This window comes from Pseudomonas rosaeacicularis (assembly GCF_057128745.1).
In genome coordinates, this window is sequence record NZ_JBSKHT010000010.1 from 57379 (window position 1) to 114808 (window position 57430).

A 57430-nucleotide genomic window follows, 5' to 3' on the forward strand; every position below is an offset into this window, starting at 1 on the left:
GCCCGTAAGTCTGGCGTATTGCCTTGGCTGCGCCCGGATGCGAAGTCCCAGGTCACCTGCCGCTACGAAAACGGCATCGTGGTTGGCATCGACGCGGTCGTTTTGTCGACCCAGCACAATCCGGATGTCTCTTACGCGGACTTGCGCGAAGGCGTGATGGAGCTGGTCGTCAAGCATGTGCTGCCTGCGCACTTGCTGCACAAAGACACTCAGTTTCACATAAACCCGACTGGCAACTTCATCATCGGTGGCCCGGTAGGCGACTGCGGTCTGACCGGTCGCAAGATCATCGTCGACAGCTACGGCGGCATGGCCCGTCACGGCGGCGGCGCGTTCTCCGGTAAAGATCCATCGAAGGTTGACCGCTCTGCGGCCTACGCCGGTCGTTACGTGGCCAAGAACATCGTCGCCGCAGGCCTGGCCGAGCGCTGCGAGATTCAGGTGTCCTACGCCATCGGAGTCGCGCAACCGACTTCGATCTCGCTGAACACCTTCGGCACCGGCAAGATCAGCGACGACAAGATCGTGCGTCTGGTGCGCGAGCACTTCGACCTGCGCCCTTACGCGATCACCACCATGCTCGACCTGCTGCACCCGATGTACCAGGAAACCGCTGCATACGGCCACTTCGGTCGTACGCCGGAAACCAAGACCGTGGGCGACGACACCTTCACCACGTTCACCTGGGAAAAAACCGACCGCGCCGAAGGGCTGCGGGCTGCTGCCGGTTTGTAATCCATAGCTCGGTTTACTGTAGGAGCGAACTTGTTCGCGATGCGTCCTGACTGATACACCGTGTCAGCCGCTTCGCCAACGAGTTGGCTCCTACAGAAGTCCCGGCGTCCACCGCAAAACCCCGTTACCACTCAAAAACCGATTCTTGATCTGCAGCAGATAGCCTCTTGAGCCCCCCTCAAGCAAGGATGCTTCGATGCTGCCTTCACTTCGCCTGCTTATTTGCGCCGTTTTCGCGTTGCTCTCCCTCCCTTCCTACGCAATCCCCTGCCCCGACTGGCCACCCGTTAAGGCGCGCTCAGAAATCTCCTCGCTCCAAACCCAAGTCGGTCGCTGGAACGACAGCTATCACCGCGAAGGTATATCGCTGGTCGCCGACGAGCTTTACGACCAGTCCGTAGAGCGTCTGGCACATCTGAAAACTTGCTTTTCAACCCCGCTGGCGTCCACGGACAACCCGTTAATCACCGCTGGCGGGCCGCAGCTGCATCCGATCCCCCATACCGGTTTGAGCAAATTACCCGATGAAATCGCCGTCCAGGCGTGGCTCAACGGCCGCACCGATCTGTGGATTCAGCCGAAGGTGGACGGTGTAGCGGTCACGCTGGTGTACGAGGACGGCCACTTGACTCAGGTCATCAGCCGAGGCGACGGCGTCAAAGGCCAGGACTGGGGCGATAAGGCCCAAGCCATTGAAGCGATCCCCAAGCATTTACCGTGGCAAAAAAAGACCCTGATCCTGCAAGGCGAGCTGTACTGGAAGCTCAACGGCCACATTCAGGCCGACGCTGGCAGCCTGAACGCACGGAGCAAAGTGGCGGGATTGCTGGCGCGCACCTCGATCAGCAAACAGGACGGCGCGCATATCGGGTTGCTTGTCTGGGACTGGCCAGATGGCCCAAGCACTATGCGTGAGCGACTGGCGGGTCTGCGCGCCTTGGGCTTTGACGACAGCATGGATTTCAGTGAGCCATTGGAAGGATTCATGCAGGCGCAGAAATGGCGTGAGCACTGGTATCGCTCGCCCCTGCCTTTTGCCACCGATGGCGTGGTGATGCGCCAGAGTGAACGTCCACCCATCGAGCGCTGGCAGGCGAAGGCGCCGTACTGGATCGCTGCGTGGAAATACCCCTTTGCCCAAGTACTGGCCGAGGTGCGGGCGGTCAATTTCAATGTCGGGCGCAGCGGTCGGATCACGCCGGTGCTGGACCTCAAAACCGTTCAACTGGATGACCGCAAGATCAGCCGCCTGAGCGTCGGCTCGCTGCAGCGTTGGCATGAATTGGACATTCGACCTGGGGATCAAGTGGCGGTCAGCTTGGCGGGCTTGACCATTCCACGGCTGGACGGCGTGGTCTCGCGCAGTGTTGAACGCGCGGAGCTTAATGCGCCGCAAACCGCCGACTATCACGCCTTGAGCTGTCTGCAAATCACCCCGGCCTGCAAGGATCAATTTCGTGCGCGACTGATCTGGCTCAGCGGCAAAAAGGGTTTGGGCCTTGCAGGCGTTGGGCCAGGGACGTGGGACAAGTTGATTCAGGTCGGAGCAGTAGAGGGGTTGCTCGATTGGATGACCCTCGATGGTGCACAGATTGTTAAGATTCCGGGCCTTGGCGAGCGCAGCAGCGCTAAACTGTTGAACGCTTTTCAGAACGCACGTGAACGGCCGTTTCAGGCATGGCTGAAAGCCATTGGTTTACCGCCCACCGGGAGTGCTCAGCTGGGTAACCGATGGGATGAACTGGCATCGCGCAGTGCCGAGCAGTGGCAGGCCGAACCTGGGGTTGGCCCCGGCCGCGCAAAACAGTTGTTCGCCTTTTTTCAGGACCCACAGGTGCAGGCACTCAGCACACAATTGCGGGACCATGGGATTGATGGGTTTTAGTCATTTTATTTGCGCCGGACGATTGTGTTGAGCGTCCGGACATCTTTTTCAAGGAGCCTTTATGAAACGCTTGTCACCGCTGATGGTGTTCGCTGCCCTCGGATTACTCGCCGCCCCCGCGTTCGCGGCCCAGCCGGCCCCTTCCGTCAGCGGATGTGCAGCCAAACGCCAGGACATCAGCACGCAAATCGAACACGCAAAAGCCGCTGGCAACAGCAATCAGCAGGCCGGACTGGAAAAAGCACTCAGCGAAGCAACCGCTAATTGCAACGACGCGACCTTGCTCAAGGAGCAGGAACAGAAGGTCTTTGAAGCCAAGCGCGAAGTCAGTCGCCGTCAGGCCGACCTGAACAAAGCCATGAGCAAGGGCGATCCGGAAAAGATCGACAAGCGCAAAGACAAGCTCGCCGAATCGCGCAAAGAGCTCCAGGACGCCCAGACTGAACTGGAGAAGGTTCAGCCTGATCAGGATGATGAGTAACTAACCAACTGTAGGAGACAACTTGTTGGCGAGGGGGTTAATGCGGTGTGTCAGGCAGGACGTCTCGCGAACAAGTTCGCTCCTACAGCTGACGCAACGCTCAATGATCCCGAAATTCCTTGTGACACGCATCACACGCGCCTTCGACCTTCGCCAACGCAGGGTCCAGAACGCTTTTGCGGAAAGGTCGGACCTGGCCTGCGATCACCAACTCCCCGGTCGCCGACTCCAGCGACCGCGCCAGTTCCTGAAACCTTGCCTGCTTCTGCCAGACCTCATCCTTGGCGCTGGTGTGATCGGCCTCTCGCACCGCAGGGAAGTGTTTCCAAGGCTCGTGGGACAAAGCGTCGAGCTTGACCGAGTTGTCGGCAAAACGCTGACCCTCGAACGGCACCCGGCCGCGCAGCATGCCGCGCATTTCTTCGCTGGTGTTGAGCATCTGTTTGAAGATGGCCTTGCGCTGCCCCAGCGGCGAATTTGGATCAACGCCGCCGCACGCACTCAGCGCCAGACAGACGAGCGCCACGCACCCCAGCCGTTTCATCCTACGATTATTCAAGGCCATGAATCGGAATCAAGCCGACACGACAAACAGCGACACCACCAACGCCAAGCCCGCGAGCCAGGCCAGCGAACGCAGCGCGGCCCAGTCGGCCAGATAAAAGATGATGTAGAGCAAGCGCGTGGTGACGAACAAAACGGCCAGCACATCAATGGTCACCAACTGGGCGACGCCTGCGATGTGGGCGATGATCACAGCGGCGGCGAAACCGGGAATGGCTTCGAAACTGTTGAGCTGCGCATTGTGCGCGCGGCGCGGAAGTCCTTCGAGACGGTCGAGAAAGTCCCGGGGATCATGATTCTGCCGTGCACTGAATTTGCCGCTGCCGAACTTGGCAATGCCAGTGCACACTATCGGCAACAGAATCACGATCAACACACACCAGAAAGCAACGGTCATAACCACATCCTTTTTTTAGAATTTGAGCTTCATCAGAAGCATCCCGAGTAACACCAGTCCACAGGCTAAGAGCCGGGGCCGACCGAAAGGTTCTTTCAGATAGCGCATGCCGAACAGCACCACCAGCACCACGCTGACTTCTCGCAACGCAGCCGCCTGCGCCACCGAGCCCAGCTGCATAGCCCACAGCACCAGCGCGTAGCTGAACAACACGCAGAAGCCGACACTTAACCCCAGCTTCCATTGCTCGCGCCAGAACAACATGAACGCCGGACGTTTGCCGACCATCGCCAGTAACGGGAAGGGCCAGGCGCTGATCAGCGTCAGCCAGACCAAATAATTCAGCGGCGCCACCCCAAGCTTCAGCGCTTGGCCGTCGATCCACGTGTAACAACCGATACACAAGCCGATCAGCCCCACTACCGGCAGCATCGACCAGGGCAAACGATCCCCGCCACCGCCCTGCCACAGTAGGCAAATCATCCCGCAGGGGATCAGCAGAATGCCGAGGATCTGTTGAGTAGTGAGCTGTTCTCCGGCAAAGAACAGCGTCAACGCCAGCACCACCAAGGGCGACAATCCCCGCATCAGCGGATAGACCAAGCCTAGGTCACCCACCCGATAAGCGCGGATCAGCAGCGCGCGGTACAACAGCTCAAACAAGGCTGACCCGACAAGCCAGGGCCAGACCTCGGCCGCTGGCGGCGCAACGAAGCCGACGGCTATCACCGCAAGAATGAACGCGACGATGTCCATGCTCGCGATCACCAGCAAGCGCTCGCCGCTGAACTTGATCAAGGTGTTCCAGGTGGCGTGCAGCACCGCTGCAATCAGAACCAGGATTGTCGCCAGCACGTGTTCTCCTTAGGAGCCCGAGACGTTTGGCCGGGCGGTGTACCGTCATGCGAGTGATGAATAAACGATGACAGCAATGCGAGGCCCACGAGGATAGCCGAAGGCGATCCCCTGTTGGAGCCGAGCTTGCTTGCGAAGCCTTAACCTCGGTCTGCCTGACAAACCGCATCGCTAACTTCGCGGGCAAGCCTCGCTCCAACAGGTCGTGCATCTCAAGCCATACGCGGCCTTGTTGGAGCCGAGCTTGCTCGCGAAGCTGGCGTCTCGGTCCGCCTGACACTGCGCGAGCTGGCATCAGGACCGGCGAAAGATGTGTCTGCATGCGTCGCGAACACATCCAACTTTGGCACGACGCTCGACTCCAAGTTGCCGTGCAGGATTTGAATTGCACACACAGGACTCCGAATGCTTGAACTCGCTGCTGGTTTTATCTGCCTTACTTCGCTGCTCACGTATGTGAACTTTCGTTTCATCGGCCTGCCGCCCACCATCGGCGTAATGGTCACCGCACTGCTGTTCTCACTGATTCTCCAATCGCTGAGCTTGCTAGGTTTTCCGGGCATGGAAGAGCGCGTGCAGAGCCTGATCGGCCAGATCGATTTCGGCGATCTGCTGATGAACTGGATGCTGTCCTTTTTGCTGTTCGCCGGCGCCTTGCACGTCAACCTGTCGGACCTGAAAAACTACCGCTGGCCCATCGGATTGCTCGCTACCTTTGGTGTGCTGATCGCCACTACGGTGATCGGCGCCCTGGCCTACTGGATTTTCGCGATGTTCGGTTGGCACGTGAGCTTCCTTTACTGCCTGCTGTTCGGCGCATTGATTTCGCCCACGGACCCAATCGCTGTGCTGGGCGTGCTGCGAACGGCCAACGCCTCCAAGCCCCTGAAAACCACCATCGTCGGCGAGTCGCTGTTCAACGATGGCACCGCTGTTGTGGTCTTCACCGTATTGCTGGGCATCGCGCAACTGGGCGAAACCCCGACGGTGGGTGAAACCGCCATGCTGTTCGTGCACGAAGCCATCGGAGGCGCTTTGTTTGGCGGGCTGATCGGTTACGCGGTGTACCTGATGATCAAAAGCATCGAGCAGTATCAGATCGAAGTGATGCTGACGCTGGCGCTGGTGATTGGCGGTTCGGCGATGTCCACCGAGCTGCATGTTTCGGCGCCGATTGCGATGGTGGTTGCCGGTCTGATCATCGGCAATCTGGGCCGCAATCTGGCAATGAATGACATGACACGCCGCTATTTGGATGGCTTTTGGGAATTGCTCGACGACATGCTCAACGCGCTGCTGTTTGCATTGATCGGCATGGAGCTGTTGCTGCTGCCGTTCTCGTGGCTGCACTTGCTGGCGGCAGGGATGTTGGCAGTGGCGATCCTGCTGTCGCGCCTGCTGACCGTGGCGCCTGCGATTTTGCTGATGCGGCGCTGGCGTGAAGTGCCGCGCGGCACTATTCGCATCCTGACCTGGGGCGGCTTGCGGGGCGGCGTTTCAGTCGCCCTGGCGCTGGCGTTGCCGCTGGGACCTGAGCGTGATCTGTTGCTGAGCATCACCTACATCGTGGTGCTGTCATCGATCCTGTTGCAGGGCTTGAGCATCGGCAAGCTGGTCAAGGCCGTGACCCGCGAACCCGCTACAGCTCAAACCGCAACGGCGCATTGAAGTCGTAACATCTGCTGTCAGCGCTGGCGCGATTGGCTAAGATGCCACCAGCGCCAGCTTCAGCTGGCCGTCATATGGCCCAGGAGCACCAATGGTTAGCAACGAGGACACCGCGATCACCGGCGCTGCACCGATGATTCCCGAGCAACGCCGGGAGTTGATGCTGCGTCAGTTGCGCAAACATCAGGTGTTGAGCGTTCATCAATTGGTGGAGATGTTCGATTGCTCGCACATGACCGTTCGCCGAGACATTGCGCTGCTCGAACAAAGCGGCCGTGCTTACTCAGTGACAGGCGGCGTCCGAATCGCCAGCCAGGTTCACAGCGAACCCAGCCATCAATCCAAAGCCGTCGTCGAACTTCCGCACAAACAAGCCATGGCGCGCCTGGCCGCAAGTTTGCTGCACCCGGAGATGACGGTGTATCTGGACGCCGGCACCAGCACGTTGGAGATCGTGCCGCACATCGTCGCGCTGGCGGGCATGACCGTTGTGACCAATGACTTCGGCGTGGTGCATGCCCTTGCCGATGCAACCCATGTGGATGTGATTCACACCGGCGGTCTGCTCGACCATCCCAACCGCTCCAGCGTGGGCGGTCTCGCCGCCGCGACCTTGCGCCAGCTGGCGACCGATGTGGCGTTCATGTCCACCAGCTCATGGGATCTGCAGCGCGGCACCACCACCCCGTCGGCGCTCAAGGTCGAGGTCAAGCAAGCGGCCATGCAGTCGGCCTCGCGTTCGGTGCTGCTGACCACCAGCTCGAAATACGGCACGTTCGGCATGTACAAAGTTGCGGGGCTTGAGCAGTTCGACGCGATCATCAGCGATGAGAACCTTGCAGAAGCCGCAGCAGAAGCTATCCGCAGGCAGGGCGTGGAGTTGATGTTGGCGTCGGTGGGCGGCAAGCAGTAGACCAGACGAAGCGGTCTTGACCTGACCCTCAAACGTGGGAGCGGACCTGTCCGCGAAAAAGCCGGTACATCCGCAAGAAATGCTGCGCCTGAGCCACAGTCTTCGCGGACAGGTCCGCTCCCACATTCACTGCATCAAATTGATAGGCCGTTTTGCATTTCTAGCCTCGATTCACTCGGGGCTTTTTTGTGCCTGCGATCTGCCGCCAATGTTAATTTTTGTGAATTTAAAAAAACACTTCACATTATCTGATCACAGGTTCACTATCGTTTTCACAGTTTCGAACTACACATTCGAGCGCCGGTGTATGAGTTTCGGCGTGCGACCCGAGGAGACACACCATGAATAACAAGAACGTCGGCGTTATCGGTTTGGGCGCCATGGGCTTGGGCATCGCCCGTTCACTGCTGCGCAGCGGCTTTAGCGTTCATGCCTGTGATGTGCGCACCGCTGTCACCGAACAATTTGCTACTGAAGGCGGCGTAGCCTGCGCTTCCCCTGCCGCCATGGCAGCACTCTGCGATGTGATCGTCACCGTCGTGGTCAACGCAAAACAGACTGAAACCGTCCTGTTCGGCGACAACGGTGCGATTGCCGCTTTGCGTCCCGGCAGCCTGGTCATCGGCTGCGCCACCGTCGCTCCGACTTTCGCCATCGAACTGGGCGAGCGTCTGGCGAAAGAAAACCTGCTCTACCTCGACGCCCCGATCTCCGGCGGCGCCGCCAAAGCCGCTTCCGGCCAGATGACCATGATGACCTCCGGCCCGGCTGACGCTTACGCCAAAGCCGACGACGTCCTCAACGGCATGGCTGGCAAGGTCTACCGCCTGGGCGACGTCCACGGTCTGGGCTCGAAAGTTAAAATCATCAACCAGTTGCTGGCCGGTGTTCACATCGCAGCCAGTGCCGAAGCCATGGCTCTGGGCCTGCGTGAAGGCGTGGACGCCGACGCATTGTATGAAGTGATCACCAACAGCGCCGGTAACTCGTGGATGTTCGAAAACCGCGTGCCGCACATCCTAAAAGCTGACTACACGCCGCTGTCCGCCGTGGACATCTTCGTCAAGGACCTGGGCCTGGTGCTGGATACCGCACGGGCCAGCAAATTCCCGCTGCCGTTGTCGTCCACTGCGCACCAGATGTTCATGCAGGCCTCCACCGCAGGCTTTGGCCGCGAGGACGATTCGGCGGTGATCAAGATTTTCCCGGGCATCACGCTGCCTGTCGCCAAACCTGACCAAGCCTGAGGAGCCTGTAATGAGCGCAACCATTCGCCCATTGCTGGGCTGCATCGCCGATGACTTCACCGGCGCCACCGACCTTGCCAACATGCTGGTGCGCGGCGGTATGCGTACCGTTCAGAGCATCGGTATCCCCAGCGCCGACAGCCTGGCGGACATGGATGCCGACGCGATCGTCATTGCGTTGAAATCCCGCACCACGCCGGCCGCCGATGCCGTTGCCGAGTCCCTTGCAGCGCTGCAATGGCTGCAGGACCAAGGCTGCGAGCAGATTTTCTTCAAGTACTGCTCCACTTTCGATTCAACTGCTGCTGGCAACATCGGTCAGGTGAGTGAAGCGCTGCTGGCCAAACTGGGCAGCGACTTCACCCTGGCCTGTCCGGCGTTCCCGGAAAACGGCCGCACTATCTTCCGTGGTCATTTGTTCGTGCAGGACCAACTGCTCAACGAATGCGGCATGCAAAACCACCCGCTGACGCCGATGACTGACGCCAATCTGGTGCGCGTGCTGCAATCGCAAACCCAGCTGAAAGTCGGTCTGCTGCGCTACGACAGCGTGTCTCAAGGCGTCGAAAGCGTCCGCGCGCGCATCGCCGAACTGCGCGCTGACGGCGTAAGCATGGCCGTGGCCGATGCGTTGTCGGACGCCGATCTCTACACCCTCGGCGCCGCTTGTGCTGACTTGCCGCTGCTGACCGGCGGTTCGGGTCTGGCGCTGGGTCTGCCAGGCAACTTCCGCAAGGCCGGCAAGCTACGCGACATCGACGCATCGAAACTCGAAGACATCAGCGGTGGTGAAGTGGTGCTTGCGGGCAGCGCTTCGGTGGCCACCAACGGTCAGGTCGCGGCTTGGCTCGCAGCCGGTCGCCCCGCTCTGCGCATCGACCCATTGGCGTTGGCCGACGGTCAGCCAGTGGTTGAACAGGCGCTGGGGTTTGCGCGGGATGCCGGGCAGACCGTGCTGATCTACGCCACCAGTTCACCCGACGAAGTCAAAGCCGTGCAGCAAAAACTGGGCGTCGAACGTGCAGGCGCACTGGTCGAAGACGCCTTGGGCCAGATCGCCCACGGTTTATTGCAAACCGGAGTACGCCGCTTTGTAGTAGCCGGCGGGGAAACCTCTGGCGCAGTGGTTCAAGCACTCGGCGTGCAGCTGTTGAAAATTGGCGCGCAGATCGATCCGGGCGTTCCGGCCACGCAAAGCACTGGGGCTCAGCCTTTGGCGCTGGCGCTCAAGTCCGGCAACTTCGGCGGCCGTGACTTCTTCGACAAAGCCCTCAAGCAATTGGCCGGAGGTGCGCAATGAGCACTGAAAACACTCTGCGCGAAGAAATCTGCACCATCGGCCGACTGCTATATGGCCGCGGCTACACGGTCGGCAGCGCTGGCAACATCAGCGCCCGCCTCGACGACGGCTGGCTGATTACGCCGACCGACGCCTGCCTGGGCCGTCTGGACCCTGCGTCCATCGCCAAGGTCAATCTGGCCGGTGAGTGGGTGTCCGGCGACAAGCCTTCCAAGACTCTCGCGCTGCATCGTGAAGTCTACGACCGCAATCCCGGCGTTGGCGGCGTGGTGCACACCCACTCCACGCACTTGGTGGCGCTGACCCTGGCCGGCGTTTGGCAGCAGGACGACATCCTCCCACCGCTCACGCCGTATCAGGTGATGAAAGTCGGGCATATCCCGCTGATTTCCTACGAGCGTCCGGGCTCACCGAAGGTCGCCGAGCAGGTCGCGCAACTGGCCAACAGCGTGCGCGGCGTGATGCTTGAGCGCCTTGGCCCGGTGATCTGGGAAAGCTCGGTGGCCAAAGCCTGTTACGCCCTCGAAGAGCTAGAAGAAACCGCTCGCCTTTGGCTGATGAGCAACCCTAAACCAGAGCCGCTGGATGCAGCGGCGCTGGAAGATCTGCGCCAGACGTTCGGCGTGAAATGGTAATGCGACAGCGTTGACCCGGGGCCGCTTGCGGCCTCCCCAAGCATCCGGGCGTTGCCGGAAAACAATAACAACAGGACATCACACACCATGACTCCTCTCTTTTTGATGTTGACCGCTGGCGTAGGCATCGCCCTGTTGCTGTTGCTGGTGCTGAAGTACAAATTTCAGCCGTTCGTTGCGCTCATGTTGGTCAGCATCATCGTGGCACTGGTGGCAGGGGTTAAACCTGCCGATCTGGTTGCCACGATTGAAGGCGGCATGGGCAAAACCCTCGGTCACATCGCGATCATCATCGCGCTGGGTGCAATGATCGGCCGCATCATCGAACTGTCCGGTGGTGCAGAAGCGCTGGCGAAAACCCTGATCAACCGCTTCGGCAACCGCCGTACACCACTGGCGTTGACGATTGCCGGGTTCATGGTCGGGATTCCCGTGTTCTTCGAAGTAGGCGTGATCATCCTCATGCCATTGGCCTACGGCGTTGCCCGTGCGGCCCGTAAACCGCTGCTGATTTTCGCGCTGCCAATGTGTGCCGCGCTGCTGTCCGTGCATGCGTTCTTGCCGCCTCACCCTGGCGCCGTTGCGGCTGCCGGTCAGTTGGGTGCCGATCTGGGCCGCGTGCTGATGTTCGGCATCCCGATCGTTGGCGTGCTGTGCCTGATCGGTTACCTGATCGCCGGGCGCATGACCCGCAAGGTCTACCCGATGACCGACGACATTCGTGCAGAAGTCTACGGTCCGCACATCACCAACGAAGACTTGGTTGCCTGGGCTCGCGATGATTACTCGAACACCAGCGAAGCTGCGCACAGCAAGACGCTGGGCCTCGAAGAAAGCGCCAGCAGCCTGGCCGCGAAACTGCCTCCAGCCCCTGCGCCGGGTTTCGGCCTGATCATTGGTTTGATCCTGTTACCGATCGTGCTGATTTTGCTCGGCACTCTGGCGACCACGATGCTGCCGATCGAATCGACGCTGCGCAGTGTGCTGACAGTATTGGGCGCGCCCTTGGTTGCGCTGTTGATCGACACCCTGCTTTGCGCCTATCTGCTGGGCACGCGTCGTGGCTGGAGTCGCACTCAGGTGTCTGACGTGATCGGTTCAGCATTGCCGGGTGTGGCGATGGTGATCCTGATCGCCGGTGCTGGCGGTGTATTCGGCAAGGTGCTGGTCGATACCGGCATTGGCGCCGTCGTCTCCGAGGCACTACGCACCACGGGCTTGCCGGTGTTGGCGCTCGGCTTTCTGCTGACCGTCTTGCTGCGCGCCGTACAAGGTTCGACCACCGTTGCGCTGGTGACGACTGCCGGCATTCTCAGCCCGCTGATCGCGACTCTTAACCTGACACCTAATCACTTGGCGCTGCTGTGTCTGGCCATGGGCGGTGGCGGTCTGGCGATGTCGCACATCAACGACGCAGGCTTCTGGATGTTCACCAAACTGGCCGGCCTGAACGTTGGTGACGGCTTGCGCACCTGGACATTCCTCGTCACTGTGCTGGGCACGCTGGGCTTCCTCGCGACCCTGGTGATCTGGCCTTTCGTCTGACGCTTCAGGACGCTTTCGTCTGACTCTAGAGACGCCAGGCGTCCGACCTTAAAAGACAGGAGTTAACATGCCTCGCTTCGCTGCTAACCTCAGCATGATGTACCCGCAACACGATTTTCTGGCCCGTTTCGGCGCTGCGGCGGCGGACGGATTCAAAGGGATCGAATACCTGTTCCCCTACGATTACACCGCCGCTGAAATCAAACTGCGCCTGGACGATTTCGGTCTTGAGCAAGCGCTGTTCAACATGCCGCCGGGTGATTTCAGCAAGGGCGAGCGAGGCATTGCGTCGCTGCCGGGCCGCGAAGAAGAATTTCGCAGCGGTTTTCAAAAAGCGCTGGAATACGCCTCCGTACTGGGCAACGACCGTATTCACGCGATGGCGGGCCTGCTGCCCAGCGAAGATCTGCGCGAACGGCATCACGCGGTGTATCTGGAAAACTTGAGCTACGCCGCCCATGAGGCAGCCAAAGTCGGAATCAAGGTACTGATCGAGCCGATCAACACCCGCGATATTCCGGGCTTCTTCCTCAACCGTCAGGATCAGGCGCAGGACATCCGCAAGGCCATCGGCGCTGACAATCTGCTGGTGCAGTTCGACTGCTACCACTGCCAGATCGTCGAAGGCGACGTGACCGCCAAACTGCGCCGCGACTTCGCCGGCATTGGCCACATTCAGATTGCCGGCGTACCGGATCGTCACGAGCCGAACATCGGCGAAGTGAATTACCCGTGGCTGTTCGAAGAGCTTGATCGCCTGGGTTATACAGGTTGGGTCGGCTGTGAATACCGCCCGAAAGGCGACACCAGCGAAGGTTTGCAGTGGCTGCGGGATTGGTGGGCGAAAAACCCGGCTTGACGCAACCGCCTGCTCCTACAGGCTTGATGTGCACTCTCTTTTCAACAGCGATAAAAATCAATGTGGGAGCGGACCTGTCCGCGAATACGGTATGCCTGGCGACGGAAATCTATCGGCTGTACCGGCCTATTCGCGGACAGGTCCGCTCCCACAGGAACGATGTCATTCCGTTGGAGCGAGGCCCCATCATCACTCGTTGATCACTTCGTCCTTGAACTGATCCTTCACGTAGCTGATCTCGGTCTTGCCATGCGGTGCGGGCAGGCCGTCTTCGCCCAGATTTACGAAGACCATGGTCTCCACCGTCAGAATGCTCTTGCGGGTGATCTTGTTACGCACCTGACAGGTCAGGGTGATCGACGTACGGCCGAACTCGGTAGCCGTAATGCCCAGTTCGATGATGTCGCCCTGGCGCGAGGCGCTGACGAAGTTGATCTCCGAAATGTACTTGGTCACCACGCGCTGATTGCCCAGCTGAACGATGGCGTAGATCGCCGCTTCTTCGTCGATCCAGCGCAACAGACTGCCGCCGAACAGCGTACCGTTGGGGTTGAGGTCTTCGGGTTTTACCCATTTGCGAGTGTGGAAGTTCATGGGGGGCTCCGGGGTGTTGGGAAGACGGCAGTGGATGTGCCCCCAGCTTCAAGGTTCAAGCCTGAAGCTGCAAGTTAAAAGCAGGTCCGCTGTTGTTTACCGCCTGCCGCTTGCAGCTTGCCACTTACAGCTCAAAGAAAGATAATCGCCCCCGCTTCAAAAAACGGTCATCCCCGCTTGATACCGTTTTCCCGCCACCTGTCCGAGGGGCGCTGCAGCAGGTCAATCCTGTCAGGCTCGGATGGGGCGTTGTTTGATCAGGCTCTTGCCTACCGATCAAGCTTTAAACGCACAACGGCGCCCATTCGCACCCTACGAATGGAGACTCTTATGAGCGCTGTACTGACGCCCAACGATTTCAACGACTACAAAGTCGCCGACATGTCCCTGGCTGCCTGGGGCCGTCGCGAAACCATCATCGCCGAATCCGAAATGCCAGCCCTGATGGGCCTGCGTCGCAAATACGCCGGCGAGCAACCGCTCAAGGGCGCGAAGATCCTCGGCTGCATCCACATGACCATTCAGACTGCCGTGCTGATCGAAACCCTGGTTGCCCTGGGTGCCGAAGTACGCTGGTCCTCCTGCAACATTTTCTCCACTCAGGATCAGGCCGCTGCTGCCATTGCTGCTGCCGGCATCGCGGTTTACGCCTGGAAAGGCGAAACCGAAGAAGAATATGAGTGGTGCCTGGAGCAGACCATCCTGAAAGATGGCGCGCCTTGGGATGCCAACATGATCCTTGACGATGGCGGAGACCTGACCGAGCTGCTGCACAAAAAGTACCCGGCCATTCTGGACCGCGTTCACGGCGTGACCGAAGAAACCACCACCGGCGTTCACCGCCTGCTGGACATGCTGGCCAAGGGCGAGCTGAAAATCCCGGCCATCAACGTCAATGACTCCGTCACCAAAAGCAAAAACGACAACAAGTATGGTTGCCGTCATAGCTTGAACGACGCTATCAAGCGCGGCACCGACCACCTGCTGTCCGGCAAGCAAGCCCTGGTCATCGGCTACGGCGACGTGGGCAAGGGCTCGGCTCAGTCGCTGCGTCAGGAAGGCATGATCGTCAAAGTCACCGAAGTCGATCCGATCTGCGCCATGCAAGCCTGCATGGACGGTTTCGAACTGGTTTCGCCGTTCATCGATGGCGAAAACGACGGCACCGAAGCGAGCATCGACAAAGCGCTGCTGGGCAAGATCGATCTGATCGTGACCACCACCGGTAACGTCAACGTCTGCGACTCGAACATGCTCAAAGCGCTGAAAAAACGCGCCGTGGTCTGCAACATCGGGCATTTCGACAACGAGATCGACACCGCTTTCATGCGCAAGAACTGGGCATGGGAAGAAGTGAAGCCACAGGTGCACAAGATTCACCGCACCGGTGCTGGCAGCTTCGATCCGCAAAACGACGATTACCTGATCCTGCTGGCCGAAGGTCGTCTGGTGAACCTGGGCAACGCGACCGGTCACCCAAGCCGCATCATGGACGGCTCGTTTGCCAACCAGGTGCTGGCGCAGATCTTCCTGTTCGGCCAGAAGTACGCTGACCTGAGCCCTGCTCAGAAAGCCGAACGCCTGACCGTTGAAGTGCTGCCCAAGAAACTGGACGAAGAAGTGGCCCTGGAAATGGTCCGCGGTTTCGGCGGCGTCGTGACCAAACTGACCAAGACCCAGGCCGACTACATCGGTGTTGGCGTCGAAGGCCCGTTCAAGCCGCACGCTTATCGTTACTGATCCAGCCTGAAACGCTGTTCATGTAGGAGCGAGCTTGCCCGCGATCGAGATGTGTCAGCACGGCCACTGCTGACTGACACACCGATATCGCGGGCAAGCGCGCTCCTACAGGACTTCGGCGTTTGTCGAATGCGCTTTCAAGGATATCGTCATGTCCCAAAACCACGGCTTCAGCTTCGAGTTCTTCCCCACGAAGACCGACGCTGGACATGAAAAACTGATGAACGTGGCTCGCCAACTGGCCAGCTACAACCCCGATTTTTTCTCCTGCACGTACGGTGCAGGTGGCTCGACGCGGGATCGTACGATCAACACCGTGTTGCAGCTGGAAAAAGAAGTGAACGTGCCTGCCGCACCGCATTTGTCCTGCGTGGGCGACAGCAAGGCTGACTTGCGCGGCCTGCTCAATCAGTACAAAGAGGCTGGCATCAAGCGCATCGTTGCCCTGCGCGGCGATTTGCCGTCGGGCATGGGCATGTCCAGCGGCGAGTTGCGTTATGCGGCCGATCTGGTCAGCTTCATTCGTGAAGAAACCGGCGATCACTTCCATATCGAAGTCGCGGCGTATCCGGAGATGCACCCGCAAGCGCGCAACTTCGAGCACGACATCAACAACTTTGTGGCCAAGGCAAACGCCGGTGCTGACAGTGCGATCACTCAGTACTTCTTCAACGCCGACAGCTATTTCTACTTTGTCGACCGCGTTCAAAAGCTGGGTGTGAACATCCCGATCGTGCCGGGCATCATGCCGATCACCAATTACAGCAAGCTCGCTCGCTTTTCTGACGCGTGCGGTGCAGAAATTCCACGCTGGATTCGCAAACAGCTGGAAGCTTATGGCGATGATTCGCCGAGCATTCAGAAATTTGGCGAACAGGTCATCACAGAAATGTGTGAGCGGTTGTTACAAGGCGGCGCGCCAGGTTTGCATTTCTACACGCTGAACCAGGCAGAGCCTAGCCTGGCGGTGTGGAACAACCTGAAACTGTCCCGTTAAAGCACCGCTGAACTCGGTCTGGTCAGCTCCGTCACATTAGGGCAACGTTTTATCGGTAGGTTTCCTCAAGCGAGGCCTGCCGACGCCTTAATCGAGACGGATACCCAGCAGTTGACCTCCATAAACAAAATCGCGTCACGCCCCCAACTCGTTTACCTTGCCTTCGGTGCCGAGACGTATCATCAGGAAGCTGTTTTCAGCATCGCCAGTGCACTCGCCGGCATGCGGGAGACATCCGAGCTGCCGCTGGACATTCAAGTCTTCAGCGACGATCCAGCGCCCTACCGCCACTTGCCTGTCCGTGTTCGGCGTTTCGATGCCCCGACCCGACGTGCATGGAGCGGTCCTCACGGGTATCATTTTCGCTGCAAGCAAGTGCTGGTGCGCAAGGTGCTGGAAGAGTGCGAAAAAGCCATTCTCATCGACACCGACACTTTCTTTCACCAGAGCCCCATGAAGCTGTTCGAGCGTGTAGAACCCGGCAAGCTGCTGTGCAATGCATTCACCTTGCGCTATGACGCCTGCAAACAAACCATCCTGTACACCGCGCTCGCGGACAAGCTCGCTCAACGGGGCCTTGCCGACGACAGCATGCCGCTGCTCAATTCAGGCGTGATCGGGCTGACCCGGAACGACGCAGAGATCCTCGACCGGTCCGTCGAGATGATGGATGAGTTTTTCCCCATCACACCCGGCGCGATCACTCTGGAAGAGTTTTGTCTGGCCGTGGCGGCTTACCGGAATATGGAGGTCAACGAGTGCCCTGACCTGATTCACCACTACTGGAGCCGCAAGCAGTTGTTTCGCGCCAAAGTGCGGGCCTGGCTCAGCAAGCATGGCGATAATCCCACCAGCCAATGCGGCCTGGACGACACACGCAGAGTGACCGCGAGCCTGCCTCGTCCGCCGGCCTGGCAGCGCTTGATGTACAAAGGCGCGATGTTCGCGGTGCCACAGGATCAACGTCAGTTTGTCCGCGAAGTGCTTTACGGCTGCTGCGATTATCCCAATGAATTTGACCAGGCCTGCTCGCAAGTCTGGTGGGACAAGGCTCTTAGCAACGCCGAGCAGCGCATGGACCAACCCATTGCTCCGGAAAAGCTTGAACAATGGCTTGACCATTGGGCGGTGCGGCAAATACTCGGGCATCAGCGCAAGGCGGTGTATCAGCACCTGCTGCAGCGCCGAAATGGCCAATAAACCAGAAAAAAGCCGTTTAGCAGCATGAACACAGCGCGGGGTGATTGCTCTGTTATACTCCGGCGTCCCCGCCAGGCTTACGCCCGGATGCTCGGTCTCGCAGAAAGCACTCGATCACACCAGCAGCGCATTTTTCGTTCTCGCGCTCATGTCACGAGTTGAACTTACAGACCCGACAGTACCGGACGGGATTGCGTCATCTGCACGCACATTCGCGCCGGGTAGATTATTCCCCCTTGGGCCAACGTGGCCCTAATTAAGACAGGATTACTCATGTCCTTTGCTTCCCTCGGTCTCTCCGAGGCTTTAGTCAGCGCCATCGAGGCAGCTGGCTATACCCAGCCTACTCCGGTGCAACAGCGGGCCATTCCCGCCGTGTTGCAAGGCCGCGACCTGATGGTTGCCGCTCAGACAGGTACTGGTAAAACCGGTGGTTTCGCCCTCCCGATTCTGGAGCGCCTTTTCCCCGCCGGTCACCCGGACAAATCTCAACGTCATGGCCCGCGCCAACCGCGTGTACTGGTCCTGACCCCTACCCGCGAACTTGCAGCCCAGGTCCATGACAGCTTCAAGATCTACGCGAAAAACCTGAAGTTCGTCAGCGCCTGTATCTTCGGCGGTGTCGGCACCAACCCTCAGGTGCAGGCCATGGCGCGCGGCGTCGACGTACTGGTCGCCTGCCCGGGCCGCCTGCTTGACCTCGCCGGTCAAGGCAGCGTCGATCTGTCCCACGTTGAAATCCTGGTCCTCGATGAAGCCGACCGGATGCTCGACATGGGCTTTGTCCATGACGTGAAGAAAGTCCTGGCTCGTCTGCCGTCCAAGCGTCAGAACCTGCTGTTCTCGGCGACCTTCTCGTCGGACATCACGGCACTCGCGGGCAAGCTGCTGCACAACCCCGAGCGCATTGAAGTCACGCCGCCGAACACCACGGTCGAGCGTATCGAACAACGTGTTTTCCGCTTGCCGGCCAATCACAAACGCTCGTTGCTCGCGCACCTGATTACCGCAGGCGCATGGGAACAAGTGCTGGTTTTCACTCGCACCAAGCACGGCGCCAACCGTCTGGCCGAGTACCTGGACAAACACGGCCTTGCCGCTGTTGCGATCCACGGTAACAAGAGCCAGAACGCGCGGACCAAAGCTTTGGCCGACTTCAAGGCCGGTGACGTACGCATCATGGTCGCCACCGACATTGCCGCACGCGGTCTGGACATCGACCAACTGCCCCACGTCGTCAACTTCGAGCTGCCAAACGTCGATGAAGACTACGTTCACCGTATCGGCCGTACTGGCCGTGCAGGTCGTAGCGGTGAAGCCATCTCTCTGGTCGCTCCAGACGAAGAGAAGCTGCTCAAAAGCATCGAGCGCATGACCAAGCAGAAGCTGGCTGATGGCGATCTGATGGGTTTTGACATCAACTCGGTCGAAGCTGAAAAGCCTGAAGTGCGTGAACGTCCGGACGTGCGCAACCCGCGCAATGCCCGTGGCCCGCGCGGCGATGGCCCCAATGGCGGCGGTGGTGGTGGCGGTCGCAAGGACAAAGGCAAAGACAAGGGTAAAGAGAAGCCGGCCGCTGCAGCCGCTTCAGGCGAACGCCCGGCGCGTCCGGCCCGTCCGCAAAAGCCTCGTCAGGGCACACCGGCAGGCGAAACCCGCCAGGCCCAGCCTTCGGCCCCACGCGGCGACCGTGCTCCAGATGAGTTTCTGGATGACGAAGTGGACAACTTCGGTAATCGCGCTGATTACGTCAGCCCGTACCCAAACAAGACCCAGAGCCGTGGTCGTCGCCCGGGCGCTCCAGCCACTGGCGCAGCTCCAGCGCCACGCGGTCCGAGCCAGGGCCGTAGTGGTCCGCGTAGCGGTACCGGCGCTGCAACCGGCACTGGTGCCCCGGCAGGTTCGGGTGCTCCGGCAGCCAAGCGCAATAACCCACGCAATGGCCCGGCCCGTGATGGTCAGGCTCGTCGTGAGGAACAACCGCGCAACCGTCGCCCTGCTCGTGAAGACCAGCCAGCGCGTCAAGAGCCAGCCGTTCGCGGTCCGCGCGATGGTCAGCCCGCACCGAAGATCATGCACAAAGAGTCCAAGAACGATCGCTTCCCGTCCGCCGAGCAGCTCGATCAACTGCCAAGCCGCCCACGCGGTGAAAAACCAGCCCTGCTGACCCGCAACCGCGAAGGTTAAGCAGCGCTGAACCAAAAACGCCCCGACTGGTTCGGGGCGTTTTTGTGTGTGGCGTTCGCACATCCTGTAGGAGCCAACTGGTTGGCGAGAGGCCTTTGCGTCGTGTCAGGTATATCGCCTCGCGAACAAGTTCGCTCCTACAGTGACCACACAAAAACGCCGACCCTGAGGTCGGCGTTTTTTGTGCAGCAGCCCGTCTTACTTGGCTTTGACGCCTTCGAACGAGATGACCAGATCCATTGTGTCGGACTGTGGACCCAGGTCCATCATCTTGCCGAAATCAGAACGCTTGATCGAAGTGGTGCCTTCGAAGCCTGCGCGGTAGCCGCCCCATGGATCTTTGCCTTCGCCCAGGAATGTGGTCTTGACCACAACTGGCTTGGTCACGCCGTGCATGGTCAGGTCGCCAGTCACGTCAGCAGTGACTTTGCCATCAGCGTTCTTGCCGGTGGTTTTCACGCTGGTGGAAACGAACTTGGCGTCAGGGAAGCTGGCAACGTCCAGGAAGTCCTTGCTGCTGATGTGCTTGTCGCGTTCAGCGTGGTTGGTGAAAACGCTGGCGGTTTTCACGTCGATGCTGATTTTGCTGTCTTCAGGCTTGGCGGCGTCGAAGCTGAACGTACCGGTCCAGTCTTTGAACGAGCCGTAGATGAAGCTGTAGCCCAAGTGGCTGATCTTGAAGTTGATGAAGGCGTGCTGGCCTTCCTTGTCGATCGTGTAGTCAGCGGCCATGGCCTGACCAGCAGTCAGCAATGCAGTACCGAGGGCCAGTGCAGCAAGGGTCTTTTTCAACATGCGATGTTTCCTTTCAATTAAGTGAGCACATCAGGCCTTGCGGCCCAGCATACGAACAAGGGTCGCATCACGATCAATGAAGTGATGCTTCAAAGCAGCCAGGCCATGGAGTACCGCAAATATCACCAGAACCCAGGCGAGATACAAATGCACAACACCGGCAACGTCCGCCTGGTCGGGCAGTCCGCTGATCAATGCGGGCACTTCAAACAAACCAAACACCGGAATCCCGACACCGTCTGCGGTGGAAATCAGGTAACCGGCGAACATCACCAAGAACAAATCCAGATAGAGGAACGCGTGGCCAAGCGTAGCAGCGACTTTAATGAAGCGGCTGTGGCTGGCTGGCGCTGGCGGCGGCGGGCTGACAAAACGCCAGACCACTCGCAGCAGCATGAACAGAAACAGGGTAATGCCGATGCTTTTGTGCAAATCCGGACCGGCTTTACGCCAAGTGTCGTAATAGCCCAGACCGACCATCCACAGGCCCAGCGCGAACATGCCGAACACCGTCAGCGCGACACCCCAATGCAAAACGATGCTTATCCAGCCATAACGAGAAGAAGAGTTGCGTAGTTGCATCGCGGATATCCTGTAAATGCTGTGAGAAGACTATCTTTTTACCTATCGAAAGAAAGCGCAAAATTTCGCTCTGAAATATCAGGAAATACGATTGAAATTTCCTGTCGCATTTTTTCCGAATTCGATTAACGGAATGTTACGTGGCGTACCTGTGGGAGCGAACTTGTTCGCGATGCAATACCCCTGACACACCTCACCGCCAGCCTCGCCAACAAGTTGTCTCCTACAGACGGAGTGAGCATAAAAAAAGGCGCGGTCCGGGGACCGCGCCTTTCTCATTTCAGCGCTTGAGCAATCAGTTGCTCGGCGCCGGTGCCGGAGCAGCAGGTGTTGCTGCCTTTTCAGTCGACTTGGCCGAAGCTTTTTTAGGGGCCTCGGTTTTGGCTGCAGGCTTGTGGGTCGCAGCCGGTTTGGCGGGCGCCTTCTTCACGGGCTCCTTTTTCACAGCCTCTTTCTTGACCGGTGCTTTCTTGGCCGGCTCAACGACCGCAGGCTTGGCTGGCTCGACCACTGGCGCAGGCGGCGGCGTCACAGGAGCGGGCGCAGGTGCTGGAGTCGGTTCTGGCGCTTTCTCAACCGGCTTGGCCTCTGGCTTAGAGCCGCCAAACATGTTCGAGAAAAACGCGCCCACACCGCCACCAGCAGCTTTCGGTGCTTCCGGAGCTTTCGGAGGCGGCGCTTTCACAGGTTCGAACGACTTGCCCGCTGCCAGATCCTGAACCTGGCTGGCCGCACGCTGACCGGTACGCAGCGCGCCCTCCAGCGTGCCCGGATACAGCGCGTCAGTGTGCTCGCCAGCAAAGGCTACGCGCTGCAGAGGACGTTCCCACAGGCGCCAATATTTGCTGATCTGCCCTGGACCGAACGCCAGATAGGCGCCACCGGTGGAGGGATCAACACTGGAGCGACGAATTTCATAGCCGGTGTAAGCGCCACGGGCTTGCGGATAGAAGGTGTGCAGACGAATCAGCACCTGATCCACCATCTGCTTGTCACCGAAGGCCTGCATGATCCGCGCATTGTCGCCGGACAGGTTGATCACCGCGTTAGCGCCACCTTTAAGTGCCGGTTCGATCCACAGCATGCCCAAGCCGGTGTTGCTGTATATCTCACCGGTCATGCGCGCTTTGCTTTCCCAGACCGGGGTCTTGAACTTGAGCATGATCTGGTCGTGCCAACCGTAGTTGGTGCTCTTGATAGCGCCCTGATGCTGAGCGTCCAGCGCAGGCGTCATGGTGATCTTGCTCAGGGCACGCAGCGGCACTGCCAGCACGACGTATTCAGCTTCGTAACCGACCGAACCAACCTTGACGGTCACGCCGTCTTTGTCCTGATTAATTGCGGATACCGGCGAGTTGGTCTTGACGACTTTGATCTGCTTGACGAACTCGTCAGCCAGCAGAGCGCTGCCACCGGGCAGGCGAGCGGCACGGCGGTCGCGGTCTTCAACGTCGCGATTGACCCGCGCTTGCTGCGCGAAGTACAGCAGCGACAAACGCGAAGGCTCGTCGTATCGGGTACGAATCTGCTGATTGATCAATTGCCGAGCAGTGGCTGGCAGGCTCAAACGATCCAGCCAGTTGGCGACGTTGATCTGGTCCAGCGCAAACAAGGTGCTGTTGGCAGCAGGGTTCAGCGGGTCGGTGATCGAGCGCGCGATGTCGTCGATGGCCGCGTCATAGCGCTTCATGGCTTCGGCGGTCGCAGGCTGCTTGGTAGCGAGATCGGCAGCGGAGAAGTATTCGCCGTCGATGAGGTAACTGGGGGTGCGCACGAACTCAGGCGCAGGGACGGTCTTCAACTTGAAACGGTCCAGGTACTGATTGAGCAACGGCTGCGCCTTGGCGTTACCGAACCATTCACTGCCAGCAAGGCCCGAGCGGCCGCCGACTGTGGGTTTGGCCTCAAGTACGGTCACTTGCCAGCCCTTGGCCTGAAGTTCGTAAGCGGCCGTGAGGCCTGCCATGCCCCCACCCACAACAATGGCCGTGTGCGGTTTATCCACAGCGAGCGCCGAAGCGCTGACCAGCCCAATCATCACCAGCGCACAGGCGCGCAGCCAACCAGAAAGCATTCAGCAAACTCCGGAAAAAACGTAGGAATTGTCGGGCTTTAACGCCCAATTCTTTGAAGAGGCGCGAAGGATACGCCAGCCGTTGAACGCCCGCCAGCAATGTCCGTCGAGCACCTAAAACGGCTGTGATTGGCGCTAAAGGTTGTCCCTTGGCAATGCATTGCATAGGCTTGCGCGATTGTTTGGCCTCGTTTCGTGCGAGTGGTCAACGGCACAGCCTGAGGAGATCAATGATGGGCCTGAATAATCAGTGGATGCAGCGCGACCTCAAGGTCCTGTGGCATCCCTGCACCCAGATGAAAGACCACGAAAACCTGCCGCTGATACCGATCAAGCGTGGCGAGGGGGTCTGGCTGGAGGACTTCGAAGGCAAGCGTTATCTGGACGCGGTCAGTTCCTGGTGGGTCAACGTGTTTGGTCACGCCAACCCGCGTATCAATCAGCGCATCAAGGATCAGGTCGATCAACTTGAGCACGTGATCCTGGCCGGCTTCAGCCACCAGCCGGTGATCGAGTTGTCCGAGCGTCTTGTGGCAATGACGCCGGAAGGCCTGACACGCTGCTTCTACGCCGATAACGGTTCTTCGTGCATTGAAGTCGCACTGAAAATGAGCTTTCACTACTGGCTCAATCGCGGCAAACCCGACAAAAAGCGCTTCGTTACCCTGACCAACAGCTACCACGGCGAAACTATGGCGGCGATGTCGGTGGGCGACGTGCCGCTGTTCACCGAGACTTACAAAGCACTGCTGCTGGACACCATCAAGGTGCCTAGCCCGGATTGCTATCACCGCCCGGAAGGCATGAGCTGGGAGGAACACTCGCGCAACATGTTCGCCGCCATGGAGCAGACGCTGGCGGAGAATCACGACACCGTGGCCGCTGTGATCATCGAGCCGCTGATTCAAGGCGCTGGCGGCATGCGCATGTACGATCCGATTTACCTCAAGCTACTGCGCGACGCGTGCGACCGTTACGGCGTGCACCTGATCCATGACGAGATTGCAGTGGGTTTCGGCCGCACCGGCACCATGTTCGCCTGCGAGCAAGCCGGCATCCGACCGGATTTCCTGTGTTTGTCCAAAGCATTGACTGGTGGTTACCTGCCGTTGGCGGCGTGCATCACCACCGATGACGTCTACGATGCGTTCTATGACGACTACCCAACACTCCGGGCTTTCCTGCATTCCCACAGCTACACCGGGAATCCGCTGGCCTGCGCGGCGGCATTGGCGACGCTCGATATTTTCGAGCAGGACAACGTCATCGAGAACAACAAGGCCTTGGCGCTGCGTATGAAAACCGCGACGGCGCATCTGGTGGATCACCCGAACGTGTCCGAAGTGCGTCAGACCGGGATGGCCATTGCTTTCGAGATGGTCCAGGACAAAGCGACAAAAGCCGCGTACCCGTGGCAGGAGCGTCGTGGTTTGAAGGTGTTTGAACATGCGCTGACGCGGGGTGCATTGCTGCGCCCGTTGGGCAGCGTGGTGTACTTTTTGCCGCCGTATGTCATTACACCCGAACAAATTGATTTCTTGGCCGAGGTGGCGACTGAAGGCATCGACATCGCGACGCGGACCCATATCAGCGTGGCCGTGCGCGAGAATTTCCATCCCGATTTTCGTGATCCGGGTTAATAAACACAAAACCCAACGCTGATCGTTCCCACGCTCCGCGTGGTAACGCTACCCGTGACTGTTTATTTGCAGAGAAACAACCATGAGACTCTCCCGCTTTTTTATCGAAGCCGCTCTGAGCCACGGCGAACACGAACTGCCGGAAGCCCAGGCGCATTACATCGGGCGCGTGCTGCGTATGGCCGAGGGTGACGCTGTGCAGCTGTTCGACGGCACTGGCACAGAGTTTCGCGCCACGCTGATCGAAGTCGGCAAAAAGCGCGTTCGGGTGCAGATCGATGAATGCTTTCCCGGCTTGGCCGAGTCGGCGCTACAGATCCACCTGGGCCAAGGACTGTCTCGTGGCGAGCGCATGGATTGGGCCATCCAGAAAGCAACCGAGCTGGGCGTGACTCAAATCACCCCGATCATCAGCGAGCGCTGCGAAGTCCGGCTCAAGGACGAGCGCGCCGAGAAACGCCAGGCCCATTGGCAGCAGATCGCGATCAGTGCGTGTGAGCAATGCGGTCGCTCAGTTGTCCCGACCGTCAATCCGCCTGTGACCTTGGCTGAATGGCTCAAGCACACTGAAGCCGATCTGAAGCTGGTGCTGCATCCGGTGGCCGAACCGCTGATCAGTCATGAAAAGCCGACGAGCCTAGCGTTTCTGATCGGGCCCGAAGGCGGTCTGAATGAAGCAGAAGTCGATCAGGCGCAAGACGCCGGTTTCCACGCAGCCCGCCTCGGCCCGCGCGTGCTGCGCACGGAAACCGCGCCGGTGGTGGCGTTGAGCATTGCGCAGCAGCTTTGGGGGGATTTCTAGAGCACTGACTCTGTAGGAGCGAATTCATTCGCGAGACGGCATGTGAGGCACTTGTGATTTATCGTCTGTACCGGCCTCTCGCGAATAAATTCGCTCCTACAGATTCGATTTCAGATCAAATACCAGGCAACTCACTCTGCCGCCGCCGCACCTTAGCCGGCTCCGGCCGCGCACAGGGCAGGAACACGCCGCGCCCCGGGGTACCCAGCGCCCGCCCATCCCACACTCGCTCCCCTCGCGCGAAGGTCATCGCCGGCCATGCACTCAGGCGCATGCCTTCGTACGGCGTGTAATCGACGTGATGGTGCAGCAAATCGTTAGTCAGTTCGAAATCCAGCCCTTCGTCCCAGATCACCAGGTCCGCATCTGCACCAATCGCGATGCTGCCCTTGCGCGGGTACAGACCATAAAGCCGCGCGGCATTGGTCGAGGTCAGCGCGACAAATTCCTGCGGGGTGATGCGTCCGGTCCCAACGCCTTCGGACCACAGCAGCGCCATGCGCGTTTCGATCCCCGGAATGCCGTTGGCGACCTCGGAAAAAGGCGCGTGCTCACCATGAGCGCGCTTGCCGTCGGAGCCTTCGTAGCGAAACGGCGCATGGTCCGACGAGAACACTTCGAACGAGCCGTTTTGCAAACCATCCCAGATCACCTGCTGATTGGCCGCATCACGAGGCGGGGGGCTGCAGATGCATTTGGCACCCTCGAAACTGTCGTCACAGCCCAACGAGTCAGCCGTCAAAAACAGATACTGCGGGCATGTCTCGCCGTAGACCTTCAAACCGTGGCTCTGCGCCCAGCGGATTTGCTCGATGGCCTCACGCCCGGAGACATGCACGATGAGGATCGGCACATCGACCAGCTCCGCCAAAGCAATCGCTCGATGCGTGGCCTCGCGCTCCACCAGCATTGGCCGGGACGTGGCGTGATAACGGGGCGCGCTGTGCCCTGCCGCCAACAAGCGCTCGGTCAGCCAGGCGATGCAGTCGCTGTTTTCGGCGTGGAGCATGACCATCGCACCTTCGGCCCGCGCCACCGACAGGGTTTCCAGAATCTCCCGATCATTGAGTTTCAGCGCGTCGTAGGTCATGTAGATCTTGAACGAGGTGTAGCCCTCGGCGATCAGCTCCGGCAGCTCGCGACGCAACACGTCTTCGGTGGGGTCGGTGACGATCAAGTGAAACGCGTAGTCGATCAGCGCCTTGCCGTCGGCGCGTCGATGATAGTCCTCCACTGCCGCGCGCAGGCTTTGGCCCTTCTGCTGGCAGGCAAACGGGATCACGGTGGTTGTCCCGCCACACGCAGCTGAACGGGTGCCGCTTTCAAAATCATCGGCCATCACCGAACCATCGCCGGTGGGCTGATCCAGATGCACATGGCTGTCGATCCCGCCTGGCGTAACGGTGCGCCCAGCCGCATCGATTTCCTCGGTGGCGCCCTGCAACCCCAGGCCGAGTGCGACGATTTTGTCGTCACGCACGCCTATATCGCAAAGGAAGCTGTCCGCAGCCGTTACCACGTTGGCGTTACGAATGATCAGATCGAAAGCCTGCATGTCGTGCTCTCCGTCAGGCGCGGGTCATCCAGGCCTTGGCAATTTCTTCCCGGGTGGTGAACCACACGCCTTCCTGGGCCTGGGCGTACTCGATGAATTGCTTGATCGCTCGCACCCGCCCCGGACGCCCGACCATGCGCGGGTGCAACCCGATGGACATCATTCGCAGGCCATCAGCGGCTTCTTCGTACAGCACATCGAAACTTTCCTTCATGTATTCGAGAAAGTCCGACGCCTGAGACAAGCCTGGCGAGTTCCAGTAACGGAAGTCGTTAACGTCGCTGGTGTAAGGCACCACCAAATGCTGTTTGCCCTCGACGTCGACGAAATACGGCACGTCGTCGTTGTAGGCATCGGAGTCATAGAGAAAACCGCCCTCCTCGGCCACGAGCCGACGAGTGTGGACGCTGGCGCCATAACGGCAATACCAGCCCACCGGGCGCTTGCCGCAAGTGCGTTCGAAGGATTCGATGGCCAGACGAATGTGCTCGCGCTCCTCGGCTTCGGTCAGGCGGAAGACTTCTTCCCAGCGATAACCGTGGCTGCAAATCTCATGGCCCAGTTCGACAGCGGCCTTCGCCACGTCGGGGTTCTGCTCGAATGCCACGGCGCAGGCATGAAAGGTGGCCGGGACGTTGGCCTTTTCCAGGATGTCGAGAATCCGCCAGATGCCCACACGGGCGCCGTACTCGTACATCGACTCCATCGCCAGATTGCGCACGCCATCCGGGAATTGGTAGCTGCCCCACTCGGTCATGCTCTCCTGATCGGGGTCGCCCATGGCCAGAGAACGCTCGGAGCCTTCTTCGTAGTTGATGACAAAGTTGATGGCCAGTCGCGCGCCATTGGGCCAGGTGCCTTGAGGGCGCTGCCGGCCATAGCCGACCAGATCTCGAACGGGTGTAGCCATGGGAACAGTCTCCTGCGACGTACAACTATCTGGCAAAAACCGCCGAGCGTTGGCTCAGCAGTCGATGTTTTTCAACGCATCATGATCCGGCCCGTCAAGGCCTTGGCCATCGCGGAACGCCAGGCCCATGGCCAGGGTTTGCGCGATACAGAACGCCGCCGTCAGAGAACGAAAACCCAACAGCTCAGCGTCGTTGACCTCGATCATCACCGACGCTTTTTGTCCGATGGGGCTGAGCAGACTGTCAGTGATCGCCACAATCGGCGTCCCCGCCGCCACGGCCTGGGTGCAGGCGTCGATGGTTTCCTGGGAGTACGGCGGAAAACTCACCGCCACCAGCACGTCATCGCTGTGCAGCGCGCCGACCTGCTCACGCAGGCTGCCGCCCAATCCGCTGATGTGCACGGCGCGTCTTCCGACACGGCTCAGCGCATAACTCAAGTAGGACGCCATCGGAAACGAGCGGCGCATGCCGACCACAAACGTGGTCCGCGCCTGTTGCAGCAGGCCGATGGCTTGTTCGATGGCCTCCACTTGCTGCCCTTCGGCCAGATGCTCCAGCGACACGATGTTCGCGCGGCTGAACGCAGAAAGCATGGCGCCCACGTCGGTCGGGTCATCGAGCAGTTGCTCGCCTCGATAGTGACGAATGCGCTCTTTGAAACTGCCCTGCCCGGCCTGCTGCAACGGCTGCTTGAACAACCGCTGCAAATCGCTGAACCCGCTGAAACTTAGCGCCTGGGCCAGCCTAATGAACGCCGACGACGGAATCCCCGAGATTTTCGCCAGCGCCGCCACGGTATTCAGTGCCACGTCGTGCGGGTGTTCATTTAGGTAATTGGCCGCATCACGTTGCCGTGCGGTCAGGCGTTCCTGATGTTCGACGATGGCTGAACGCAGCTCGGCCAGGGTTTGCGGTACAGGCATAAAATCGCTCGATAAAAGTCAGGACGCGCGCAATTCGGTAATCGCCTGAGCCAGATGCTCAACCAGACGATTCAGCTCATCGACGCTGTTGTAATGGGCGATCGACACCCGTACTACGCCGCCGTACGGAGTCAGGCCCAGTTGTTCGATCAGGCGTCGGGCGTAGAAGTCACCAAAACGGATGCCCATGCGGTGGCCGTCGACACGCCGCACGATGGCTTCGGACTGAACGCCTTCGACGACAAAGCTGATGGTGGGCACGCGGTCGCCATCCGTCACACGCGGTTTGCCGATGATGCGTACGCCCGGCGTCTCGCGCAGAAAGGCCAGCAGGGTTTCGGCCAGCAAATCTTCCTGCACTTCGAACGCGTCGAAGGCAGCCTGCATTTTTTCGCGCTCACTGCCGTTGGCGCCCAGACGCTGGCCGATGTCGATCAGGTAATCGCTGATGCCGATGCAGCCAAAAGACAATTCGTAATTGAGGTTGCCCGGTTGCAGCTTGTAGGGGATGACTTCTTGACCGATGAAGAAGTGGTTCAGGCTCGGCAGCTCAAGCAAGGCCTCGCGCTTACCCCACAGCACGGCGAAGTGCGGGCCGAAGGTTTTGTAGAAACTGAACACGTAGTAATCGGCGCCGCTGGCCTGTACATCCACCAGACGGTGCGGCGCGTAGGCCACCGCATCCACGCACAACTTGCCGCCCACTGCGTGCACGCGGCGCGCAACTTCGGCTACCGGATTGACGCTGCCGAGGATGTTCGACGCGTGGGTCATGGCGACGTAGCGGGTTTTCTCGCTGAGCAACGCGTCCAGATCGTTAAGCTCCAGGTCCATGCTCGCAGGGTCTACCGTCCACACGCGCAAGGTCGCGCCGCGCTGCTCACACAAGCGTACCCACGGTCCGATGTTGGCTTCATGATCGCAGTTGGTGACGATGATTTCGTCCCCCGGCTGAATCGACGGCGCAATCGCGCGGCAGAGAATCTGCAGCAGGTGCGTAGTCGAGCCACCCATCACGCACTCTTCCGGGTGCTGGGCATTGATCAGTTGCGCCACCGATTCACGCGCCTGCATCACCCGCGCCCCGGCGTCGACCGATTCGCTGTAGGACGCGCCCAACTGCACTGCGCTGTTGAGCAGGTAATCGGTGACGCGCTCGGCGACCGGCTTGAGCACGGCAGAACCGCCGGCGTTGTCGAGATAGGCGTAACCGCTGCTCAGTGCGGGAAATTGGCTGCGTACGTAATCGATATCCAGGGCATTCAAGGGAGTGATCTCCAAGGTCTGATCAGTGATGCAAGATGGCCTGCAAAAACGCCCGAGTTCTCGGCTCTTGCGGGGCCGTGAAGAAGTCGTGCGGGTTGTTCTGTTCGATGATTCGGCCGTTTTCCATGAAGATCACCCGGTCGGCGACTTTGCGCGCAAAGCCCATTTCATGCGTGACGACCACCATGGTCACGCCGGAGCGGGCCAGGTTCTGCATCACGTCCAGCACTTCGCCGACCATCTCCGGGTCGAGGGCAGAAGTCGGTTCGTCGAACAGAATTACCCTCGGTTCCATCGCCATGGTGCGAGCGATGGCGACGCGTTGCTGCTGCCCGCCGGAAAGCTGGCTGGGGTATTTTTCGGCGTGGGCGCCCATGCCGACTTTGTCCAGCAACAGGCGCGCACGCTCGTTGGCATCCTTGCGCGACATGCCGCGCACCCGCACCGGCGCCAGCGCGACGTTGGCCAGCACGGTCAGGTGCGGATACAAATTGAAATTCTGAAAAACCATGCCGACTTCGCAACGAATGCCGGCCAGTTTCGGTCCGTTTTCTACCCGTTGATCGGCGACGCGTATGTCGCCCTGCTGGTATTCCTCCAGCAGATTGATGCAGCGGATCAACGTCGATTTTCCCGAGCCGGATGGCCCGAGAATCACCACCACTTCGCCTTGTTCGACGGTGAGGTTGATGTCCGCCAGCGCCTGAAATGCGCCATAGAACTTGGCCATGCGTTCGATTTCGATGACGGTACTCATGCGCTTTTCCTCGCGGAGCCGTTGCGTCGTTCGATCCAGCTCACCAGTTGCACCAGCGGCAGGAGCAACAGCAGGTACATGACCGCTGCGCCCACCAGCGGGGTCGGGTTGGCGGCCAGTGCCTGAGCCTGTGTCGCTTGCTTGAGCAAATCAGGCATCGCCACCACCGAAGCCAGCGCGGTGTCTTTCATGACGTTGATGCAGTTGCTGGTCATGGGCGGCATGACGATGCGCATGGCCTGCGGCAGGATCACGTCGCGCATGGTGTTGAAAAAGCTCATGCCCTGAGAGGCTGCGGCTTCGAACTGCCCGCGCGGAATGGCCTCAATGCCTGAGCGGAAAATCTCCGCCGAATACGCGCATGACACCAGGGACAGCGCTGCCGTGGCCGCCGCGAACGACGACAACCGAATGCCCACGAACGGCAAGGCGTAGTAGATCAGCACCAGCAACACCAGCAGCGGAATCGAGCGCAGTACATCGATGTAAACGCGCGCGAGAAAACGAATCGGCGCGTAGGAATACAGCCGCAGCATCGCCAGCAACAGCCCGCCTACCAGGCCGAGAATGATGCTGACGACGCCCAGCATCACCGTCACGCCAAGGCCGCGCAGCATCAGTGGCAGCGCATCGACAAACACGCCCCAGTTGAAGAAAGTCTGTAACAACTCCATTGCGATTCCTTGGTGTTGAAGCGGCTGAGCGGGCTTGAGCAGTCAGGCGTTACTTGAGCACATCGACCACTTTGACGGTGCTTGAATCGGCGTCGGCGTCAGCGCCGAACCACTTCTTGTGCAGGCCGGCGATCACGCCTTCTTTCTTCATGGCGGAGATGATGTCGTTGACCTGAGTGGCCGATTCCCAGCCCTTGGCGTGCATCAGCGAATATTTTTCGCCGGTCGGAATACGGGCGACGACTTTGTACTGCGGCTTGTCCTTGATGTAGTACAGGACCGCCGGGATGTCGCTGACGTAGCCGTCCATGCGACCGGACGCAAGATCGAGCATCGCAGGCGACAGGCCTTCGTAGCGTGAGACATCTTTGAATTTGTATTCGGCCTGATGCGCGCCAACCCACATGTCGCCGGTGGAGCCGGTATCGACGCCGACCACTTTGCCTTCCATGTCTTTCAGGCCAGTGATGCCGGACTTGGCCAGTACCGACAGGGATTGGTCGCTGTCGTAATACGGCTGGGCGAAGCCGACGGACTCAAGGCGTTTCGGGGTGATGGTGATCGATGAGATCGCGATGTCGGCACGCTTGGACTGCACGGCGCTGAACAGGCCGTTGAAGGGGATATTGACGAACTCGACAGTCTTGCCGGCGCGCTTGGCGACTTCTTTGACGACATCGACTTCAAAGCCGACGATCTCGCCCTTGGCATCCTGGAATTCCCACGGCACGTTGCCGACGTTGGCGCCAACGGTCCAGTCCGCCGCCCAGGTGGAGGCGGAAAATGCGGTTGCCACGGCCATGCTCAAGAGTACTTTCACATTCATGTCTTGCTCCCCGATTAAATCAGTCAGTCCAAGAAGGCCGCCTCACCACTTGAGCAGGCGTTTCGAGGATCAGACTAGGATGACGAATCAAATAATTCAACAAATAAAAATAATGAATTAAATGCTTCAATACAGGGCAAATGCTTTTCGGGTTGGTGCAAATGCGCGGGGCTTGCGGGCTGCTGCGATTACCGGAAATCGAGGGGTTGTGTTGAGAAGGATGCACTGAAGCGGGGCGCGGAAATGACCCTCTACACACACCCCGTGGGAGCGGACCTGTCCGCGAAGAGGCCATTGCATCCGATACATTTCTATCGCTTGGGCCAATGCCTTCGCGGACAGGTCCGCTCCCACGGATATGTGTATCCGCTGGGATCACAGCACGTAAAATGTAATCGCCACAAAGTGCAGCAAGCTCCCGGCAATCACGAACAGGTGCCAGATGCCATGGGCGTGGCGCAGTCGGTGATCGAGGGCAAAAAAGATGATGCCGACGGTGTACAAAACGCCGCCCGACGCCAGCCAGATGAACCCGGCAGTGCCGAGCGCCGCCAACAACGGTTTGACTGCCACCAGTACAATCCAGCCCATGACCGCGTAGATCACGATCGACAGGATGCGCGCTTCGGAACGCGGTTTGATCTCCTGCAAAATCCCGATGATCGCCAGTCCCCAGACAATGCCAAACAGTGTCCAGCCCCAAGGCCCGCGCAACGTCACCAGACAAAACGGCGTGTAACTGCCGGCAATCAGCAAGTAGATCGAAAAGTGATCAACCTTCTGCATGATCGCTTTTTTGCGGCCCTGGACGCTGTGGTAAACCGTCGATGCGCTGTACAGCACCAGCAGGGTAAAACCATAGATCGCCACACTGACAATCTTCCAAGGGCTGCCGTCCATACTGGCGATCACCAGCAACCACACCGCCCCGACAAACGCGGCGATGGCCCCAACCAAGTGGGTCCAGGCATTGAGTCTTTCACCGTAATACATTCGTAAACCACCTCTCTTGCACATAACACCGGGCAAGGCTCCAGCTTATGAGGCAAAAGCGCAATGCGTGTTTCGGCATTTAATGCACCCAGCCGCTGATGACTTGGGCACAATCGGCAGCACTCCAATAACAACGGTGCCCCATGCAGATCGATGAAGAGCTGACCCTCAAGAAGCTGGAGATTTTCCTGGCTTTCATGCGCACCGGCAATCTGTCGAGGGCCGCCGTTGAGTTGCAGACCAGCACCGTGAGCGTGCATCGGGCGATCCACTCACTGGAAAGCGCACTGCGCTGTCCGCTGTTCAAGCATGAAGGCCGTAATCTCACGCCGCTGGAAAGCGCCTATGTGCTGGAGGAACGCGCGCAAAAACTGGTGCAGGAGGTGCTCGCCACTGTTGAGCTGACGCGTCAGGCAGCGGGGTTTTCGGCGGCGCGATTCAAGCTGGGGGCGTTGTATTCATTGACCGTTAAAACCGTGCCGCAATTGATCATGGGGCTAAAGATCCGCCGCACCGAGCTGAACATCGATCTGATCCTGGGCTCGAACATCGACCTGTTCTACAAGCTCAAGAACATGGAAGTGGACGCGATTCTGGTGTCGTTGAACGAATCCGTGAGCGACCCGGATTGCGAGCATCTGCCGCTGTTCTCCGATGACATCTTCCTCGCCGCGCCGGTGGATTCGCCGTTCGCCCAGCACAGTGAAGTGGACCTGAGCGATCTGCGCGAAGCGACGTTCATTACCCTGACCCAAGGCTTTGCGACCCATCGTGATGGTGCGATGGTGTTTCAACAGGCGGGGTTCGAGCCGAAGGTGGCGATGCAGGTGAATGACATCTTTACCCTGCTGAGCATGGTCAGCTCGGGCGTAGGTTACGCCTTGCTGCCAGGACGGATTGCGGCCGTATACGAAAACCGCGTGCGCCTGATTCCTCTGCAGCAAAGATATCGGATGCAGCAGCACATCGGCCTGGTGTTCCTCAAAGCCCGCGAACGCGACCCTAATCTGCTCGCGTTGCTGGCGGAGTGTCGGATGTATACCAATCGTTTGAGTTGAAAGCTGCAAGCTGCAAGCTGCAAGCCAGCAGATAGTTACCCCGCCCTGCGTGGGAACGATCGACGAATACCGCTTCTGCCCGGAGGGCGTAGGAGCCTTGCTTGCAGGCGATCGACCGGGCACCGGTCGCAACACCGGACATCCCGGTTTACCTGACGCACCGCGTTCACCCATTGACTGCCGGTTCCCGGCAGATCGTTAGCAAGCTGGACTCCTACGGCCTCCGGCCAGAATCAAAGGCAATGCCCCAGCCACTGATCGTTCCTCGCTCTCCGCGCGGGAACGATCAACCAATACCGCATCTGCCCGGAGGGCGTAGGAGCCTTGCTTGCAGGCGATCGACCGGGCACCGGTCGCGAAACCAGATACCCCTGCGCGACTGATGCACCGCATTTACCCGGTTTGCTGCCGGTTCCCGGCAGATCGTCAGCAAGCTGGACTCCTACGGCCTCCGGCCAGAATCAAAGGCAATGCTCCAACCACTGATCGTTACCTGCGCGTGGAACGAGCGAGGCCGGGAGACTGGAATGCGTTCCCCTGTAGGAGCTGCCGAAGGCTGCGAAACGTCGGATCAGGCGACGAATCTCTGTTGCCGGACCTATCGCTTCGCAGCCTTCGGCAGCTCCTACAGAGGTCGACGTGATTAACCCAAAATCCCGCGCACGATGAAATACAGCAACGACGGCCCAAGCAGGCAGCCGAGCCCGGTGTGGAAGGTCGCGGTCAGGGCGCCGTAGGGCACGAGTCGGCGATCAGTCGCGGCCAAACCCGCCGTTACGCCGCTCACTGTCCCGGCCAGACCGCCAAACACCATGGCCGAACGCGGGTTATCGAGGCCCATCCAGCGTGCGGCCATCGGCGTGCCGACCATCACCAGAATCGCTTTGATCAACCCCGTCGCAATCGACAGCGCCATCACGTCGGAACTGGCGCCCAACGCAGCACCGGTCACCGGCCCTACGATATAGGTCACTGCGCCCGCACCAATGGTGGTGATGCTGACCGCATCGCGATAACCAAACGCATAAGCCACGCACGAGCCGACGATAAACGGCAGCAAGGTCCCGAGCATCAACGCAACGGCACCGATCATGCCGGCTTTTTTGGCTTCCGTCGCCTGCACTTCGAACGCCGTGGCGACGATGGCGAAGTCACGCAACATTGCGCCGCCCATCAAGCCGATCCCGGAAAACAGCGCCACATCAGCCAGGCCTTTTTGCCCGCCGGTCAGTGTTCCGCCGATCCACGCCAGCACCAGCCCAATGACGATGGCAATTGCAGAACCATGAATGCGCCCAAACGTGAGCCGTTTGGACAGCACCACGGAAATCCACATCACCACGCCCACCACCGCAAACGCCGTCACCAGCCCTTGGCTGATGAGGTCTTTCTGAATGAGATCCCACATGTCAGCGGCCTCCCACTGGCGCGGCAACCGGGATAATCACCGGCTCTTCTTCCTTGGGCAGCGGCTCGCCCTTGTTGGTCCGGCTGATCACCGCAATGGTGCAGGCGCAAATCATTACAGAACCAATCGCTGCGAGAACGGCAATCGGTCCGCCCTTAAGCGCCGTGACGACATTTTGCTGTGCGGCCATGGCGACCACGACCGGGATGTACATCGCCCCCCAGAAGCCGACGCCCATCTCGCAGCCTTCGCTCATGCCGCCGCGCTTTTGCATGTAGAGACGGGCGCAGATCAGCAGGATCATCGCGATCCCGACGCCGCCGACATTGGATTTGACGCCCAGCAGCACGCCGAGCAGATCACCGAGAATCACCCCCGCAAGGGTGCAGATTGCGAGTAACGCGACACCATAAATAACCATTATTTTTATCCTCAAATTGCATCGTCGAAGTTGTTGTTGTGTTTGTTCTTCGAAAGCAGCAGTCGGTCTATGGGTTGCGGCGTTCCTCCTCTCGCGACAGCGCGCTCAGCGTATCCAGCCGAGCACCCTGGAAGGCGACTGCGGATCCTTGTTCGAAAACCCGACGCGCCAGCCCCGTCAACACGGTGCCCGGCGGCAGTTCGATTTGCAGGCGCACGCCGCGCTCGTACGCGGTCTGCACGGTGCTGCGCCAGTCGATGACTCGGCACATGTTGAACGCCAGGTCGTCACGTAACTTGTCTGCGTTGAGAACGGGCCGCGCAGCGCTACCGCTCAGATAACGAATGCTCGGCGCCTGCACCGACACGTGACTGAACGCCTCGGCCAGTGTCTGCGCAGGCCCAGCCAGCAACTCACAATGGGACGGCACGCTGACCGCCAGCCGCTTGGCCGTTGCCGCGCCCTGGGCTCTGGCAAGCGCCGCGACCTGCGCCATCGCCTCATGACTGCCGGCGATGACGAACTGGTTATCAGCGTTGATATTCGCCAGGTACACCGGCATCTGAGGCGCATGAATTTGAACGATCAATTGCTCTACAACCGCTTGATCCAGACCGATCAGAGCAGTCATGCCGTAGCCTTCTGGAAATGCGTTCTGCATCAACTCGCCACGCAACGCGACCAGCCGCACCGCATCGGCAAACCCCAGCGCGCCTGAAATAACCGCTGCTGGATACGCGCCAATTGAAAGCCCAGCGACGAAATCCGGCTGGCTCCCTTGGGCCATCAACACGCGCGAACAGGCAACGCCCGCGATCAACAAGCACAACTGAACAGCCCGAGTGGATTGCAGCGCCTGGGCGGTATCGAGCAACAATACGTCTTCGTTCAGTGCTTCGCTGGCTTCCCCCAGGCATTCGCTGATCAAGGGCTCGCGCGGCAGCAGATGCAGCATGTTCGCCTGCTGCGCTCCCTGGCCCGGATACACCCAAAAACTGCTCATGCGACTGACTCAAGCGCATGCCACGGATCGAGCACCAATCGTGCGCCGTCAGCGGGTTTCAAGAGCACTCGTTGCGATTGTCCGGCCCACTCACGCAGCGCAACGGCACCGAGCGGCGTTTGCAGTTGCAGATCGATGCGGCACACCGTCCCACCTAATGCATCTAGTAGCTGAGCGGCCGCCTGACGATCAAAAAATGCATCAGTGCGCAGGATCAAATCCAGATCGCTCTTTTGATGCAGCGCCGATAAACCGCTGGCCAACTCAAATCCTGCGCTGCCGACCACGCCCCACGGCAAACCCAGCGCATTCATAACTGGTTGGATGTGTTGCAGCGCTCGCAACGCCGGCCAGTCCTGCGCGCCAGCCACGCCAACAAGCTGTTCAGGCAGAATCCGACGCTGAATATCGGCGACATCCATCACCGCCCCATAACGCTGATCCCGCGAACGCCCACGCACACCCACTGCAACTTGACCGACTCCGACCAACGCCCGACGCACCACCACGGGATGGCCGAGGCTGATCACCTCGACACACCACGCCGGCGCATCAGCCGGCAGCGCAGACACCGGCATGCCCCACAACAAGTCGTGGGGCTGCGCCATCGGAATCACGCTCATTTACCAATGCGCCCGCAGCAGTTCGCGCACTTTCGAGGACGCCGCGCGGTTGGTTGCGCCGCGTCGGCTGCTCAGATCATTCGGACCGAATTGGGCATCCTTGATCGCCGCAATCAGGCAGTCGCTCACCAACGTCAGATCAGCAGCAGAAGGCTGTTCAATCCGGCTTACCGACAGCGTTTCCCAGAGCAAGCCGAGGCTGGCGTAGCTGTCGATGTCGTAGGCCATTGGCGGCACGCTGGCGGCGAGTTTTTCCAGTTCTTCGACGCTGCGCAACGTGACTCGCGCCGCCGACGCCTTGCCCATGGCGTGCACCATCACGCCCGGATCACGCAGCGCGATCAGCCGATTGGCCTGATACCCATGGGCCAGAAATGCGCCGGACATTGCCTTGCCCACCAGCAGCCCGATCACCGGATGCCCAGCCAGACGCGCCCGCGCATAACTGTCCACGGCACCGGCCAACGCCTGATGAATGCCCAACGCTTCTTCGCGCCGTCCGTAAGCCTGACTTGGCACGTCGATGATGGCGATCAATGGGCGTTTGGTTTCGCTTTGGCGGTCCAGTTCGATGGCAGCGTCCACGGCCTTGGCCAGGCCCCAGCCTTCGAGCATGCCGACTTCGCCGTTCTGTGCGCGAGGGAAACGGTTTTGCGGATCAGCAACCACTGCGAGAAAACGCACGATTTGATCGCCAAGCTGGCCATCGGAGGCTTTCACTGACGCTGGCAGGCCAACGACTTCGGCAGCGCCTTCGCTCAGCGCCTTGAACCAGTTCAGGCCACGGGTCGAATAAGTGCTCATGGCTGTTCTCCTTGGTACAGGCTGCGGACGGTCGCGGGATCGATCTGCGGTTCGGTGTCCAGCTGCGCGAGTCGGTGCAGGAACAGCTCATATTGTCCGCTGCGCTCTTTCTCTCGCGGGCCCTGGAGCAAAAGCGCCTGGACCTGCTGTTGAATGGCCTTGATATCGTCCGCCACAAACGCGTCCACCAGACCACTGGCAAAACGCTGCTCGCCACCGGTCAGGCTCCAGATGAAGGGCCGGTCGCGGGAGTCGTATTCCTCGATTCCGGCTTCCTGCTCGATCACCTGCGGGCCGTTCAAACCAAGACGCGCTTCTTGAGTGACCAGCAGATAACTGCACAAACCGGCCGCAATCGACATGCCACCGAAACATCCGACGCTGCCTGCGACCACGCCGATCACTGGCTGATAGCGACGCAGATCGACGATGGCAGCGTGAATATCGGCAATCGCCGCCAGTCCCAGGTTGGCTTCCTGCAGACGCACGCCACCGGTTTCCAGTAGCAAAACGGCGGCGGTCGGAATGCCGTTGCGGTTGTCTTCGGCCGCCAATTCCAGCGCGCCCGCCATCTTCGCGCCGCCGACTTCGCCCATGCTGCCGCCTTGGAATCCACCCTCGATGGCGCACACCACCACCGGTTTGCCGCCAATGGCGCCTTTGGCGACGATCACTCCGTCGTCGGCTTGTGGCACCACGCCTTGTTTGGCTAGCCACGGCGACATCAAGCGATCAAACGGGCCGACCAGCTCCCGAAAGCTGCCTTCGTCCAGAATCGCCCGCGCACGCTGGCGAGCGCCGAGTTCGACGAAGCTGTGTTGTTGCAACAAGCGGGCGCTGTCAGTCATGGCCGATCTCCTCGAAACCTTGTTCCAGCCGGAGCCGAACCACGCCCGGCGTTGCGCCGAAGTCATGAATGTCTATGCTCAATGCGGGAGGATTCTGGCCGTCGAACATCCGCTCGAACAGGTTCTGCCAGCGCGCCGAACTGCCGTTTACCGAGGTCACCACCTGGATCGACAACTTGCCCGGCAGACCGGGCTCCAGCAGCACTTCCAGATCGCCGGAGCCAACACAGCCCACCAGCGCACGGCCCAGTGGCGGCTGCCCGGCAGGGAATTCAAAAGAAAGGGTTTCCATGATTAAAACGTCCTCTTGGCGTCGCCGAGCGCAGGCTCAAGGCAATCGATGAACAGGCAGGCAGCGAGCAGATCAGCAGCGCCTCCGGGGGATGCGTTAAGCGTGAGCAGTTGCTGATCCAGCTCATTCAGGCAGCGACGACCGCCCAGGCTGGCGCTGCCACCGGCATTGAGTACACGGTGCGCGCCGGTTTGCATGGCCGCCAGCCCGGCTTCGCCAGCGCGGTAGAGAACGCAGGTGTCCGACAGCGTGGTCATGATCGCCAGCAGCGCGTCGAGCCGGGCGTTCTGCTCGCCATTTCCGGCGGCGCGGCTGCGGTGCAGTTGTGGCAGGCCGAACTGAATAACAGCTGGAAAGCCCATTTGTGCCTGTTCGCGAGCACCCATCGCACCGTATTTGCGCGCGACCTCGGCGCCGTGGCTTCGGGTCTGGCCGAGCAGATTACGGTCGTCGATCAAAGCCAGTTTCGCAGCGCGCAGGCTCAGGCCCGCGGCACTCAGGTCATTGGGATCAAGGGCTGCGGCGGCGACCAGCAAACCTAGCGCCCAAATGGCGCCGCGATGGGTGTTGACTCCGTTGGTGGTGCGCATCATCGCTGCTTCACCTTCACGCCCGATGCGGCCAATGGCCTCGCGCAAGGGCTGGCCAATTTCACCGATATCGGTCGCGGCTTGGGCCATTTCCTTGAACGCAGGCCACAGCGACAGCGCCGAGGCGTGCATCAAACCGAGGTGCAGATCCTGATGGGCGCCGTTACTACGGCGGTCCACCAGCGCCGGTTTGGGTGACAGATCGGCTTCATCGATCAGCGCGTCCACCGCCCGATCGGCCAATTGATCAGCCAGCGATAACGCTTGAGGCTGGTGCTGGAAAGCTATGTGTTGAGCGCGCATCACCAACTCCTGAATTTCGCAGGCGGGCTGTACAAACCACCGGACCACTCCACCAGCTCGGCGATACTTTTGGCGGCGAGCAGTTCGCGGCTGGCGTCGGTACGTCGAATGCCAAGATCTTCCGGCAGCGCGATCAATCCTTCACGTCGCATGCGCGCGGTGTCTTTAGGGTTGTGGCGCAGGCCGATGGAAGTCACGCCCGCCACAGCCGCGATCATCTGCTGCCGCTCTTCCAGGCTGCGTGCTTTGTAGAGATAGGCGATGCCTTCTTCGGTGAGCAAGTGGGTGACGTCGTCGCCGTAGATCATGATCGGCGCCAGGGCCATGCCGCTTTTTTTCGCGACTTCCACAGCGTCGAGGGTCTCGACGAAGGTCGGTTTGCCGCCTTCCTGAAACGTCTCGACCATTTGCACGACGAGTTTCTTGCCGCGCTCAAGGTAAGCGTCCGGGCCGTCGCCAGTCTGCTGGCGCATGTCGAGCCAGGCCGGCGTTGCGTGGCGACGGCCGTGGGGATCGTGACCCATGTTCGGCGCGCCACCAAAACCGGCGAGCCTACCGCGAGTCACGGTAGAAGAATGGCCGTCGCCGTCCACTTGCAGGGTCGCGCCGATGAACAGATCCACCGCATATTGCCCGGCCAGCTGGCACATCATCCGGTTGGAGCGCATCGAGCCGTCACGCCCGGTGAAGAACACATCCGGCCGCGCGGCGATGTAGTTTTCCATGCCCAATTCGGTGCCGAAGCAATGCACGCTTTGGACCCAGCCGCTTTCGATGGCCGGGATCAAGGTTGGGTGGGGATTGAGCGTCCAGTTGCGGCAGATCTTGCCTTTGAGGCCCAGGGATTCGCCGTAGGTCGGCAGGATCAGCTCGATGGCGGCGGTGTTGAAGCCGATGCCGTGGTTGAGCGACTGCACGTTATGTTTTTCGTAGATCCCGCGAATCGCCATCATCGCCATCAGCACGTGCACCGGTTTGATGTGGCGCGGGTCGCGAGTGAACAGCGGTTCGATGTAGAACGGTTTGTCGGCGACCACCACGAAATCGACCCATGAGGCAGGGATATCCACGCGTGGCAGGTCGCTGACGTCGTCCACCAGCTCATTGACCTGCACGATGACGATGCCGTCGCTGAAGGCAGCGGGCTCAATCAATGCGGGAGTGTCTTCAGTGCTGGCGCCGGTGTAGATGTTGCCGGCGCGGTCGGCCATGAATCCGGCGGACAACACGACGTTGGGTATCAGGTCCACCAACAGGCGCGAATACAGTTCGATGTACGTATGAATCGCGCCGACTTCCAGCAGGCCGTCTTCCAGCAACTGGCTGATGCGCAGACTTTGCGTACCGGCAAACGAGAAATCCAGCTTGCGGGCGATGCCGCGTTCAAACAGATCCAGGTGCTCGGATCGCCCGACGCTGGGCATGATCATGTGCAGATCGTGCAGTTTGGCGGGGTCGGCCTTGACCAGAGAGCGCGACAGGAAATCCGCCTGTTTCTGGTTGTTGCCCTCGAGCACCACGCGGTCACCGGGCGCGATCAACGCCTCCAGGGCCGCGACGATTTTGTCGGTCGGCAACACCACGCCGTCGGCAAGAGAACGCACCAGCTCGAGCCGCCGCAGTTTTTCACTGCGACGACGCGACCAGCGCGGGTCGAGTTTCGTTGTTTTTGTAGTCATGAACGTTGTCATGCTGACTCCACGAGTTCGCTGTCGTGGGTCACCTTAGGAGCGATGGGTGTGGCGCATCAATCAAGCAGATGACGGGATCGTTAGGGTGAGGGTAACGATCAGGATTGCCAGTTGATTTGGTAGCGTGTGCTGCGACCGCCACCGGGGAGTTTCACCAGGCAGCCCTTCTCAAGCAGATCGACAAGGTGTCGGGTGGCCGTGGCCTTACTGACCTTAGCGACCGCCTGATAGTGCGCGGCGCTGATGCCGTTCTCGAAACCCGGTTTATCTGCGAGTAAATCGCCGTCGAGCAAGCGGTTAAGCACTTTGGTTTGCTCAGCCGACAATCCGTGGTCGCGATGCTGCTGCCAATATCTGGCCTTGTCCAAAACTCGTGCGATGCGCTGGCAGGCTTGGCCGAGGGTATGCAGCAGGGTTTCCAGGAACCAGCTGAGCCAGGCGGTGATGTCCAGCTCTGCCCTTTGTGAGGTTTCAAGGACCCGGTAATAGCCCTGTCGGTCGGCAAGAATGCTGGCCGACATTGCGTAAAAGCGGATGGACTGGTTTTCAGCCTGTGCGAGTGCCAGGTCGGTAATCGCCCGGGTCAAACGGCCGTTACCGTCGTCGAAGGGGTGTAACGTCACAAACCAGAAATGCGCGATGCCGGCCCTTAATAGCGGGTCGAGGGTAGGGTCGGACTGGCTGCTCTGGAACCAGTGGAAAAACCCATCCAGTTGCTGCTCAAGTCCGTCCCGCGGGGGCGCCTCAAAATGCACAACCGGTCGATCCAGTCTCCCGGACACCACTTGCATTGACTCATGACCACGAAGCACACCGACGCCGATCGTTTGGGTAACCAGCGCTTCCGAGGTGGGAAACAGTAGCTGGTGCCAATGCAGCAGTCGCTTTAGGGTGAGTGGGCGCTGATGCTGCTGAGTGGCGTCCAGCATCAATTCGGCTAATCCCTCGCTGCGAGGGCTGACACGTTGCTCTGCCGCCAGCCCCAGCCGTTTGGCCAAGGAAGAACGAACTGAACCGACATTCAACTGCTCGCCTTCAATCGCCGATGAAGTGATGACGTTTTGTAGCAACGCATCGAGTTCGGACTGCGCACTGGCATCGACGCCCTGCGCTTCAAGCATCCCGAGCAAACGGCCTTGAGCTTGAGAGCAGGCGCGCAGAACAGGTGCGAGTTGGTCGGCATTCCATGTGAACGCGGGCCAACTGGGGTGCTGCCAAATCCAACGATTGAACTCGCTCACTCAAGACCTCGAAGGCAATGAGCCAAATACGGGAGATATTCGGCTCACCTAATGAGCCGAATATGGGTTTTATTCGGCTCATTGTCTAGGGAGGGTGGATCACGACCCGGCAGAAGCCAACGGAAGCTATTACGCTCCCGGGGCAAACGCCTGACGCTACGCGAAGCTGGGACCTCGATTTGCCTGAAACTGCGCGTCGCAAGCTTCGCGAGCAAGTCGGAAGCCGCCCACTCGATCCAACAGGATGAGATCGAACCTGTGGGAGCGGACCTGTCCGCGAAGAGGCCGGTACATCCAACGGGTTTTCGTCTCCAGGCATACCGTATTCGCGGACAGGTCCGCTCCCACGTTGGTTTAAAACGCTGCTGAAATGGGGGCGCACGTCACACCTGTCGAAGACACCGCAGGTTACGACGGTCGCGAGGCGGTATGACTGTCCCCCTCAAATACCCGGCCCCACCACCTGCACCAACCCCGCGTCCACCAACCACTGTTCCAGCGCCACGAGATCAGGAATCTTCGCCACGGTATCCCCGACCTGCACAGCCGCCAACTCCAGTTCATCGAGCGGCACGTCGACGTAGCTCAGCTGGCTGTCGACCTTGCAGGAACGCGGGATACCCTGGGTCAGCAAAGCGATGAATTTCAGATCAGGCCGACCGCCAAGGGCGTTGAGAATAACAATCCGCGCCCGGCCACCGACAATCGCCCGACTGCCGCAGGCGGCTTCAAAGCTGAGCAGCGGCAAAGAAAGATGACGCCAGTTGATCGGCCCCAGATACCACTGCGGCGCACCTGGGTCGGCCACGCTGTCTTGATAGTCGATCAGCTCGGCCACGGCGACGTTCGGGAGCAACAAAAAGCGGTCGCTCAGTGGTAACAGCAAACCGGTAAGGCTCGACAGGCGCGCGGCTTGGCTGGTGGTGTCAGACATGCACATGACTCCAGTGCGCGATGCTCTCCAGCAAGGCGGCCTCTTGATAAGGCTTGCTCATGTAGTCATTCACCCCGACGGCAAAAGCCCGATCACGATGTTTCTGGCCTGAGCGTGAGGTGATCATGATGATCGGCAGATGCTTGAGCCCTTCGTCCGCGCGGATTTTGCTGGCGACTTCAAAGCCGTCCATGCGGGGCATTTCGATGTCCAGCAGCATGATGTCCGGCGTGTGCTCCTGCAGCAGCGCCATGGCGTCTACCCCGTCTTTGGCAGTCAGCACGTTCATGCCGTTGCGCTCCAACAGGCGCCCGGTGACCTTGCGCACGGTGATGGAATCGTCCACCACCATCACCAACAGCGGTTTCGTCTGCTCGGCTTCGACGTAACGCGCAGGGGATTCGCCAGAGGCTTGCAACGCCAGCTGTCGCGCGTGAAACCTGCGGATATGGGCAAACAGATCAAGGATCAGCACCACCCGGCCATCCCCCAAAATCGTAGCGCCGGATATGCCCTGCACGCCCGAGAACTGCACGCCGAGGTTTTTCACCACGATCTCGCGAGACCCCGCCAGCGCATCGACCTGCACCGCTAGCCACTGATCGTGCACATGCACCAGCAGGACCGGCAGCGGTTGGATCTGGCCAACCAGTTTGGGCGGGTGGGCATTGCTCAGCAGCTCACCGAGATAGCGAAGCTCATAGGTCCGCTCGCCGTATTGATAGCGCGGCGGGCTGGCCTGGTAATACGCCTCCAGCTCAACAGGCATGACCCGCACGATGCCTTCGATGCTGTTCAGCGGCACGGCGTATTGCTCCTCGCCACACTGCACCATCAGCGCCCGGTTGACCGACACCGAGAACGGCAGCCGAATGCGGAAACGCGCGCCCTGCCCCGATTTGGAATCGATCACCATCGACCCGCCCAGCTCTTTGACCTCGGCATGAACCACGTCCATGCCCACCCCGCGCCCGGAAATCTGGGTGATGGTTTCGGCCGTCGAAAAGCCCGCCTGCAGGATGAATTGCAACGTGTCGTGGTCGCTTAATACAGCATGAGGGCCAATCATCCCGCGCTTGATCGCCTTGCGCCGCACTGCTTCAAAGTCAACACCTGCGCCGTCGTCACTCATTTCAATGACGATATCGCCGCCTTCGTGGGTCAGGCTCAGGGTGATGTGCCCCGCTTCCGGCTTGCCCGCCTCGAGGCGTTTTTCCGTGCTTTCAAGGCCGTGATCGATGGCATTACGCAGCATGTGCTCCAGCGGCGCGACCATGCGTTCAAGCACGTTGCGGTCCATTTCACCTTCAGCGTTGATGACGTCGAAGATGACCTTTTTGTTCAGCTCGCCGGACACCTGCCGAACGATACGGCGCAGGCGCGGCACCATGCGCTCGAAAGGCACCATGCGCGTGCGCATCAGGCTTTCCTGCAACTCGGTGTTCACCCGAGCCTGCTGCTGGAGGAGGGTTTGAGCGTCGTGGGCACGAGTGTCCAGGGTCTGCTTCAAGTCCATCAGGTCGGAGGCGGACTCAAACAGCGCCCGTGACAACTGCTGCAACTGCGAATGGCGGTCCATTTCAAGCGGGTCGAATTCTTCGTAGCCCAACCGCTCGGCCTGAATCTGATCGCGACTGTGAATCCGCCCCTGGGTTTCGATGTCCAGACGCCGCAACTGGTCGCGCATTCGCTCGATGGTGGTCTCCATTTCAGTCAGCGTGCCTTGGGCGTCGATGACCTGTTGTTCGATGCGTCCGCGGAAAATAGAGGTTTCGCCCGCCAGATTGACCAGATCTTCCAGCTGCTCAGCGGGGACTTTGACCATTTCCGGGCCGGTGCGCTCGGCGTCTGCGTCGGGGGTCAAGGACTGGGCGGCGGGATCGGCCGGCAGCGGGACTGCGACAGGCGCTTCGAGCGGCTTTTTCACCCCCTCGCCCACGCCACCGGAGGCGGAATACTGATGAATGCTGTCGATCAGCAAGGCTGGATTGGGCAACGGCTCGTACGCCCGAACGGCGTCGAGCATGTCAGCCAGCATGTCGTGGCCGCTTTGCAGCAGGCCGTTAAGCAGCGCGCTGTTCTCTTTCAGGCCACCGGACGCCAAGCTCTCGTACAGCGATTCCAGCTCGTGGGCGAGATCGCCAATCGGCGCGATTTCGACCATTCGGGCGCCGCCCTTGAGCGTGTGCAGGTCGCGCAGCAGGTTTTCCACTTCCAGCGTGTTTTGTGGATCGGCTTGCCAGCGCACCAGCGCCGCGCCGGAGCTTTCGATGATGTCGTAGCCTTCCTCGAGGAAGATTTCCAGCAGCTCAGGGTCGCGCTCGTTCAGCGTCTGAATCATCGAACCGACATTGCGCGGCGGCGGCGCGGTTTCCAGCTCACTCGGCTGGCCGTAGCAATTGCTCTGGCGAAACTCGCGAATGGCCTCGACCACCGGCTGCGGCGAGGTCAACGGTTTGTGATGCTGCAACTGCTCAAGCATCAGCGCCAGGTGATCGTGGCTGCTCACCAACAGCTCGCCCAACTGAGGGCTGTAGCTGCAACGTCGATCGATCAGCCCTTCGTACAATGATTCCAGTTCGTGACCCAGATCACCCACCGGCTCGATTTCAGCCATCCGCGCCCCGCCCTTGAGCGTGTGCAAGTCACGCTGCAACGAGGACAGCGGCATCGGGTTTTCAGGATCATCCAGCCAGCGCTGCAAGGCTTGGCCTGCGCTGTCGAGAATATCCACGGCTTCTTCGAGGAAGATTTCGACGATTTCCTGATCCAGCACGTTCGGGGAATCGTCTGTAGCGGGGGCCTCTGATTCGGTTTGCAGCGCAGGCAAATCGGTGAGACTCAGCGTGCCGTCGTCACCGGTTTTGATCACGCCCATGGCACCCGGCTCCAATGCCTCATCAAGCAGCTCACGCAGCGCGCGAATACGCTCAGGACATGGCTCGACCTGCTGACCGGCGGCGACCTGATCGAGCATGTTGATCAGCGCCTCATGGGCGTTTTCGGCCTCATGAAAAAACCGTTCGCTGACGCCCAGACTGCTTTCTTCCACTGCGCCGTACAGATCCAGCAACGCTTCGCACAGCTCATCCACCTGCGGCAGATCGGCCATGTGCGCGCCGTGACCGAGCGTGGTCAATTCGTCGAGCAACTCCGTCAGCTCCTGGCGCTCGCCAGGGTGCTGCCGCCAGCGTTTGAGCAGGCCTTCGGCGTCGAGCAGGATGTCCATGCCCTCGGCCAGAAAAGTCTCGATCAACTTGGGGTTGGGCCGAGTGCGCAAGCCGTTGTCGGCGGCGCTCATCGCGGCGGCCATGCGTTCATCGAGCAAGGCGCGCGCCGACTCGATCAATTGCGCAGCACCCGGAATGGGGCGCAATGGATCATCGTCCAATTGCGCCAGACCTGCCCGGAAGAGCGGTTCGCTGGCGCGCAGCAACTCGATTTCAGACTGGGCAACGGCGATCTGATTGGTCTTGAACTCGCGCACCAATTGATCCAGCGGGCTGGCCAACTCGGCCATCGGCAACACGCCGGCCATATAGGCGCTGCCCTTGAGCGTATGCAGCGCGCGCAGCAAGTCGTCGCTAAACGTTAATGACTCAACGTCGTGACTCGCGTGGATAAAGCGGCCGAGCGTTTCGAGATGGGTTTGTGCTTCCTGGCGAAAGATCCCCAGCAACTGCGGGTCAAAGCCCTCTTCTGCTTCGTCCGCAGCGTCAGGGTCAGCGGCCGCTTGTTCAAAGGTGACCGCTTGCGTGTCCGGCAGCTCCAAGCCACGAGAAAGTGCATGGGCCCGCGCAGCCAACACGTCGACATCGTCGCGCTGACGCTGAACATCTTCGGCGAAATCACGAATGATGTCAGGCAGCAGCGCCTGCACGTCTGCCAACAACTGGCGCACCTCGGCGCCGGGCTCGACGCTGTCTTCCAGCACGCGGTTGAGCAGGTTTTCTACCGACCACGCCAGCTCACCCAAGATCAGCGCCCGAACCATCCGGCCACTGCCCTTTAGCGTGTGGAAGGCGCGACGAATTTCGGTCAGCGCCGGAAAGTCGTCAGTGTCGGCGAACCAGCGCGGCAGGTAACGGTGCAGCGCGGCCAGCATCTCATCGGTTTCTTCAAGGAATACGTCACGCAGTTCGTCGTCCACACCGGCCTCGCCCTTGGGCGGCGGCAGCAGGCTGGCAGGTACGTGCCGCGCAGGCGGATTGACCGCAGAAACCGGGACAGCCAGTACCTCGGCAATCGTTTGAGTCGGACTGACCAAGGCCTGGCGGGCGCGCAGGTCAACCATTTCCTGGTCGCTGATGACCTCTTCGAGCACTGGCAGCTCAACCGCGTCCGAGACAGGCGAGTAACCCAGCCTGGCCAGACTTGCCTGGGCCAGGTCCAGCACATGCTCGCCGGGCGCTTCCGGGTCCTCGGCCATGCGCTCCAGGTAATACTCGACTCCGGTCAGCGCTTCAGCGAGGCTGTCGAGCTGCGTTTGCGCGGGGCGGCCTTCTTCGACCAGCAGGTGCTCAAGGATGTAATCGTTGCACGCCGATAACAGGCCGGACGCACGGGCCAGCGGAATCATCGCCAGCGCGCCGCGTACTTGAATCAGCAGCGCCGACAACGGCTCCAGCCGCTCGCGGTCCCATTCACCATCGATGTAATCGACGATCACATCTTTGGCTTGTTGCAGGACGACGCGGGCTTCCTTGATCACCAACTGGTGAATCTGGCTCAGATCGGTGGTCGGCAAGCGGCTTTCTTCGCGACTGCTCTGGTCCACCGTACCGGCCATACCCGCCAACGTTGCTTCGACGTAGAGCAACGCCCCCGCTACGTCCATCAACGCTGCATCGCTGGCTTCACGCTGCCCTTGCGCCAGCCCTTGCACGACCGCCAGTTGATCGATGATCACTTTGCGCGGCTGACCGAAACCCAATACCGCCAGCGTGTCGGCGATCTGTCGCAGCGGCGGCAACAACGCACCCAGTTCGCTGACGTGCTGACGGTCGCCACGCACGAAAACGTCCAGTCGCTCCTTGGTGCGAACCAACTCATCACACAGCGCCACAATCACCGAGCGCATCGCGTCGCGATCAGGCCCGGCCATGCGTGCGCGCTCTTCATCGACCAGCGCGCTGTGCGGCAGGGCGTCGTCGAGGCCGTACTGGTCCTTCAGATCAAGCATCTTCTGCGCCTGACTGTCGGACTTGGCGATGTAAAACAGCAGGCTTTTGAGCAGTTCGTCTGGCGCAGGCTGGTTGATCGCGACGATGCCCTGATCGAGCAAGCGCTTGAGTTCTTTATCGGCGTCCTTGAACAGGCTGCGCAGCGCGGGGCTGTTGGCGAAATTGCCGCTGGCCATGGTTTCCACCAGCGCCGAGGCGATACGCCACAAGGGGCCCAAGGGCGCGTCCTTGCACAGCAACTCAAGCCGGGCGAATACTTTGGTCATGTAGCCCAATTGCTTTTGCAGGTCTTGCTCACGCAAAAGGCCGACCAGTGCGGTCTGCAACGTCTGTCGCAACTTGCGCAGCAGGCCGGGTAATTCAGGCGTGTCGCGCAGTGCCAGGGTTTGTGCGTCCAGTTCAGGCACAGCAAGTAATTGCGGGGCGAACAGGCTGGTTTCCGAGAGCAGACTCTCGCCTCGGGCGCTGCGCAGGTCGTTGAGCAGCGGCAACACCACCAGCGGCAGATCGCGACGCGCCGAGTGAATGCGATCCAGGTACACCGGCAATTGGCCGAGCGCCAACGTCAGCAACTGAACGGCCTCGGCGTGTCGGCTGACTCGATCCTGCTTCAACGCCAACGCCAGTTGCTCGATCTCTTCGGCCAGCAGCGCTGCGCCGTAGAACTCGATCATTTGCAGGCTGCCGTGAACCTGGTGAATGGCGTCCAGACAGGCGTCCATCGCCGTCGAATCATCGGGGCTCGCGACAAAGATTTCCAGCGATTGTCTGGCTTGCTTGAGGGTCTCGGCGATCTCGCCCTTGACCCACTCCAGGGCCACGTAATCGTGCCGATCAGCCATGATGACTCCGCTCATATCTCAAGGCGATCAATGCCTGTCTCGTGTCGGCAGCGTGAAACCGGACACCGATCGCCGCATCTCGCTGGCCATCTTCGCCAGGTTGCCCATGCTCTTGGCGGTGGCGGCGGTGCCCGACGTGGTTTGCGTGGTGGTTTGCTGAATCACCGTCATGGTTTCTGAAATCTGCTGGCCCAGCGCGGCCTGCTGTTGAGCAGCATTGGTGATGCTTTCGATCAAGGCCGCGAGGACCTTAGAAACGCCTTCGATTTCTTCCAGAGCAACTCCGGCATCCTGCGCCAAACGCGCGCCACGCACCACTTCAGTGGTGGTTTGCTCCATGGAAATCACGGCCTCGTTGGTGTCGTTCTGGATCGCCCGCACCAGCGTTTCGATCTGCTTGGTTGCCGAAGATGAGCGCTCGGCCAGTCGCTGCACTTCATCGGCCACGACCGCAAAGCCGCGACCGGCATCACCGGCCATCGACGCCTGAATCGCGGCATTGAGCGCCAGAATATTAGTCTGGTCCGCAATGTCGTCGATCAGGCTGACAATATCTCCGATCTCTTGAGACGACTCGCCCAGGCGTTTGATCCGCTTGGAAGTGTCCTGGATTTGCTCGCGAATATTGTCCATGCCGTTGATGGTGTTGTGCACCACCTCATTACCCTTGTTGGCAATCGCCACCGAGCGCTCGGCCACCGAGGATGATTCCGAGGCGTTGGCTGAAACTTGCTCGATGGAGGCCGACATGTCATGGATCGCGTTCGAAGCAGCAGCAATCTGCAGCGCCTGATGTTCGGAGGCGGCAGCCAGCTGAGTAGCGGTGGTCTGCGTGTCCTTTACGGCGCCGAACACTTGCTCAGCGGTCAGGTTGATCGTTGCCACCAGTTCGCGCAGTTGATCGATGGAATAGTTGATGGAATCTGCGATGGCGCCGGTGAAGTCTTCGGTCACCGAGGCGGCAACCGTCAGATCGCCATCGGCCAGATCCTCGATTTCATCCAGCAGGCGCATGATCGCGGTCTGGTTGCGCTCGTTCTTCTCAGCCGTTTCGCGCAGCTGGCGATTGGTTTCGCGGACCATCACCAGACCGATCAGGATGATCGAACCCAGCGCCAACAAACCCAGCAAGTAGCCGCCGTAGCTGTGCAGCAGTCGGCCGCCTGCCATGTGTTCAAAACTGTTGGCCAGTACCGAGGCCTCGTCCAGCAGGGTCTGCGACAGATTGAAAATGTTGCCGGCCGCCTCACGAACATCGAGCAGCTCGGGCGATGTTTCGAGAATCTCGTCCACAGATCCGGACACGAACTGGAACAGCTCGGCGATCTCGGCCAGACGCGCGCGGGCATCTTTGTCCTCGACCTGAGTGATCTTCAGCGCGGGATTACCGTCGATCATCCCGCTCAAGACGCGACCAAACTGGTTGGCGTCGCGACCGAACGCGTCGGCGGCCTGCACGGCAGTTTCGTCGCCGGAAAGCACGGTGTTCACAGCGCCGAGGATGCGTTCGGCGAGCAACGACTGGCGTTGCGCCAACGCCACCTGGGTGGCCGGCGCGCGGTTTTGCAGCAGGATGTCGACGACCTTCTCGGACTCGATCTGCAACTGCGGGATGGTCTCGGCCAAGGTCGCGGCCACCTGATGCAGCGAAAGCACTGTTTGCTCACGGGACAGAATCACATCGGTATTTTTGCGCAGGTTTTCCCAATCGGTCTGCACCGCCTTGAGTTCGCCCTCAACGTTCTCGGGCGCTGCGGGCAGGCCGGTGTTCTTGTCGCCCTTTTTCAGGATCTGCCAGCGCAGGTCAAAATCGTTGCGCGCATCGGCCAGCAGTTTGAAGGCAGCGGGCTTACCGGCAGCGGCCTCGGTGGCGTTCTTGGCGATGCGCTGGGACAACACACGCAGCTCGCCGGCATGGCCGATGTACTGTTTGTCGTAATTGGACTGCGTGCTCAGGTACGCGAAGTTGGCGAACAGCAGCATGATGAAGATGATCAGCGCCACGAACAGGACAAGGATCAGCGAGCGACTGCGCGCACCTTCGAGTGATTTACCAGTGTTACTCATTGATCAGGCCCCCGCCTGGACCCACTGCATTCGGGCATTGGAAAAGGCTGAGCACATCATCGACGCCCAACATTACAGCGCTACCTCCATAAATCCGGGCGACTGCACCAGTGATCTGGGGCTGAACACGAGCCAGGCTTGTTCACGCAAAAACTGCCCCTGCACAAATGCCGCAATGGGTGCCTCGCAGGTGCCCGGCGTTTCCGGCATCAGACTGCGCTCATTGAAGTGCTGAACCCCCAACACTTCGTCGACCAGCAAGCCTGCGAACACGTCCTGATGATCAATCACCAACACCCGCCGCTGCTTACGAAGGGGCGAGAGTTCGTGACCAAAAAACGCACACAAATCCATGATTGGCAGCAGGCGCCCGCGCAGATTGGCAATCCCTTTGACCCAGGGTTTCACGCCCGGCAGCGCCGCATAGCGCGGTTCGTGAAGGATTTCGCCGACTTCGCCCATGGGCGCGACGTAAAAATGCTCCCCCATCCGAAAACCGATGCCGCTCCAGCCTTGCTGACGGGTCTCCTGCAAAGGCAGACCCGCTGCGAGCGAGCGGCATCGCTGATCGATATCGAGCAGCAGTTGAAACGCGGTTTGTGACTGAGCCATGGCTGCCTGCCGGCGATCAGCCCGCAAGAACCGCGTTCAGGGTTTTCATGAGGGTTTCTTCGTCCACCGGTTTGGTCAGGTAGTCCCGCGCGCCCTGGCGTTTGCCCCAGACCTTGTCGGTTTCCTGATCCTTGGTGGTGATCATGATCACGGGGATCATGTTGGTGTCAGCATCTTTGGTCAGCTGACGGGTGGCCTGAAAGCCGTTGAGGCCGGGCATGACGATGTCCATCAACACAGCATCGGGCTTTTCCTGACGCGCGAGGGCCACGCCATCGGCACCGTTTTCAGCCTTCAGGACTTCGTGACCGTACTTTTCGAGCATGCCGGTCAACTTGTACATTTCGGTCGGCGAGTCATCGACGATCAGAATTCGAGCCATGGTGTTTCCCCATAGGAACAGCCGCCCATCAACAGTGGGCTGGCATCAAGATAGTTGTTGTTCTACTGCCACGAAACCCGGCACATGGGCCTTGATCGCGCCCAGCAGTTCTTCCTTGCTAAAAGGCTTGGTCAAAAACTGGTCAGAACCTACGATCCGGCCCTTCGCTTTATCGAACAATCCGTCCTTGGAGGACAGCATGATCACCGGCGTTGACTTGAACGCTCGGTTGTTCTTGATCAATGCACAGGTTTGATAGCCATCCAGACGCGGCATCATGATGTCGACAAAGATGATTCGCGGGTGGTTATCGGCAATTTTTGCCAACGCGTCGAAGCCGTCGATGGCGGTGATGACCTCGCAGCCGACGTTCTTCAACAGCGTCTCGGCGGTACGACGAATCGTACGGGAATCGTCGATGACCATCACTTTCAATGGGGCTGAATGCTGTTCCATGTCTGCTCTACCCTCGCCGCGGCAAATCGGATGGGTCGCCTTGCGTTGGGTGTCTGGTACGGGTCGGGAACGTCAAACCCCGATCTAGAGGGGTCAGACGCAAGGGGGCCTCAGCCCGATGCCGAGCCTTTTTAGCACACTCTCCAGACGCAATCCATAAAGCGTGTGCCCCTTGACCCCGCGCAAGCACGGCGCCACCCTGACGCCTATTTTCAGGCCATTGCGGCCATTACCGACCAGAGGATATTGCCCATGAGCGTTCGCCTAGGAATTGTCATGGACCCCATCGAGCGCATCTCCTACAAAAAGGACAGCTCGCTGGCCATGCTCCTTGCAGCGCAAGCGCGGGGGTGGTCGCTGTTCTATATGGAACAGCACGACCTGTATCAAGACGCAGGCCAGGCCCGCGCGCGGATGAAACCGCTGAAAGTTTTCGCAGACCCGGCCCACTGGTTCGAGCTGGAAGCCGAAGTCGACAGCGGCCTGGACGATCTGGACGTGATCCTGATGCGCAAGGACCCGCCGTTCGACATGGAATTCGTCTACTCCACGTATTTGCTGGAGCAGGCCGAGCGCGCTGGCGTGCTGGTGGTCAACAAGCCACAGAGCCTGCGTGACTGCAACGAGAAGCTGTTCGCCACGTTGTTCCCACAGTGCACGCCGCCAACGCTGGTCAGCCGTCGCTCGGACATCCTGCGTGAATTTGCAGCCAAGCATGGCGATGTGATCCTCAAACCGCTGGACGGCATGGGCGGCGCATCGATCTTCCGCCACCGTGCCGAAGACCCGAACCTGTCGGTGATTCTGGAAACCCTGACCAAGCACGGCCAGGAGCAGATCATGGCGCAGGCGTATCTGCCGGCGATCAAGGACGGCGACAAACGCATTCTGATGGTCGACGGAGAACCTGTGCCGTATTGCCTGGCGCGCATTCCTGCTGCTGGCGAAACCCGTGGCAACCTGGCGGCCGGTGGCCGGGGTGAAGCGCGTCCGCTGACGGATCGTGATCGCTGGATCGCCGCCGAAATCGGCCCCACCCTGCGAGAAAAGGGCCTTCTGTTTGTAGGCCTGGACGTGATCGGCGAGCATCTGACCGAGATCAACGTGACCAGCCCGACCTGCATTCGCGAGATCGACAACGCGTTCGGTACTGATATCGGCGGGATGTTGATGGATGTGATCGAGAAGAAATTGCAGAAGGCGTGATGCATATCTGTAGGAGCGAATTTATTCGCGAGCCGGTTTCGTGAACACAGAGCTGTGTGCCCCGCACCGGCCTCTCGCGAATAAATTCGCTCGTACAGAGCTACACGCCACAATCTCCACTAATCGCTCCGTGCGCATCAAAGCCCTGATACCGGCAAACAGTGCGTTATCATGCGCGGCTTGAAATACGCCTGAGGTTGGTTTTGCAATGCTGGCTTTTGTGATCCCGGATCGCCAATGAACGCTGTGGTCGACAACGATCTCCCGAAGGATCTGGTTCGCACCGGCGTGCGCCCGGCTGATCGTCTGGGTTTTACCCTGCTGATTGCAGCACTGGTGCATCTGGCGCTGATCCTGGGTGTGGGCTTCACCTACGTGAAACCTGAAACCATCAGCCAGACCCTCGAAATCACCCTCGCGCCGTTCAAAAGCGATACCAAGCCCAAGGACGCAGACTTCCTTGCGCAGGAAAACCAGCAAGGCAGCGGCACGCTCGACAAGAAGGCCGTGCCCAAGGTCACAGAAATCGCGCAGTACCAAGACACCCAGATCAATAAGATCACGCCGCCTCCTTCCGCCAAACCGGTGGTCAAGCAGGAAGCGCCCAAGACTGCCGTCGCCACCAAAGCTGCGGCCAAGGAAAAGACCGTCGCCAAGCGCGAAGAGGTCAAACCTGAAGAACCCAAGAAAGTCGCGCCGACATTCGACAGCACTCAGTTGAACAGCGAAATCGCCAGCCTCGAAGCCGAGCTTTCAAACGAGCAGCAGGCTTACGCCAAGCGCCCGAAGATTCATCGGTTGAGCGCGGCCTCGACCATGAAGGACAAGGGCGCCTGGTACAAAGAGGACTGGCGCAAGAAGATCGAGCGGGTGGGCAACCTCAATTACCCCGAGGAAGCCCGGCGTAAACAGATCTACGGCAGTTTGCGGATGATGGTTTCGATCAATCGCGACGGCTCTCTGTATGAAGTGCTGGTTCTGGAATCCTCCGGCCAGCCGCTGCTGGACCAGGCCGCGCAGAAGATTGTCCGGCTGGCTGCGCCCTTTTCGCCGTTTACCGGCGATCTGGCGGACATCGACCGCCTGGAAATTATCCGCACCTGGAAGTTTGCGCGCGGGGATAAGCTTTCCAGTAATTGAGACCGCGCTCTGTAGAAGCGAATTTATTCGCGAGCAGTGGGCCAGGCGCTAAAGTAACTCCGACCTCAAAATTTCTCGCGAATGAATTCGCGCCTACAGCAAATCTGCGAACCACGACAGTTGTCACAACTGCCCCACGGCGCCACACTAGGGCTCATGAAAAACGTCACTCCGTCGTACCTCAAGCATCAGTTCCTGATCGCCATGCCACACATGCACGATCAGCACTTCGCGCAGACCTTGACCTACATCGTCGAGCACAACGCCAATGGCGCCATGGGGCTGGTGATCAACCGCCCGCAAAGCCTGTCGCTAGCGGACATCCTTGAGCAGTTGCGACCGGAACTGCCGCCCCCCGTTCGTTGCCAGCACATCCCCATTCACATCGGCGGACCGGTCCAGACCGACCGTGGCTTCGTGCTGCACCCGCCGGGCCCGGTGTTTCAGGCCACGGTCGATCTGGGCGGCGTGGCGCTGTCTACCTCACAGGACGTCTTGTTTTCCATCGCTGACGGCTACGGACCTGATCAGAATTTGATCACCCTGGGCTACGCAGGCTGGGACGCTGGCCAATTGGAGGCGGAATTTGCCGCCAATGCCTGGCTCAATTGCGCGTTCGATCCGGCCATCCTGTTTGACGTCGACAGCGAACTGCGCCTCGACGCAGCCGCCGCCAAGCTCGGCATCAACCTGAATTTGCTCACCAGCCAGGCGGGCCACGCC

At 60.0% G+C, this 57430-nt stretch carries 51 protein-coding genes and 1 riboswitch (2 of these 52 running past the window's edge); of the genes, 20 read left to right on the plus strand and 31 right to left on the minus strand.

Annotated features, from left to right (window positions below; genetic code table 11):
* The 3 genes from metK to ACWKWM_RS14335 all read left to right on the plus strand — a co-directional run.
* Window positions 1–735, plus strand: partial view of a methionine adenosyltransferase gene (metK, locus tag ACWKWM_RS14325; RefSeq protein WP_483846765.1) — the 3' portion only. The gene continues 456 nt to the left of window position 1, outside the view; only the last 735 of its 1191 coding nucleotides appear in the window; the start codon falls outside the window, past its left edge; the stop codon is at window positions 733–735.
* Between the two features lie 196 nt (window positions 736–931).
* Complete coding sequence (gene ligB, locus ACWKWM_RS14330) at window positions 932–2620, plus strand: NAD-dependent DNA ligase LigB (protein WP_483846766.1); 1689 nt, start codon at window positions 932–934, stop codon at window positions 2618–2620.
* A gap of 61 nt (window positions 2621–2681) precedes the next feature.
* On the plus strand, window positions 2682–3101 hold the full coding sequence (locus ACWKWM_RS14335; RefSeq protein WP_483846767.1) for a DUF1090 domain-containing protein: 420 nt from the start codon (window positions 2682–2684) through the stop codon (window positions 3099–3101).
* A gap of 100 nt (window positions 3102–3201) precedes the next feature.
* Here ACWKWM_RS14335 and ACWKWM_RS14340 read toward each other — a convergent pair whose 3' ends face one another.
* Genes ACWKWM_RS14340 through ACWKWM_RS14350 form a run of 3 tightly spaced genes read right to left on the minus strand, consistent with a single transcriptional unit; the run spans window position 3202 to window position 4917 of the window.
* Window positions 3202–3645: a c-type cytochrome gene (locus ACWKWM_RS14340; RefSeq protein ID WP_483846930.1), complete on the minus strand. Its 444-nt coding sequence runs from the start codon at window positions 3643–3645 to the stop codon at window positions 3202–3204.
* Between the two features lie 30 nt (window positions 3646–3675).
* Window positions 3676–4062 carry an MAPEG family protein gene (locus ACWKWM_RS14345; protein ID WP_483846768.1) on the minus strand — a complete coding sequence of 129 codons (387 nt, stop codon included), beginning with the start codon at window positions 4060–4062 and terminating at the stop codon, window positions 3676–3678.
* A gap of 15 nt (window positions 4063–4077) precedes the next feature.
* The gene (locus ACWKWM_RS14350; RefSeq protein WP_483846769.1) at window positions 4078–4917 is read right to left on the minus strand and encodes an EamA family transporter; all 840 of its coding nucleotides are present in this window, start codon (window positions 4915–4917) and stop codon (window positions 4078–4080) included.
* Window positions 4918–5322: 405 nt separating this feature from the next.
* Here ACWKWM_RS14350 and ACWKWM_RS14355 point away from each other — a divergent pair, with 405 nt between their 5' ends.
* The 7 genes from ACWKWM_RS14355 (at window position 5323) to otnI (ending at window position 13084) form a co-directional block, all read left to right on the plus strand.
* Entirely contained in the window at window positions 5323–6585 is a 1263-nt protein-coding gene (locus ACWKWM_RS14355; protein WP_483846770.1) for a cation:proton antiporter, read from the plus strand.
* A gap of 91 nt (window positions 6586–6676) precedes the next feature.
* Entirely contained in the window at window positions 6677–7498 is an 822-nt protein-coding gene (locus ACWKWM_RS14360) for a DeoR/GlpR family DNA-binding transcription regulator (RefSeq protein ID WP_483846771.1), read from the plus strand.
* A gap of 341 nt (window positions 7499–7839) precedes the next feature.
* On the plus strand, window positions 7840–8745 hold the full coding sequence (ltnD, locus tag ACWKWM_RS14365; RefSeq protein ID WP_483846772.1) for an L-threonate dehydrogenase: 906 nt from the start codon (window positions 7840–7842) through the stop codon (window positions 8743–8745).
* A 10-nt stretch (window positions 8746–8755) separates the two neighbouring features.
* Window positions 8756–10045 (plus strand): 3-oxo-tetronate kinase, encoded by a 1290-nt coding sequence (otnK, locus tag ACWKWM_RS14370; RefSeq protein WP_483846773.1) that lies wholly within the window; start codon window positions 8756–8758, stop codon window positions 10043–10045.
* Complete coding sequence (gene otnC / locus ACWKWM_RS14375) at window positions 10042–10680, plus strand: 3-oxo-tetronate 4-phosphate decarboxylase (RefSeq protein ID WP_483846774.1); 639 nt, start codon at window positions 10042–10044, stop codon at window positions 10678–10680. The genes otnK and otnC overlap by 4 nt, the downstream gene beginning before the upstream one ends.
* Before the next feature lie 87 nt (window positions 10681–10767).
* Window positions 10768–12225, plus strand: coding sequence for a GntT/GntP/DsdX family permease (locus tag ACWKWM_RS14380; protein ID WP_483846775.1), 1458 nt, complete (start codon window positions 10768–10770; stop codon window positions 12223–12225).
* A gap of 67 nt (window positions 12226–12292) precedes the next feature.
* Entirely contained in the window at window positions 12293–13084 is a 792-nt protein-coding gene (gene otnI, locus ACWKWM_RS14385) for a 2-oxo-tetronate isomerase (RefSeq protein ID WP_483846776.1), read from the plus strand.
* 189 nt (window positions 13085–13273) lie between these two features.
* Here the strand turns inward: otnI and ACWKWM_RS14390 are convergent, their stop codons facing one another.
* Window positions 13274–13678, minus strand: a complete 405-nt coding sequence (locus ACWKWM_RS14390) for an acyl-CoA thioesterase (RefSeq protein WP_483846777.1) — start codon at window positions 13676–13678, stop codon at window positions 13274–13276.
* A gap of 198 nt (window positions 13679–13876) precedes the next feature.
* A riboswitch (S-adenosyl-L-homocysteine riboswitch) is annotated at window positions 13877–13988 on the plus strand.
* 20 nt (window positions 13989–14008) lie between these two features.
* Between ACWKWM_RS14390 and ahcY the strand changes: the two genes are divergently transcribed.
* From ahcY to rhlE2, 4 genes are all read left to right on the plus strand, one after another.
* A complete protein-coding gene (gene ahcY / locus ACWKWM_RS14395; protein WP_483837161.1) occupies window positions 14009–15418 on the plus strand; it encodes an adenosylhomocysteinase in 1410 nt (469 codons plus the stop codon).
* 151 nt (window positions 15419–15569) lie between these two features.
* A complete protein-coding gene (gene metF / locus ACWKWM_RS14400; protein ID WP_483846778.1) occupies window positions 15570–16415 on the plus strand; it encodes a methylenetetrahydrofolate reductase [NAD(P)H] in 846 nt (281 codons plus the stop codon).
* 120 nt (window positions 16416–16535) lie between these two features.
* A complete protein-coding gene (locus tag ACWKWM_RS14405) occupies window positions 16536–17615 on the plus strand; it encodes a hypothetical protein (protein ID WP_483846931.1) in 1080 nt (359 codons plus the stop codon).
* Between the two features lie 273 nt (window positions 17616–17888).
* Entirely contained in the window at window positions 17889–19802 is a 1914-nt protein-coding gene (gene rhlE2 / locus ACWKWM_RS14410) for an RNA helicase RhlE2 (protein WP_483846779.1), read from the plus strand.
* Window positions 19803–20000: 198 nt separating this feature from the next.
* Here the strand turns inward: rhlE2 and ACWKWM_RS14415 are convergent, their stop codons facing one another.
* The 3 genes from ACWKWM_RS14415 to ACWKWM_RS14425 form a co-directional block, all read right to left on the minus strand.
* On the minus strand, window positions 20001–20597 hold the full coding sequence (locus ACWKWM_RS14415) for a YceI family protein (RefSeq protein ID WP_483837165.1): 597 nt from the start codon (window positions 20595–20597) through the stop codon (window positions 20001–20003).
* A gap of 30 nt (window positions 20598–20627) precedes the next feature.
* On the minus strand, window positions 20628–21179 hold the full coding sequence (locus ACWKWM_RS14420) for a cytochrome b (protein ID WP_483846780.1): 552 nt from the start codon (window positions 21177–21179) through the stop codon (window positions 20628–20630).
* A 295-nt stretch (window positions 21180–21474) separates the two neighbouring features.
* Window positions 21475–23253, minus strand: coding sequence for an FAD-dependent oxidoreductase (locus tag ACWKWM_RS14425; protein WP_483846781.1), 1779 nt, complete (start codon window positions 23251–23253; stop codon window positions 21475–21477).
* Between the two features lie 233 nt (window positions 23254–23486).
* On the opposite strand from ACWKWM_RS14425, the gene ACWKWM_RS14430 reads away from it, so the two are divergent.
* Window positions 23487–24893, plus strand: coding sequence for an adenosylmethionine--8-amino-7-oxononanoate transaminase (locus ACWKWM_RS14430; protein WP_483846782.1), 1407 nt, complete (start codon window positions 23487–23489; stop codon window positions 24891–24893).
* Window positions 24894–24975: 82 nt separating this feature from the next.
* The gene (locus tag ACWKWM_RS14435; protein ID WP_483846783.1) at window positions 24976–25695 is read left to right on the plus strand and encodes a 16S rRNA (uracil(1498)-N(3))-methyltransferase; all 720 of its coding nucleotides are present in this window, start codon (window positions 24976–24978) and stop codon (window positions 25693–25695) included.
* Between the two features lie 115 nt (window positions 25696–25810).
* Here the strand turns inward: ACWKWM_RS14435 and hydA are convergent, their stop codons facing one another.
* The 8 genes from hydA to trhA form a co-directional block, all read right to left on the minus strand.
* Complete coding sequence (gene hydA, locus ACWKWM_RS14440) at window positions 25811–27250, minus strand: dihydropyrimidinase (protein ID WP_483846784.1); 1440 nt, start codon at window positions 27248–27250, stop codon at window positions 25811–25813.
* Window positions 27251–27263: 13 nt separating this feature from the next.
* A complete protein-coding gene (locus ACWKWM_RS14445; RefSeq protein WP_483846785.1) occupies window positions 27264–28160 on the minus strand; it encodes an allantoinase PuuE in 897 nt (298 codons plus the stop codon).
* A gap of 54 nt (window positions 28161–28214) precedes the next feature.
* The gene (locus tag ACWKWM_RS14450; protein ID WP_483846786.1) at window positions 28215–29087 is read right to left on the minus strand and encodes a MurR/RpiR family transcriptional regulator; all 873 of its coding nucleotides are present in this window, start codon (window positions 29085–29087) and stop codon (window positions 28215–28217) included.
* Window positions 29088–29105: 18 nt separating this feature from the next.
* The gene (locus tag ACWKWM_RS14455) at window positions 29106–30353 is read right to left on the minus strand and encodes a cysteine desulfurase-like protein (RefSeq protein ID WP_483846787.1); all 1248 of its coding nucleotides are present in this window, start codon (window positions 30351–30353) and stop codon (window positions 29106–29108) included.
* A gap of 22 nt (window positions 30354–30375) precedes the next feature.
* Window positions 30376–31110, minus strand: a complete 735-nt coding sequence (locus tag ACWKWM_RS14460; protein ID WP_483846788.1) for an amino acid ABC transporter ATP-binding protein — start codon at window positions 31108–31110, stop codon at window positions 30376–30378.
* Window positions 31107–31784: an amino acid ABC transporter permease gene (locus ACWKWM_RS14465; protein ID WP_483837175.1), complete on the minus strand. Its 678-nt coding sequence runs from the start codon at window positions 31782–31784 to the stop codon at window positions 31107–31109. The genes ACWKWM_RS14460 and ACWKWM_RS14465 overlap by 4 nt, the downstream gene beginning before the upstream one ends.
* 49 nt (window positions 31785–31833) lie before the next feature.
* The gene (locus ACWKWM_RS14470) at window positions 31834–32610 is read right to left on the minus strand and encodes a transporter substrate-binding domain-containing protein (protein ID WP_483837176.1); all 777 of its coding nucleotides are present in this window, start codon (window positions 32608–32610) and stop codon (window positions 31834–31836) included.
* A 375-nt stretch (window positions 32611–32985) separates the two neighbouring features.
* A complete protein-coding gene (gene trhA / locus ACWKWM_RS14475; RefSeq protein WP_483846789.1) occupies window positions 32986–33603 on the minus strand; it encodes a PAQR family membrane homeostasis protein TrhA in 618 nt (205 codons plus the stop codon).
* A 143-nt stretch (window positions 33604–33746) separates the two neighbouring features.
* Here trhA and ACWKWM_RS14480 point away from each other — a divergent pair, with 143 nt between their 5' ends.
* The gene (locus tag ACWKWM_RS14480; RefSeq protein WP_483846790.1) at window positions 33747–34661 is read left to right on the plus strand and encodes a LysR family transcriptional regulator; all 915 of its coding nucleotides are present in this window, start codon (window positions 33747–33749) and stop codon (window positions 34659–34661) included.
* Between the two features lie 643 nt (window positions 34662–35304).
* On the opposite strand, the gene madM is transcribed toward ACWKWM_RS14480, so the two are convergent.
* The 16 genes from madM to pilG all read right to left on the minus strand — a co-directional run bounded on the left by madM (window position 35305) and on the right by pilG (window position 54361).
* Window positions 35305–36069 carry a malonate transporter subunit MadM gene (madM, locus tag ACWKWM_RS14485; protein WP_483846791.1) on the minus strand — a complete coding sequence of 255 codons (765 nt, stop codon included), beginning with the start codon at window positions 36067–36069 and terminating at the stop codon, window positions 35305–35307.
* Window position 36070: 1 nt separating this feature from the next.
* Window positions 36071–36490, minus strand: coding sequence for a malonate transporter subunit MadL (gene madL, locus ACWKWM_RS14490; RefSeq protein WP_483846792.1), 420 nt, complete (start codon window positions 36488–36490; stop codon window positions 36071–36073).
* A 67-nt stretch (window positions 36491–36557) separates the two neighbouring features.
* Entirely contained in the window at window positions 36558–37493 is a 936-nt protein-coding gene (gene mdcH / locus ACWKWM_RS14495) for a malonate decarboxylase subunit epsilon (protein WP_483846793.1), read from the minus strand.
* The gene (locus ACWKWM_RS14500) at window positions 37490–38116 is read right to left on the minus strand and encodes a malonate decarboxylase holo-ACP synthase (RefSeq protein ID WP_483846794.1); all 627 of its coding nucleotides are present in this window, start codon (window positions 38114–38116) and stop codon (window positions 37490–37492) included. Before ACWKWM_RS14500 ends, mdcH begins: the two co-directional genes overlap by 4 nt.
* Complete coding sequence (mdcE, locus tag ACWKWM_RS14505) at window positions 38117–38920, minus strand: biotin-independent malonate decarboxylase subunit gamma (RefSeq protein WP_483846795.1); 804 nt, start codon at window positions 38918–38920, stop codon at window positions 38117–38119.
* Window positions 38917–39768: a biotin-independent malonate decarboxylase subunit beta gene (locus ACWKWM_RS14510; protein WP_483846796.1), complete on the minus strand. Its 852-nt coding sequence runs from the start codon at window positions 39766–39768 to the stop codon at window positions 38917–38919. Before ACWKWM_RS14510 ends, mdcE begins: the two co-directional genes overlap by 4 nt.
* A complete protein-coding gene (locus tag ACWKWM_RS14515; protein WP_483846797.1) occupies window positions 39761–40060 on the minus strand; it encodes a malonate decarboxylase subunit delta in 300 nt (99 codons plus the stop codon). Before ACWKWM_RS14515 ends, ACWKWM_RS14510 begins: the two co-directional genes overlap by 8 nt.
* 2 nt (window positions 40061–40062) lie before the next feature.
* Window positions 40063–40953, minus strand: a complete 891-nt coding sequence (locus ACWKWM_RS14520; RefSeq protein ID WP_483846798.1) for a triphosphoribosyl-dephospho-CoA synthase — start codon at window positions 40951–40953, stop codon at window positions 40063–40065.
* Window positions 40953–42632, minus strand: a complete 1680-nt coding sequence (mdcA, locus tag ACWKWM_RS14525; RefSeq protein ID WP_483846799.1) for a malonate decarboxylase subunit alpha — start codon at window positions 42630–42632, stop codon at window positions 40953–40955. The genes ACWKWM_RS14520 and mdcA overlap by 1 nt, the downstream gene beginning before the upstream one ends.
* A gap of 110 nt (window positions 42633–42742) precedes the next feature.
* Entirely contained in the window at window positions 42743–43885 is a 1143-nt protein-coding gene (locus tag ACWKWM_RS14530; protein WP_483846800.1) for a Fic family protein, read from the minus strand.
* 442 nt (window positions 43886–44327) lie between these two features.
* Entirely contained in the window at window positions 44328–44819 is a 492-nt protein-coding gene (locus tag ACWKWM_RS14535; RefSeq protein WP_483846801.1) for a chemotaxis protein CheW, read from the minus strand.
* The gene (locus tag ACWKWM_RS14540) at window positions 44812–50844 is read right to left on the minus strand and encodes a hybrid sensor histidine kinase/response regulator (RefSeq protein WP_483846802.1); all 6033 of its coding nucleotides are present in this window, start codon (window positions 50842–50844) and stop codon (window positions 44812–44814) included. The genes ACWKWM_RS14535 and ACWKWM_RS14540 overlap by 8 nt, the downstream gene beginning before the upstream one ends.
* Window positions 50845–50871: 27 nt before the next feature.
* The gene (locus tag ACWKWM_RS14545; protein ID WP_483846803.1) at window positions 50872–52911 is read right to left on the minus strand and encodes a methyl-accepting chemotaxis protein; all 2040 of its coding nucleotides are present in this window, start codon (window positions 52909–52911) and stop codon (window positions 50872–50874) included.
* A 72-nt stretch (window positions 52912–52983) separates the two neighbouring features.
* Window positions 52984–53523 (minus strand): chemotaxis protein CheW, encoded by a 540-nt coding sequence (locus ACWKWM_RS14550; RefSeq protein ID WP_483846804.1) that lies wholly within the window; start codon window positions 53521–53523, stop codon window positions 52984–52986.
* A 16-nt stretch (window positions 53524–53539) separates the two neighbouring features.
* A complete protein-coding gene (gene pilH, locus ACWKWM_RS14555; RefSeq protein ID WP_483846805.1) occupies window positions 53540–53905 on the minus strand; it encodes a twitching motility response regulator PilH in 366 nt (121 codons plus the stop codon).
* A 45-nt stretch (window positions 53906–53950) separates the two neighbouring features.
* Window positions 53951–54361, minus strand: a complete 411-nt coding sequence (gene pilG, locus ACWKWM_RS14560; RefSeq protein ID WP_483846806.1) for a twitching motility response regulator PilG — start codon at window positions 54359–54361, stop codon at window positions 53951–53953.
* Window positions 54362–54613: 252 nt separating this feature from the next.
* Here pilG and gshB point away from each other — a divergent pair, with 252 nt between their 5' ends.
* The 3 genes from gshB to ACWKWM_RS14575 all read left to right on the plus strand — a co-directional run.
* Window positions 54614–55567, plus strand: a complete 954-nt coding sequence (gshB, locus tag ACWKWM_RS14565) for a glutathione synthase (RefSeq protein ID WP_483846807.1) — start codon at window positions 54614–54616, stop codon at window positions 55565–55567.
* Between the two features lie 237 nt (window positions 55568–55804).
* Window positions 55805–56707: an energy transducer TonB gene (locus tag ACWKWM_RS14570; RefSeq protein ID WP_483846808.1), complete on the plus strand. Its 903-nt coding sequence runs from the start codon at window positions 55805–55807 to the stop codon at window positions 56705–56707.
* Window positions 56708–56863: 156 nt separating this feature from the next.
* Window positions 56864–57430, plus strand: partial view of a YqgE/AlgH family protein gene (locus ACWKWM_RS14575; protein ID WP_483846809.1) — the 5' portion only. The gene runs 3 nt beyond the window's last position; only the first 567 of its 570 coding nucleotides appear in the window; its start codon is at window positions 56864–56866; the stop codon falls past the right edge of the window.

What these genes read in the sequence shown, in the direction of transcription:
- ligB (WP_483846766.1), top strand. Translation starts at nt 932, where the DNA reads ATGCTGCCTTCACTTCGCCTGCTTATTTGCGCCGTTTTCGCGTTGCTC.
- ACWKWM_RS14335 (WP_483846767.1), top strand. Translation starts at nt 2,682, where the DNA reads ATGAAACGCTTGTCACCGCTGATGGTGTTCGCTGCCCTCGGATTACTC.
- ACWKWM_RS14340 (WP_483846930.1), bottom strand. Translation starts at nt 3,645, where the DNA reads ATGAAACGGCTGGGGTGCGTGGCGCTCGTCTGTCTGGCGCTGAGTGCG.
- ACWKWM_RS14345 (WP_483846768.1), bottom strand. Translation starts at nt 4,062, where the DNA reads ATGACCGTTGCTTTCTGGTGTGTGTTGATCGTGATTCTGTTGCCGATA.
- ACWKWM_RS14355 (WP_483846770.1), top strand. Translation starts at nt 5,323, where the DNA reads ATGCTTGAACTCGCTGCTGGTTTTATCTGCCTTACTTCGCTGCTCACG.
- ACWKWM_RS14360 (WP_483846771.1), top strand. Translation starts at nt 6,677, where the DNA reads ATGGTTAGCAACGAGGACACCGCGATCACCGGCGCTGCACCGATGATT.
- ltnD (WP_483846772.1), top strand. Translation starts at nt 7,840, where the DNA reads ATGAATAACAAGAACGTCGGCGTTATCGGTTTGGGCGCCATGGGCTTG.
- otnK (WP_483846773.1), top strand. Translation starts at nt 8,756, where the DNA reads ATGAGCGCAACCATTCGCCCATTGCTGGGCTGCATCGCCGATGACTTC.
- otnC (WP_483846774.1), top strand. Translation starts at nt 10,042, where the DNA reads ATGAGCACTGAAAACACTCTGCGCGAAGAAATCTGCACCATCGGCCGA.
- ACWKWM_RS14380 (WP_483846775.1), top strand. Translation starts at nt 10,768, where the DNA reads ATGACTCCTCTCTTTTTGATGTTGACCGCTGGCGTAGGCATCGCCCTG.
- otnI (WP_483846776.1), top strand. Translation starts at nt 12,293, where the DNA reads ATGCCTCGCTTCGCTGCTAACCTCAGCATGATGTACCCGCAACACGAT.
- ACWKWM_RS14390 (WP_483846777.1), bottom strand. Translation starts at nt 13,678, where the DNA reads ATGAACTTCCACACTCGCAAATGGGTAAAACCCGAAGACCTCAACCCC.
- ahcY (WP_483837161.1), top strand. Translation starts at nt 14,009, where the DNA reads ATGAGCGCTGTACTGACGCCCAACGATTTCAACGACTACAAAGTCGCC.
- metF (WP_483846778.1), top strand. Translation starts at nt 15,570, where the DNA reads ATGTCCCAAAACCACGGCTTCAGCTTCGAGTTCTTCCCCACGAAGACC.
- rhlE2 (WP_483846779.1), top strand. Translation starts at nt 17,889, where the DNA reads ATGTCCTTTGCTTCCCTCGGTCTCTCCGAGGCTTTAGTCAGCGCCATC.
- ACWKWM_RS14415 (WP_483837165.1), bottom strand. Translation starts at nt 20,597, where the DNA reads ATGTTGAAAAAGACCCTTGCTGCACTGGCCCTCGGTACTGCATTGCTG.
- ACWKWM_RS14420 (WP_483846780.1), bottom strand. Translation starts at nt 21,179, where the DNA reads ATGCAACTACGCAACTCTTCTTCTCGTTATGGCTGGATAAGCATCGTT.
- ACWKWM_RS14425 (WP_483846781.1), bottom strand. Translation starts at nt 23,253, where the DNA reads ATGCTTTCTGGTTGGCTGCGCGCCTGTGCGCTGGTGATGATTGGGCTG.
- ACWKWM_RS14430 (WP_483846782.1), top strand. Translation starts at nt 23,487, where the DNA reads ATGGGCCTGAATAATCAGTGGATGCAGCGCGACCTCAAGGTCCTGTGG.
- ACWKWM_RS14435 (WP_483846783.1), top strand. Translation starts at nt 24,976, where the DNA reads ATGAGACTCTCCCGCTTTTTTATCGAAGCCGCTCTGAGCCACGGCGAA.
- hydA (WP_483846784.1), bottom strand. Translation starts at nt 27,250, where the DNA reads ATGCAGGCTTTCGATCTGATCATTCGTAACGCCAACGTGGTAACGGCT.
- ACWKWM_RS14445 (WP_483846785.1), bottom strand. Translation starts at nt 28,160, where the DNA reads ATGGCTACACCCGTTCGAGATCTGGTCGGCTATGGCCGGCAGCGCCCT.
- ACWKWM_RS14450 (WP_483846786.1), bottom strand. Translation starts at nt 29,087, where the DNA reads ATGCCTGTACCGCAAACCCTGGCCGAGCTGCGTTCAGCCATCGTCGAA.
- ACWKWM_RS14460 (WP_483846788.1), bottom strand. Translation starts at nt 31,110, where the DNA reads ATGAGTACCGTCATCGAAATCGAACGCATGGCCAAGTTCTATGGCGCA.
- ACWKWM_RS14465 (WP_483837175.1), bottom strand. Translation starts at nt 31,784, where the DNA reads ATGGAGTTGTTACAGACTTTCTTCAACTGGGGCGTGTTTGTCGATGCG.
- ACWKWM_RS14470 (WP_483837176.1), bottom strand. Translation starts at nt 32,610, where the DNA reads ATGAATGTGAAAGTACTCTTGAGCATGGCCGTGGCAACCGCATTTTCC.
- trhA (WP_483846789.1), bottom strand. Translation starts at nt 33,603, where the DNA reads ATGTATTACGGTGAAAGACTCAATGCCTGGACCCACTTGGTTGGGGCC.
- ACWKWM_RS14480 (WP_483846790.1), top strand. Translation starts at nt 33,747, where the DNA reads ATGCAGATCGATGAAGAGCTGACCCTCAAGAAGCTGGAGATTTTCCTG.
- madM (WP_483846791.1), bottom strand. Translation starts at nt 36,069, where the DNA reads ATGTGGGATCTCATTCAGAAAGACCTCATCAGCCAAGGGCTGGTGACG.
- madL (WP_483846792.1), bottom strand. Translation starts at nt 36,490, where the DNA reads ATGGTTATTTATGGTGTCGCGTTACTCGCAATCTGCACCCTTGCGGGG.
- mdcH (WP_483846793.1), bottom strand. Translation starts at nt 37,493, where the DNA reads ATGAGCAGTTTTTGGGTGTATCCGGGCCAGGGAGCGCAGCAGGCGAAC.
- ACWKWM_RS14500 (WP_483846794.1), bottom strand. Translation starts at nt 38,116, where the DNA reads ATGAGCGTGATTCCGATGGCGCAGCCCCACGACTTGTTGTGGGGCATG.
- mdcE (WP_483846795.1), bottom strand. Translation starts at nt 38,920, where the DNA reads ATGAGCACTTATTCGACCCGTGGCCTGAACTGGTTCAAGGCGCTGAGC.
- ACWKWM_RS14510 (WP_483846796.1), bottom strand. Translation starts at nt 39,768, where the DNA reads ATGACTGACAGCGCCCGCTTGTTGCAACAACACAGCTTCGTCGAACTC.
- ACWKWM_RS14515 (WP_483846797.1), bottom strand. Translation starts at nt 40,060, where the DNA reads ATGGAAACCCTTTCTTTTGAATTCCCTGCCGGGCAGCCGCCACTGGGC.
- ACWKWM_RS14520 (WP_483846798.1), bottom strand. Translation starts at nt 40,953, where the DNA reads ATGCGCGCTCAACACATAGCTTTCCAGCACCAGCCTCAAGCGTTATCG.
- mdcA (WP_483846799.1), bottom strand. Translation starts at nt 42,632, where the DNA reads ATGACTACAAAAACAACGAAACTCGACCCGCGCTGGTCGCGTCGTCGC.
- ACWKWM_RS14535 (WP_483846801.1), bottom strand. Translation starts at nt 44,819, where the DNA reads ATGTCTGACACCACCAGCCAAGCCGCGCGCCTGTCGAGCCTTACCGGT.
- ACWKWM_RS14540 (WP_483846802.1), bottom strand. Translation starts at nt 50,844, where the DNA reads ATGGCTGATCGGCACGATTACGTGGCCCTGGAGTGGGTCAAGGGCGAG.
- ACWKWM_RS14545 (WP_483846803.1), bottom strand. Translation starts at nt 52,911, where the DNA reads ATGAGTAACACTGGTAAATCACTCGAAGGTGCGCGCAGTCGCTCGCTG.
- ACWKWM_RS14550 (WP_483846804.1), bottom strand. Translation starts at nt 53,523, where the DNA reads ATGGCTCAGTCACAAACCGCGTTTCAACTGCTGCTCGATATCGATCAG.
- pilH (WP_483846805.1), bottom strand. Translation starts at nt 53,905, where the DNA reads ATGGCTCGAATTCTGATCGTCGATGACTCGCCGACCGAAATGTACAAG.
- pilG (WP_483846806.1), bottom strand. Translation starts at nt 54,361, where the DNA reads ATGGAACAGCATTCAGCCCCATTGAAAGTGATGGTCATCGACGATTCC.
- gshB (WP_483846807.1), top strand. Translation starts at nt 54,614, where the DNA reads ATGAGCGTTCGCCTAGGAATTGTCATGGACCCCATCGAGCGCATCTCC.
- ACWKWM_RS14570 (WP_483846808.1), top strand. Translation starts at nt 55,805, where the DNA reads ATGAACGCTGTGGTCGACAACGATCTCCCGAAGGATCTGGTTCGCACC.